Genomic DNA, 57,671 nt, shown 5'->3' with positions numbered 1-57,671 from the left:
GCAATGCGAGGAACGAATCAACCTGCTGCTGGACCTGTACGGCGGAGCCAAGAACATGGGCGACCTGGACTGGATGAACGAGATCTCCAAACGTCTCTCCCAATTGTCTAAATATGTAAAGAATCGACAACTTTCCAAGGCCAATTGACGACTTTGCTCGATTTTTGCAAATCATTTTGTAAATCATATTGTATTTTCATTTCTCTTTTTGTTAAGATATCAACAGAACATCTGGAGATTCTTATTCGCACAAAAGGGGATGAAACGTCATGTCCAAATGGATGAGAATACAATCGGTCCAGGAGCTGAATGATGCTTTGGAACGCTCCTCAAGCCAGCCGCTATTGCTATTCAAGCACAGTACCCGCTGCCCGATCAGTGCCGGGGCACATAAGGAATCGGAGGCTTATTTGAACGGGACTCCGCGCGAAGACGTTACATACGGGCTGATTTACGTCATCGAGAACCGGGACGTATCCAACGAGGCGGCCGAGCGGCTTGGCGTCAAGCATGAATCCCCTCAAGCCATCCTGATCAAGGAGGGACAAGCCGTCTGGCACGCGTCCCATTCCAAGATCACGAAGGCGGCGCTGCAGGAGATTTTAAGCTGAGTGAAGCGTTATCATTGCATAAAGTAGTATTTTGTCGTATCATAAATTTAATTGAAGCTCTGGAACTTTACCGGATGAACGAGTGAAAATCTATTGGCAATGGAGAGAAGAATGTGACGGTTACCATTTACGATGTGGCACGTGAAGCAGGCGTCTCGATGGCCACGGTTTCCCGGGTTGTCAACAACAATCCGAATGTGAAGCCGCAGACCCGGAAAAAGGTTTACGAAGCGATAGAACGGTTAGGCTACCGGCCCAATGCCGTAGCCAGGGGTCTTGCCAGCAAGAAGACCACCACGGTAGGCGTGGTCATCCCCGATATCTCGAATTCGATCTTTGCGGAAATCGCTCGGGGCATCGAAGATATTGCAAACATGTATCACTATAACATTATTTTGTGTAACGCCGACAAACGCAAAGAGAAGGAGATCCGCGTTATCAACACTTTGCTCGAGAAGCAAGTGGACGGGCTCCTGTTCATGGGCGGAACCGTAACGGAGGAACATATTCAAGCGTTCCAGACGTCCGCGGTGCCGATCGTGCTTTGCGCAACGAGCGACGAGAACGGATTATATCCTTCCGTGGATATCGATCACGAGGCGGCGGCTTTTGACGCGGTCAGCACGCTGATCCGCCATGGACATCGCGAGATTGCGATGATCAGCGGAACGCTGCAGGATCCGGCGAACGGCTACGCGAGATTCCAGGGATATAAACGTGCGTTGGAAACGGCAGGCATCCAGTACCAAGAGGATCTGGTGCGGATCGGTAACTATCGCTATGAGTCCGGCGTGGAAGCGATGAAGTATTTCCTGGGGCTGAAGAAACGGCCGACGGCGATCTTTGCGGCAACGGACGAAATGGCGATCGGCGCGATTCATAGCATTCAAGACGAAGGCTTGAAGGTACCGGACGACTTCTCGATCATTAGCGTGGATAATATCCGCATGGCTTCGATGGTTCGTCCTCAGCTGACGACGGTCGCTCAGCCGATGTATGACCTCGGTGCGGTAGCGATGCGTTTATTGACGAAGCTGATGAAGAAGGAAACGGTCGAGAACCCGCGGGTGATTTTGCCGCACGAAACGATTTTGCGGTTGTCCGTCAGCCACGTTTAAGGGCCCGGCAGCTTGAAGCGTTTCGAATAGAGAGATAAGTTACACATAGAAAATATATATGAAAAAGGTTAACTACGGATAAAAAAGCTCCTTACATTAAGGAGCTTTTTTGAGTATTCGGGGACAATAATTCGTGCCCGCACGGATGGACGGGAGAACAGGAGGGAGAGACTCACATGAACCAAACGATTGGCCTGATGGGGGCCATGGATGAAGAAATCGCATTGCTGCTCGAAAAGGTGGAACGTCAGGAGGCGGTGAATGCGGCAGGGGCTGCTTTCGTGAAAGGCGTGCTCCACGGCCGGGACGTGGTCGTATGCAAATCCGGCGTCGGCAAAGTGAATGCCGCGGCCACGACGCAAATCCTGATCGATCGCTTTGGAGCCGATACGATCTGGTTTACCGGGGTGGCCGGAGCGGTCCACCCGGATCTGAACGTTGGCGATATCGTCATTTCGTCAACTTGTATGCAGCATGATATGGACGTGCGGCCGCTGGGCTTTGCGCGCGGCATTACGCCGTACCAGGACGTCTCCGACTTTCCGGCCGACCCTGCCCTGATCCGCTTGGCAGAAGACGCTTGCGCCCGTCAGTGCACGGACCATCAATATCGGGTAGGACGGGTGCTGTCCGGCGACCAGTTCATCGCGGATCCGGAATTCGTTAGCTCGGTTCTGTACGGGGAACTGGACGGCGCTTGCGTCGAAATGGAAGGGGCAGCGCTGGCCCAGGTATGCCATCGGAACGGGGTGCCGTTCATCGTGCTTCGCTCCATCTCGGACAAGGCGGACGGCTCTGCCGACGTGAATTTCGCTGAGTTTACCGCGCTGGCGGCCCGGCGTTCGTTTGCCATTCTGAACGACATGGTAGAGCATGCCGGCGAGTTAAAACGATAAGACTCAGGTGAGGTTAATCAACCCCACCTGAGTCTTAGGGATAATCCTGTAAGGCAACCGCGAGACTCTCGCGGTTTTTTGCCGTAATTTCCGCCCGGCGGGGGATCCCCTCCCAATGGGACAGGTCATCCAGCCAAGCGGCGGGAAGCTGGAACGGGGTCTGCGGCTGCCAGCGGTCCATCCAGGCTTGCGGCAGCGGGAGTAGCGGGTCACGGCGCAGGGCGGCGGTTAGCGGATGAGCGCTCATCTCCAGCCACAGTAGGCTCCAGGCGCGGGGCACGACCCGCCAGAAGTCGTACCCGCCGCCGCCCATGGCGACCCAGCGGCCCTCGCAATACGTGTGGGCCAGCTCGTGCAGGATCGCCGGCATGTCCCGGTAGATCGACATGCTGCAGTGCATATGCGACAGCGGATCCAGCGCATGGGCGTCGCAGCCGTGCAGACTGACGATCAGATCCGGCTGGAAATGCGCGGTTAACCGCCGGATCGATTCCTCGAAGCATTCCATCCAGGAGGCGTCTTCTGTATACGGCTGAAGCGGCAGGTTCATGCAAGCGCCATAACCTTGATGCTCGCCTCGCTCCGGCAGGAAGCCGGTGCCCGGGAACAGGTATTTGCCCGTCTCATGGATGGAATAGGTGCACACATCGGGGTCCGAATAGAAGCTCCACTGGACCCCGTCTCCGTGGTGGACGTCCGTGTCGACGTACAGCACGCGCGCGCCGTAATTACGGCGGGCATAGTCGATGGCCACCGCGGCGTCGTTGTATACGCAGAAGCCGGCCGCTCTGGCCGACAGGGCGTGGTGGAGACCGCCGCCGAGGTGCAGGGCGTGCGTGCTGGAGCCGGAGAGCACGGCCTCCACGGCCGTAATCGTCCCCCCGACGACCCAGGCCGCCGCATCGTGCATGCCGGGAAAATAAGGCGTATCCTCGTCCAGCAGCCCGAACTGCTCGCCACGCGTGATCCAATCCGCCTCGGGACTCGGGCGGCTCAACTGCTTGACGGCTTCGAGGTAGGCCGGCTGATGGATCCACAGCAGCTCTTCGTCGGTCGCCGGCCGTGACAGGTGCATCTGCGGCGGCGTCAGCGCACCGAGCTCCCGCAGCAGATCCATCGTCAATTCCAGCCGGATCGGATGGAACGGATGGCCGTCGTGAAACCGGTAGTTCATCGCCTGCTCATGGTGGACAAATAAAGCGCTTCCAGGCATGGATGCATCACGCCTTCCTGTATACTGTCAGTACATAAATCGCTGCTGAAAACGAATCCGGTCAAACTGCTCCTCGGAGGACAAGGGGACCTCCTTGCCGATGCGAACCATCAGACAGTTGGCGGGATGGGAGCAAATTTCCGGGTCATCGGTGGCGTACCAGACCATGTCGACTGTCTTCATCAGCCGCTCCATCATGGTGCGGTAATCCCATACGGAGAGACCGCTCTTTTTCAAATCCCAATGCCAATAATATTCGGTCGTAAAAACAATGTATTTCTCCATCTGACCGTCCTCGAACGCCGTGCGGATCATCTTCGATCCGAGCCCGAGAGAACGGTAATCATCAGCAACTTCGACCGCTCCGAGCTCGATGAGATCGGGCATGTGGCCTTGCGACCATCGTTCCATGTCGTCGGGATAATGAAAGGTGACATACCCGACGATGGTCGAATCCTCGCGGGCCAGGATGATGCGACCTTCCGGAAGACCGGCGATTTCCACCAGTGCGGCGTGTTGATCAGCCGGTTTGCGGAACGCATCCAGATCGGGATGCATCTTTAAGGTTTGGAGATGGGAAGGGGATACGGGACCTTCCACAACGATTTCACGATTCTGATGGGGCAGGGTGTGGCGGATATACGTTTTTTGGTGTTCCATGGAACCGCCTCCTTTGCTCGTTCCCCTCACTTATAACAGAAAAATGAAAATTTGAAAAGTGTAGCCTGTGCGCGAAAACGTGTGCTATAATGTTCTCCGACATAAATTATTCACATTTTCAGGCCGTGCGTGTGATCGTTGTACTCGAAATACCGCCTCAAATCGCTTGAGTTCTGTCGTTGCTTTTTCGATCAAAACGGATGCCCTCACCCATGACGCTGAATGAAGCTCTCAACTTACGCTGCTATGTATCCGTTTTCATAAACTTTGATCTATTGCTTGGAGATTTCCAAAGATTAAGGGAGGATGAAACGATGAGTCAACTGCAAGGGGAAGTTATTTCACCGGGCGTTCCGTCGTCCAACATGGGCAGCTACGAGGAGGCGTATAAGAATTTTCAATGGGAGGATGTCGAGAAGCAGTTCTCCTGGTACGTCACGGGCAAAGTGAACATGGCGTACGAGGCGATCGATCGCCACGTCGATGCGGGCAAGGGCGAGCGGGTGGCGCTCCGCTTCAGCGATCCTGCGCGGGAGGAGTCGTATACGTACGAGGATATGCAGGGACTGACGAACCGTTTCGCCAACGTGCTGCGCAAGTACGGCATCACGAAGGGCGATCGGGTCTTCGTCTTTATGCCGCGGACGCCGGAGCTCTATGTGAGTGTGCTGGGCACGCTGAAGGTCGGTGCGGTCGTTGGGCCGCTGTTCGAGGCGTTCATGGAAACGGCAGTCAAGGATCGCCTGGAGGACAGCGGTGCGGTTGCACTGGTCACGACGCCAGCGCTGCTGCCTCGGGTGAAGCGCGAGGAGCTGCCGACGCTACGGACGATCATCGTCGTAGGTGACGAAGTGGCAGCCGGGGACGGGATCGTCGATTTTAAGGCGGAGATGGAAGCCGCATCCCCTGAAGCCGAGATCGAGTGGGTGAACCGCGAGGATGGCTTGATTTTGCATTATACGTCGGGTTCGACCGGCAAACCGAAAGGCGTTTACCATGTGCATAACGCCATGATCCAGCATTATCATACCGGCAACGTCGTGCTGGACCTGAAGGAAGGAGACGTCTATTGGTGTACGGCGGACCCGGGATGGGTGACCGGCACGTCCTACGGCATTTTTGCCCCGTGGCTGCACGGCGTGACCAACGTCGTCCGCGGCGGACGCTTCAGCCCGGCCGACTGGTATGAGACGATCCAGAAGAACCAGGTGACCGTCTGGTACAGCGCGCCAACGGCGTTCCGCATGCTGATGGGAGCGGGGCAGGACATCATCCAGAAGTATGACCTGTCGTCGCTCCGCCATGTGTTGTCGGTCGGCGAGCCGCTCAACCCCGAGGTCGTTCGCTGGGGGATGAAGGTGTATAACCGCCGCATCCACGACACCTGGTGGATGACCGAAACGGGTGGGCAACTGATCTGCAACTATCCGTCAATGCCGATCAAGCCGGGCTCGATGGGCAAGCCGGTACCGGGTATCGAGGCGGCAATCATCGACGAGAACGGCAAGGAGCTGCCGCCATACCGGATGGGCAATCTGGCCATCCGCACACCGTGGCCGTCGGTCATGCGGCTGATCTGGAACAACGCGCCGAAGTACGAGGAGTATTTCCGTATCCCGGGATGGTACATCTCCGGCGATACGGCTTACATGGACGAGGACGGCTATTTCTGGTTCCAGGGGCGGATCGACGACGTGATCAATTCCTCCGGCGAACGGATCGGCCCGTTCGAGGTCGAGAGCAAGCTCGTCGAGCATCCGGCCGTGGCGGAAGCCGGAGTCATCGGCAAGCCGGATCCCGTGCGCGGGGAGATCATCAAGGCGTTCATCTCGCTGCGCGAAGGCTTTACGCCGTCCGAGGAGCTGAAGGCGGAGATCGCGAAGTTCGTCAAGGAAGGGCTGTCCGCTCACGCCGCCCCGCGCGAAATCGAGTTCAAAGACAAACTGCCCAAGACCCGCTCCGGCAAAATCATGCGCCGCGTGCTCAAGGCCTGGGAGCTGAACCTCCCGGCCGGCGATTTGTCGACGATCGAGGACTGAGGTCGTTAGATCTATAATAGGGAGTCACCACAAGCGAAGGCTTGAGGGGACTCTTTTTTTTTGCAGGAAGGAGGAAAACCTGCCCCTTGGGGGAGCGATCTCTGTCGCCGAATCGGAATTATATTCGAAAAATCGAACATATACGCTGGATTCAGGCGGATTTCTCTCAATATATATGAAATTTCATACATAATTGTCCCTTTGGAGCGCCAACCTCGAGATTTTATATGAAAAATCGATCATATTTCCTCCAAACGGGGGGGCGATGCGGATTCTATTCGAAAAATCAGATAGATGCTAGCTGATCAACTGTTCTAGCAGATAGAAGTGACACGAAACTAGCAGATGGTGGAGTAGGGGAGGGAAAACCAAAGTGTAAAAAAGCAGCAGGTTCACACCTGCTGCTTTTTACTGCTTACTTACTATACTGCACCGGTGCCGACGGCGGGGATTCGCCCAGCACGTTGACGGCGGTGACCTGGATCCAGACGGAGCTGGAATCGGTTTTGAACGAGAAATGCGGGTCCGAGGTGGAACCCACCTTCGTGTACGAGCCGCCTTGGGCATCGGACACGTAGACGTTGTAGCTTGACACGAGGTCGAGCGCACCGTTCGCGTCCCAGCTAACGGTGAACCCGCGGTCGTCCTTCTTGACGCTCACGTTGGCAGGCGAAGCGGGGAGCGGACCGCCGTCGCTGTTGTCGCCGATCGTGCCGTCGTTGCTGCCGCCCGGCGTCTCACCGTTCGTATCCGGCGTCGAGCCGCCGTCCGGGAACACGCCGCCGCCAAAGGCGCTAACGATCTCGCTCGGCGCCGATTCCTTGCCGGCCACGTCGACCGCCGTGACGTAGTACGCGGTGGTGAAGCCGGCCGAGCCGCCGTCCGTAATCGCGGCCGGATCTCCGACCAACGTCGCTTTCCCGGTGTACTGGAACGTCACGCCGTCATCCGCGCGGTACAACCGGTAACCAACGACGTCTTTCTCCGTATTTTCGCTAAACGTGATCGTGGCCGCTCCGCCGCCGCCAGACAAGGCGACATTCGCCGGAGGTGCCGGCGCTTGGCCGTCGTCAACCCGCGGATCTGGCTTGTAAGGCGCGTCTTCGCCGGCATCCTTCGGCAGGTAGAAGCTCAGAGGTTTGTGGCCGCCGGACATGCCTGCGAACGCCTGCTCCAGCTGTTCCTTGAGCACTTCGATCGGCGTCTCGCGTTTCACCACGACCTTCTCGCGCAGCATATCGGAAGGCGTCGTTTCCAGCGGTACATAGTTGATGCCTTCATACGTCACGTATTTGGCCCGGATCAGCACGTCGTCCGGCTCCGTCGGCACATACTTGGCGTTGAAAATATCCGTAACCAGCTTGCCGGCCTGCTGCGTTAATTGAGTCGGCAGCTTGCCGCTGTAACCGGACACCGTCTTCGTCACGATGCCGTCCGGTTTGGTAAACGCCTCGGTTGCGAACAAATCGGGTTCGTTTTCAGTCACTTCGTTCATGACGAGCGCCCAAATTTTGCGCGCCCGCGATTTACCGGCTTCCGACAGCGTGTTCACCGGCTCGCGGTACCCGATCCATACGCCCAGCGTAACGTCCGGCGAGTAGCCCATGAACCAGACGTCGGCGTAGTTCTGCGTGGTTCCGGTTTTCCCGACGACCGGGATTTTGCCATAGTTCTTGAAATCGCTTTTGATCGATTTGCCGGTGCCGTCCTTAATGACGGTGCGCAGCATATCGGTCATCAGGTAAGCCGTTTGCTCGGAAAATACCTGCTGCGGCTCGACTTCATGCTTGTAGACGATATTCCCTTTGGCGTCGGCGATTTTCTCGATCATGTAAGCATCGGTGAATTTCCCGCCGTTGGCGATGGCACTGTACGCATTGGTCAGTTCCTCGACGGTAACGCCATATTTCAGGCCGCCGAGCACGCCGGTTTGCGCGCTATAGTCCTCATCCTCCAACGTCGTGATCCCCAGCTTCTTGGCAAAGTCCCAGGCTTTGTCGATGCCAACGATGTTGTTGAACACCCGGAGCGCCGGAATGTTCCGCGATTCGTTCAGCGCGGTCCGCGCCGTTACAAGGCCTTTATAACCGCCGCTGGAGTTCACCGGGATGTGGAAGCCCTTCTGGTAGTCCTTCAGGATGATCGGCGAATCATCGATGATGCTGGCCGGCTGAACGAGTCCGGCTTCGAGGGCCGGCAAATAAGCGGCGATCGGCTTCATCGTCGAGCCCGGCTGCCGTTTCATTTGCGTCGCATAGTTCATTTGCTCGGTGTAGAAGTCGCGGCCTTCGATCATCCCGAGGATCGCGCCGGTCTTGTTGTCAATCATCATCGAAGCGACTTGCTCCAGGCCTTTCTTCTCGCTCGGTGGCGAGAAATTGTCGGCGTTGTCCGACACCTTGTGCATGGAGTTGTAGACCTTCTTATCGATGGTCGTATACACCCGGTAACCCCCGGTCAGCAGCTCCTGGCGGGCTTCCTCAAGGATTTGCGGGTTCGCCGCGACTTCCTCTTTGGTCATCTCCGGATTGTTCAGCATCGCGACCACGATCGCGCCCTGACGTTCTGTTTCCAGCATCAGATACGGGAAGGTGTCGTAAGCCTTCTTCGTTGGCTTAGCCAACGAACCCTTGATGTCAAAAGCTACCGCTTCGTCATACTGTGCCTGCGTGATTTTGCTCTCCTCGAGCATGCGCTGCAGCACCAGCTGCTGGCGTTTCACCGCCCGACCGAACGCTTCTTCGTTGAATTCCCCTTTGCCGTTAAAAGCGGAATACGTGGAAGGCAGCTGCGGCAAACCGGCCAGATAAGCCGCTTGGGCGATATTCAAATCCGCCAGGTTGCTGACGTTGAAGAGGCCCTTGGCCGCGGCCTTAATGCCGTAGACTTGATACCCGTTCGAACCGTTGCCGAAAGGCACTTTATTCAGATAAGCCGTAATGATTTCTTCCTTCGATAAAAAACGCTCCAGCCGAAGCGCCAGCAGCATCTCCTTGACCTTGCGGTCTTCGGTCTTATCCAGGTTCAGGAACACGCGCCGAGCCAGCTGCTGCGTCAGCGTACTGCCGCCGGTCTGCACATCCTCATGAAGCAGGCGCTGCTTGACCGCCCGCAGCGTCCCTATGAAGTCGATGCCGATGTGTTCCTCGAAATGATTGTCCTCGATGGCGATCACCGCATCCAGCACGGTTTGCGGGATCTCCTTGTAAGTGACGGGGCGGCGATCCTCTTCCGAGCGGAGCTGGCCAATCGGCTGACCGTCCCGGAAATAGGCAAAGCCCGTCATTTCATTATGGTTGATTTTCGCTTCAATGTCGGCACGCGACCGTACTGGATCGTCCTTGACGATGGAGGATACGTATCCGAATACGGCCCCCCCGGCAAACAGAGCGCCGGCTAATCCAAACAGAACGAGCCAACCCACAATCGCCCAGGCCATCCGGCCCTTTGAGCGCTTCCGGGCGGGTTTAGCGGGTTTATCGCTCCGGTTATTGCGCCGCAGTTTGCCGGAGTTTTTGTCGTTCTCATGATCCATGCATGATCCTCCTTTATAAACAGCAACATTATAGCATAAAAAAGGGGATTTGGATGTTTTTTCAGCGTATTTTGGCGCGTTTTGGAGCCCTCTTCGTGCTTATGACCTAGCTTTCGTAGGTTTGACTTCGCGAATGCATCTATGTTATATATTATTTTAAATCGCATATCGACAAAAGGCTTGGAAAGACTCAGTAGAAGGCGGAATCCCGCTGCTCAGAGAATCGGTGGTTGCTGCGAACCGAATGGGCGGATCCCTTTTGAAATACCGTCTGGAGCCGTCCGGGGGAACGCGCGGGAACATCCCGAAGCGCCAGTAGTCCGGTACCGGGTTATCCCGTTATGTGAATGAAGTGAAAACCGTGAACGGTCCTTTCGGCAACTTCGCCGCGAATCCGGAACCGGTTTTAATTAGGGTGGTAACGCGAGCGCTCCTTCTCGTCCCTTGGGATGGGAAGGAGCTTTTTTGCGTTCATTTTCATAGGTGAATCAACAATTTAGACGGAGGTAAGAGCAATGAAGTGGGAAGAATTAAACGCAGCACAGCAGGCCGAAGTGGAACGCCAGCTACAGGTGATCTCCCGCGGCGTGGTGGAAATCGTGCCGGAGGACGAACTCAAGCAGAAAGTGATCAAGTCGGTCGTGACCGGTAAACCGCTGAAGGTCAAGCTGGGGCTGGACCCTTCCGCGCCGGACATTCACGTCGGCCATACGGTAGTCATGCAGAAGCTTCGCCAGTTTCAGGAGCTGGGGCACCAGGTGCAGCTGATTATCGGCGACTTCACGGGGCGGATCGGCGACCCGACCGGGAAATCGGAAACCCGCAAGCAGTTAACCGAAGAAGACGTACAACGGAACGCGGAAACGTACCGCCAGCAAATTTTCAAAATTTTGGACCCGGCCAAAACCCAGGTCAATTTCAACTCCGAATGGCTGGCTCCGATGACGTTCGCCGACGTCGTGAAGCTCTCCGCCAAGGTCACCGTAGCCCGCATGCTCGAACGCGACGATTTTACGAAGCGGTACACGACCGGGCAGCCGATCAGCATCCATGAGTTTTTCTACCCGCTGATGCAAGGCATGGATTCGGTGGCGCTGGAGAGCGACATCGAGCTTGGGGGGACGGACCAGAAGTTTAACCTGCTCATGGGCCGGACGCTGCAAAAAGAATACGGCAAAGACACGCAGGTCGCGATCATGACGCCGATCATCGAAGGTCTGGACGGCGTGCAGAAGATGAGCAAGAGCCTAGGCAACTACATCGGCATCGATGAGGCGCCAAACGAAATTTACGGCAAAGCGATGTCCGTACCGGACGAGCTGATGGCGAAATACTATGAGCTCGTGACGGACCTGTCCCTGGAAGAATTAACCGCCCTTACCGAGGGTCTCAAATCGGGGGTTGTCCATCCGCGCGATGCCAAGATGAGACTCGCCCACACGCTGGTACGGATGTACCACGGCCAAGAAGCGGCCGATGCAGCCCAGGAGCATTTCGTGACCGTGTTCCAGCAGCGGGCGCTGCCGGAGGATATCGAGGAGAAGGAGATTCCTGCCGCCGAGCTGGAGAACGGGAAAATCCGCCTGATCAAACTGCTGACGCTGATCGATTTTGCAGCCTCCAACGGGGAAGCCAAACGCAGCATCCAGCAGGGCGCGGTCAAGCTGAATGAAGAGAAGATCAGCGATCCGAATGCCGAAGTGGAGCTGGCGGGCGGAGAGATCATCCAAGTCGGGAAACGTAAGTTCGCCAAACTGCAAGTCAAGTAATATGAAAGAACCCCGAACCTTCGATCATGGTTCGGGGTTCTCTTTATTCACACAAAAAAAACCGGCCAAAGTCGATAACGACTTGGCCGGTTTGGCTTGCAAATCTTAACGGTTGTAGAATTCGACGATTTGCTTCTCATCGATGTCTTGCGACAGTTCGGAACGTTCTGGCAAACGGATGTATTTGCCTTCCAGAGCCGTGTCGTTGAATTCCAGGTAAGCTGGAAGATGCGAGCGGTTTTCCAGAGCTTCCTTCACCGAGGAAAGGCCGCGGCTTCTTTCACGAAGGCCGATCACGTCGCCAATGTTCACACGGTAAGAAGCGATGTCCACTTTCTTGCCGTTCACGGTTACGTGGCCATGGGATACGAGCTGACGCGCGCCGGCGCGGGAGTTCGCGAAGCCCAGACGGTAAACGAGGTTGTCCAAACGGCTTTCAAGCAGGAACATGAACGTTTCGCCCGCGATACCAGGCATATGTTGCGCTTTCTCGAACAAGGTGCGGAATTGCTTCTCGCCCAAGCCGTACATGTGGCGCAATTTTTGTTTCTCGAGCAGCTGTGCGCCGTAGTTGCTTACTTTTCTGCGTTGGTTAGGACCGTGTTGCCCCGGAGGGAACGGACGCTTCAAATCTTTGCCTGTACCGCTCAAGGAAATGCCAAGGCGGCGGCTGAGTTTAAATTTAGGACCAGTGTAACGTGCCATTGTATAGGTAGACTCCTTTGTTGGTTAAATTTCGTATAGGGTTCTACTTGCGCGGGTTTTGTTTGGGTGAGCGAAGGATAGATGAAATATACGCTCCCTGACAGGAAAGTTCAGCCGCTGTCCCGTCAGCAACAAAAACCGAGAGGGTGCTCGCATGCGTTACGCCCTAAGCAAGACTCTATCCAGTCTTCATCAACAATATATATTATATGATTTGAGGAGATAAAGTCAATAAGTGATTTTGTTGGGAAAGGCGATATTTTGTCGATAGGGCTTTTGACCTAAAAAAATGCCTCAAACCTTAGGAATTATAATGCAAAACCCTAAGGAAGATAGTAAAATAGGGTTAACAGACAAGATCGGATCCGGCGAAGATGGACAAGCTTGAACTTCAGGGAAGGAAGCTTGTCCGTTTGGTATTTATCGCAAATCGAAATCGAAGAGCTAAAATCCAACGCAGCATATAAAGGAGCTTTTTTTATGGCCGATCAATCCTTGGGTCAGCCGATGCTGAACCTGAATAACGCTTCTAGCCTGCCGCGGCTTGATGATGGCGACAATTATACGGATTGGCTGCGGCAGCTTGATATTACCGTTCACGATATCCCCTACATCGATTCCATCTTACAACAAGGATATGCCGAATGGCGCAAGCTGGTCAGCGATATGCCGGAACTCGGTGAGGCCGGCTTCTTCCTTGCCGACAGCCGCGGAGACTTGCTGCTGGCCGATTCGCCAGCGTCGGGGAAGCCGTTGGACCCATCTTGGCCCCCGCCGATGGAAGCGGCAATCGCCCAAAGCCTTCGGGAGCATGAAGCGTGCGCAATCGAAACGGCGGACGGAGTCTACGTGGCCGTACCTTTGCTTACCCGCAGCCGTGGCGAGGTATTTGCGGCGCTTGGCTGCTTCTTGCGGGAGAGCGGCGCCGCGGCAGCGGTCCTGTTTGCCAAAACGACGGCTCAGTTGCTTCGAACATGCTTCTATCAATGCTTTGAAGGCTTGTTCGTCTCCGATCTGCTGCGCGTCCAGCAGCAGACCAAACGTGAGGAACAACGCCGCTCCAAGCTGTTTCAAGTGGTGCAGAAGCTCCATGACAAGATCGATGTGGATTCGGTGCTGACCGAAGTGTTCGAACGGGTTTCCGGAATGTATCCGGCAGCGAAGCTGGAGCTGTTGATGTCCCAGGAGAATTTAAGCCGTGATCCGAGGGTCAAGTCGCTGCAGCTGCACGGGCAGGGCGATGAGTTGCTCGTGAGGGCCTTCATGGAGGGGCGGATGCAGGTCAGGGATGCCGTGATTTCCGAAGAAAGCGGCGAAAGACAGCTGGAAATCGCCGTGCCCCTCAACGGCAAGCAAGGGGTATATGGCGTTTTCCACTTGCAAATTCGGCGGGAAGAGATCGATGACGTGGATTTGCAGCTGATCGGCATGCTGGCCGATACGGCCGGCACGGCGTTCGAGAACGCCAAGCTTTACGAACAGTCCAACTTGCTGATTAACGAGCTGCGGCTGATCAATGAGTTGACCAAACGGCTGAATCAAAGCCTGAGGCTCAAGGAAGTGTTCCAATTTGCTACCGAAGAGCTGCTGTCGATTTTCAAGGCGGAATATTGCTGCATCTCCCAGCTGAGCAAAGAACGGGAAACGTTTGAGATCATGTCCAGCAACGTACCGGGGCTGTCGAAGGAACTTTTTCCGAAAAACTATGGGTTTAGCGGGTTGGTGTACTCTACGCAGGAGCCGATCATTCTATCGGACTTTCAGGCTTATGGGAAAGTATCCTCGAGATTTATGGAGGAGACGGGTTCGCGTTCGCTGATTACCGCCCCTTTGATCGTACGGGGGGAAGTCAACGGGGTGATCATGCTGGCCCACCGCGATACCCGTTTCTTCTCGTATGACAATTATAAGCTGCTGCAGGTCCTTTCCTCGCATATCGGCCTGGCGATCGCGAACGCGTCGCTGCATGCGGAGGTTCGCCGTATGGCGAACCGCGATATGCTGACCGGACTCTACGCGCGCCACTATGTCGACGATGCGATCCAGGAGTTCCAGAAGAAAGACACGAACGGCTCCTTAATTATCGTCGATATCGACCAGTTCAAGCAGGTCAACGATACGTACGGTCACCAAACCGGGGATAAAATCCTGAAGCAGGTCTGCGCAATCGTCAAAAGCTCGATCCGCAAAACCGACATCGCCGCCCGTTGGGGAGGCGAAGAATTGGCCGTATACTTGCCTGGCGCGAGTGCCGATAACAGCTACCAAATCGCGGAAACGATCCGGCTGCGCGTTGCGATGGATACCGATCCGCCGGTCACCGTGTCGTGCGGCATTGCCGAATGGATCCGGGGCGATGATAAGTTGAGCGTGGAGTCGCTCTTCTATCAGGCGGACATGGCCTTATATAAAGCCAAGAACAACGGGCGGAACCAAACGCAAATCGGGTCCAGGGACGATGCCCCTGCCCCGTAATTCGCGTTGGCCCGACCGGTCTAGAACGCTCCCAGCCGTGCTTTGGACGGCGGGGGCGTTCTTTTGCGCGATGGCCGCGTCGGCGCATAGAGCGGCGACCTCCGTGGCAGGCTACTGCTAGAAACATGCGGGGGGATCATCCGGAGATGATCCGGCGCATTTAGAAGGCGGGGGCTTGCGCATGAGGGGAATGGCACAGAGAGGCCCGAGATACCGGGTAGCAGTCATGATAAACGGGTTGCTATTAACGCTAACGCTAGTGTCCTGCGGGATGAACGAAGCGAAAACGCCGGAGCAGTGGTTCGAGTTTACCTGGTCGGGGCTCGCAGGCTGCGACGCTTTGACGTTCCGTGGCCTGGCCGCCTTGCAGCGCGGGAACGAGCGCGGTCTGGAAGAGAGCCTCCGCTATACGGGCCGGCTTCAGGAACACCGGGAATTGAGCATCCGGGCCGAACCGGCGCCAAGCAGCGGAAACCCCAGCGGCCGGTTACAGACGGCGGGGTTATCGCAACCAAGCGGATGGGAAGCCAAGCTGCGTTACGAGAACGGGAACTGGCTGGTGCAGTCCGAAGACCACGATGCGCTGCAACAAGGGGTTGTCCGGCTGAACCCGCTGGATCAATTGGAGGAAATCCGCTCGGCGGCGAAGAAAACGATCACCTCCGAAAGCGGTGCGGCGCGGGGAACGAAGGTGCTCCGAATCGAGATGGATCCGGCCGAAGCCAGCATGAGGCTAAAGGATCGCCTGCTGTCCGAAATGGAACTGACGCGCGAAGGCGGGAATGAGCGCCTGGAGCGTGTTCCGGCAGAGCGGCGGGAGCAACTGCAAAGCGAGTTATCCAAGATTTGGGCGGCAGGCAGCGATCAATTAGCGGTGATGCTCGAGCAGATGAACGCGACGGTGGTCTACCACTTAACGATCGACCGTAAATCGGGGCTTCCCGCCCGGCTGACTTCCGAAACGACGCTGAATTACCTGTCAACCAAAGGCGTACCTCAGCGGGAAGTGCTGCGCACTGATAATCGGTTCGAAGGCTATAAGTAGCTTGACATCCTGGGTTAGGCTGACTTTCCGCCTCCATCGTGCTACAATAGCAGAAGAATTAACCAATGGTTAAACAAGCGGGACATTAGGAAGGCAGGGAATGCCCAACGAAAGTCCCGTTACGAATTTTGGAGGAGAGTGAGCCAGATGCGAGATCCTAGAATTCAGAAGCTGGCGGAGAACCTCGTCGGTTATTCCGTTAACGTACAGCCGGGAGAGAACGTCCTGGTCGAAATGATCGGCGACGAACGCGATTTGCTGAAAGCGGTGGTGGAAGAGGTAGGGAAGAAGGGCGGCAACGCTTTTGTCGAGATTACCGACCGCACCGTGCAGCGTTCGCAATTGAAGTACGCCACCGAGGACGGCATGAAGACCTGGGCGGAATACGATTTGAAACGGATGCAAATGATGGACTGCTACATCGGTATTCGTGCGGGTTCCAACGTCAATGATATGTCCGACGTGCCCGAGGATAAGATGAAGCTGTACAATTCGCTTTATTCCCATCCCGTACATAGCGAACAGCGGGTGAAACGCACGAAATGGGTCGTGCTCCGTTATCCGAACGCCAGCATGGCCCAGTTGGCCAATACGAGCACGGAAGCTTTCGAGGATTTCTACTTCGACGTGTGCAACCTGGATTACGCAAAAATGGACCGGGCGCAGGACGCTTTGGCCGACCTGATGAACAAAACGGACAAAGTCCGGATCGTTGCTCCAGGCACCGACCTGAGCTTCTCGATCAAAGACATTCCGGCCATCAAATGCTCCGGCCAGAAAAATATCCCGGACGGCGAAGTCTATACCGCTCCGGTTCGCGATTCCGTGAACGGCACGATCAGCTACAATGCGGCTACGCTGTATAACGGGATCACGTTCGAAAACATCAAATTCCGTTTCGAAAACGGCAAAATCGTCGAAGCCACAAGCAATGAAACGAAACGCATGAACGAAATCCTGGATTCGGACGAAGGGGCCAGATACATCGGGGAGTTTGCGATCGGCTTCAACCCGTACATCCTGCATCCGATGAAGGACATTTTGTTCGACGAGAAAATCGCCGGCAGCCTGCATTTTACGCCAGGGCAAGCCTACGAGGAGGCCGATAACGGCAACCGTTCCTCGATCCACTGGGATCTTGTGCTCATCCAGCGTCCGGATTACGGCGGCGGAGAAATTTATTTTGACGACGTGCTGATCCGCAAAGACGGCATTTTCGTGATCCCCGAGCTGGCGGGACTGAACCCGGAAAACTTGAAATAAGAAGAAATTTCCTTGCTAGGAAAGCGGATTCAATGTATGATTATAGTATGTAATTTCCAAAGTTAAAGACGGAGGGATCCCTATGGCCACGAACAATGAAGCGGTTGTCGAAATTGCCCAAACTGCTGGCAAATTCACTTCTTCCATTGTGCTCCAAGCGGACAACAAGTACATCGACGTAAAAAGTATCCTCGGCCTCTTCACCACACTCGTAAACACGAAGAGCTATGAGCTTCACGTTCACGGACCGGATGCGGAAGAAGCGAAGAAAGCCGTAACCGAAGTGTTCGCCAAACACGGTTTGGATGTCAAAGTCGTCGCTGAATAACGAAACGAAAGAAACGCTCCCGCTTAAGGCGGGGGCGTTTTTTAATGACCTCCAAACAGCGGTGTTCAACGGTTTCCGCAAGGAAAGGTTAATTTGAGGAGGTTCTTGTATTGGCCTTCGATTTCGTCTAATATTAAGATTAGAGCAGATTGGTAGCGATTTTGGACATAGGGGGGAAGAAGCATGACTTCATCTGAGTTGCAGGAGCAACTAAACCTGAAAGCACTTAATCTTCTGAAAGAAGATGCAGATAAAATCGAGAAGTTGATCGAAGTACAGATGGAGAACTTGGCCACGCGTTACTGCCCTCTCTATGAGGAAGTGCTGGATACCCAGATGTATGGATTCTCCAGGCAAGTAGACTACGCGATTCGCGTCGGACTTATTCAAGAAACGATCGGCAAGCAAATCCTCAGCAGATTGGAACGGAATTTGGCTTCGCTGTATGAAGCCATGAACAATAAACAACAGTAATCGTTACTGTTGCCGCTAAATAATACAAGCGTATGTTTTCGGAAGTTTCCGAAAGCATACGCTTGTTTTGTTATCGAAGGGGTTATACGAGGTAGAACGAAACGCCGAGTATGGCATAAACCGCCAGAAGCAGTAAACCCTCATACCAGTTTGTTTGACCGTCTTGGGTGATCGACTTGGCGATGAACACCGAGACGCCGATCGCGGCCAACTCGATCACGGTAAAGACGATGTCCATTGGTTTGCCGAATAGATGGCTGACGAAGATCAGCACCGGAGCGACGAACAAAGCGATCTGCAAGCTGGAGCCAACGGCGATCTCTACGGCTGCTCCGATTTTGTTCTTCAAGGCCAGCATGATGGCTGCGCTGTGTTCGGCGGCATTGCCGACGATAGCTACGACAAAGGCCCCGACGAAGAGTTCGCTCAGCCCGAATTCAGCGGTAAACGTGTCAAGCGTATGTACAAGCCATTCGCTGACGAAAGCAACCATAACGGTGGCGATCACCAGGTAGAGGATGGATTGACCTTTTGACCAGGCCGGAGCATGCTCGTGCGGCAACTCCTCTGCGTCTTTCTCACTGATGTCGGCAAGGTAATTCTTATGCGTGACCATGGAGAAGATCAGCCACAGCAAGTAAGCGACGATCAGGATCCCGGCGACGACCAGGCTGAGCGTAGAACGGTCAGCCTCATGGAGAACATGGGTTTGCAGAAATATCGCCGGGACGAACAAGGCGATGATCGCCACGATCATGAGCGAGCCGTTCATGCCAGCCAGGGCGACGTTATATTTTTGCACCTTGTGCTTCAGACCCCCGGCAAACAAGCTGAGTCCGAGGACGAGCAGCAGGTTTCCGATGATGGAGCCGGTAATGCTGGCCTTCACCATATCGAATAGTCCTTCCCGGACGAGCATGATGGCGATAATTAATTCGGCGGCATTACCGAAGGTCGCATTGAGGAAGCCACCCAGCCGTTGCCCTGCGTAATGCGCTACGCTTTCCGTCGCCCGGCCGAGAAAGCCGGCCACCAGAACCACGGCGATCGCGGAGATGATAAATTCCAAAGTTGCTGACCAATGCGCGTAATGCCCGATGGCACTAAGTGCAAAGAAAATCAGCAGCAATGCAGGTGAAATATACTTTTTCATGGAACACCTCGTGTTAGTCATTTTTTGGCAAAAGCCGAATGTAACAATTTTACTCAAAAATAAGCTGAAGGTCTACATTTGCTTTAAATCGACTTCCGATTTACAATGAAACTAATGAGGTTGAAGGAGGAATGACCATGACCGAACAACTGCAGTTGGATAATGGGCTGATTCGGATTTCAGACGATGTCGTTGCGAAAATCGCCGGAATGGCCGCTCTGGAGACACCGGGGATTGCCGCGATGTCCGGAGGGCTGTCCGAAGGCTGGGCGAAACGGTTAAGCGGCAAAAATGTGCAAAAGGGCGTGACGGTCGAAGTCGGTCAATTGGAGGCGGCCATCGACTTGCGGATTATCGTGTTGTACGAGACGCCGATCCACGAGGTTTGCCGGATGCTTCAGCAAAATGTTCGAGAAGCGGTAGAGAGCATGACGGGGCTTAAAATTGTAGAAGTGAACGTGAAAGTCGAGGGCGTCGCGTTTAAGGACGATGAGATCTGATCGATCCTACCTTGACCTTCTGCAGCATATAGAGTTTCGCTTTCGGCCTCGAATGACCGGATTGCTGGCATAAGCAACAAACACAAAGAAGACTACGGAGCGATGGCTTCCGTAGTCTTCTTTGCGATTAGGACTATTATCCGCGCCGTGTCTGGCTTCGCATTTCAAACGGCGTTGATTCACGAATCACCACCGACTTGGTGCGTTCCTGCTTCACCGGCAGAGACGATTCGCGCGATATACTAAGCACGATCCCCATTGACACCATCGTGACGAGCAGCGAAGAGCCGCCGTAACTGATGAAGGGCAACGTGACGCCGGTCACCGGAATGGTGTTGGTGACGCCGCCGATGTTAACGAAGGCCTGAATCGCGATTAATCCCATGATTCCGACCCCGGCGAGCGTGCCAAACGTGCTTTGACAGCGAAGCGATACCAGCAGCCCGCGCCAAATGAAGTAAATATAAAATAGCAAGAAGATCAAAGTCCCGATAAAGCCAAACTCTTCGCCGATGACGGAGAAGATGAAGTCATTATACGCATTCGGCAAATAGTGCAGTTTCTGAATCCCTTGTCCGAATCCGGTGCCGGTGAGTCCGCCATGACCGATTGCGGTGAGCGATTGAATCAGGTTATAGCCGGTTCCTTGCGTATCATGCCAAGGATCCAGGAAGGCCTCGATCCGGCCCATCCGATAATCACCACCCGCAGCAACGGTCGGGTCGGGAGGGTTGATTTTGTCCCACAACGCTCCGACACCAAGCACGATGCTTGCGCCAAGCACGAGCAGCGCGATCGAACCGAGAATATGCTTCAAATTAGCGCCCCCGGCGAAAATAATGAGCCCAGCCGTAGCGACGAGAATCAGACAGGAACCAAGGTCTGGCTGGAGCATGATCAAGCCGGCAACGAAACCGACGATCACCATAACCGGGATATACCCGGTTCTTAAATCCCGAAATCGCTCGCCTTTCTTGGAAATGAGGGCCGATAAGTACAAGATCGTCGTGATTTTGGCCAGCTCCGTTGGTTGAATCCCCAGCGTGCCGATCGTAAACCAGCTGGTCGCGCCATTGATGCGCCCACCGATGAAAGGGACGAGCAACAGCATGATGATGGCCAGAATAAAAATGGGTATAAACAGCTTCTTATATTTCTCGTAAGGGATATTCATCGTCACGAACATACCGACAAGCCCGATCAGGCCGAATATCATTTGCCGTTTGGTAAAATACATCGGGTCATATCCGAAATTTTCGTTGACCAGCGTGATGCTGGAGCTGGAGCTGAATACCATGACGATTCCGAAACCGACCATCAGTAAGGTCAAGATGAGCAATTGAAAATCGGGGGCTCCGCGTCTTGGTTTCTCTGTGCCTTCTTTCATCGCCGTGTCCGCTTAGGCCTCAAGAAGTTCCTTCAATTCCGTCAATTTATGATTGGCGGTCTTCATTACCATTGCGGGAATCTCCGATTCATACTCTAATCCATGCGGAAAAGTGGCCCGCCCCATATAGACCGCTTCGATCGCCAGTACCGTGTCCGGACGTTCCAGTTTGCCTTCTACTGCCCGCGTGTTGATACGGAGGTAGTAGTCACTGTTATTGTATTCGATTTTAAAATCGTATGTAGCGCGATAGTATTCCCATTGCCAGCGTACGAAGCCCACCTTCTCCGCAGCTTCGTCCAAGTATGCCAAATCGCTTTGCAGTCCGTCCAATCCGGTATTTTCTACGATCATTGTAAAGAGTGCCCCCTTAAAAATATTGGTCCAAAAGTTCGCTGTTCAAATTGTGAACTTTCATCAAACTTATCACACTTATCCTCATGATATTATGTTTCCATCGGTTGTGCAAGCATAGGGAAACCTCGCAAATCGGCGATTTCTCGCAAGGTTGACCTGATCCATGATCCCGTTTTCTGCTACAATAAGCTAAATGAGATCGTGAAAGAAAAGAGGAGTGGGACGATGGAGGAGAAGCGGTTAAGCGATTTGTTTCCATCCATGGTGGAACGGCGGCGGCACTTACACCGTCATCCGGAGCTTTCCTTCATGGAGAAAGAGACTTCGGCGCAGATCGCCGGAATCTTGCGGGGGCTAGGCATCGATACAGTAGCCAACGTCGGCGGCTTTGGACTCGTGGCCAAAATTCGGGGGGAGCTTCCCGGCAAAACGATAGCGCTTCGAGCCGACATGGACGCGCTGCCGATCCAGGACGAGAAAACGTGCGAGTACGCCTCTTTGCACCCCGGCGTGATGCACGCCTGCGGGCATGATGGCCATACGGCTACGTTGCTGGCGCTGGCCGAATACTACAGCCGGACCCAAGCGAAGCTGCGCGGGGAAATCCGACTGCTCTTCCAGCCGGCGGAAGAAGTGTGCCCTGGCGGGGCAAAATCGATGATCGAGGAAGGGGCGTTGGACGGGGTAGACGTCATTTACGGAGTTCACCTGTGGACGCCCATTCCCGTCGGCACCATAGCGAGCGCACCGGGACCGCTGATGGCCTCGACCGATGAATTTTTCATCGATGTGCAAGGGCGTGGGGGACACGGCGGTATGCCGCACAAAACGGTAGACAGCGTAGTGGCCGCTTCGGCACTGGTGCTGCAGCTTCAAAGCGTTGTGAGCCGTTCGGTTGATCCGCTGGATCCGGCCGTCGTCACGATTGGTTCCATCCAGGGCGGCACGGCGCAGAACATCATCGCTGACCGCTGCAGGCTGTCCGGTACGGTTCGTTGCTTCCGTGAGGAGACAAGAGAGCTGATTCGCGAGCGAATCCATGTTTTGGCTAAAAATACGGCAGAGGCGTACGGCGCGGAGGCCCAAATCAACTATATGATGGGTTACCCGAGCTTGGTGAACGACGAAGGTGAATACCGCCGATTTATGAAAGTGGCTCCCGGTGTATTCGGGCTTCGGGCCGAGTTGTCGCCGAAGATTATGCCGGCGGAGGATTTCGCTTACTATTTACAGCAAGTGCCGGGCTGCTTTATGTTCGTAGGGGCCGGAAACCCCGACAAAGGCGCGATTTACCCGCATCACCATCCGAAATTCGACATCGACGAGGACGCCATGCTGCATGCGGCGGGTCTGCTGGCCGCGATGGCGGAATCCTATCAGGACGAACACGCATAAACCGCTTCCTTCTTTGGCACGCTATGTCCGAAGGAGGGATATATGTTGAAAAAAGTTAGCGAAATCATGACCGATGACATCGTGACTGTGACCCCACAAGATAATGTCTATGAAGTGGCGGTAAAGATGAAAGAAAACGACACGGGGTTTATTCCGGTGGTCGAAGGCGGGGATAAGCTGATCGGCGTTATCACCGACCGGGATTTGGTCATTCGCGGGATCGCTGAGAAGCGGCCCGGCTCTACCGCGGTCGATGAAGTGATGACCAAAGGGATCAAAACCGCTTCCCGCGACATGTCGGTGGATGAGGCGGCTGAACTGATGGCCCAGCAGCAAATTCGCCGGCTTCCGGTATGCGAAGGGGATCGCTTGATCGGAATCGTTTCAATCGGCGATATGGCCGTGCGTAACATCTTTGCCGACAATGCGGGAGAAGCTTTGTCCGAAATCTCGGAGCAGGTGCATTAGGAGATGGAAACAAGCGGGAGAGGTCCGCGGCCAGTGCGGCGGACTTCTCCTTTTTGCTGATTGCGGCGAACTGAACTAAAGGAGGGCAAACCGATGAATGAAACGGGAGCATGCATCGTTCAAAGAGATTTGACGGTGCTGCTGGAGAAGGAGCATCCCGGCTTCGATACGGCACGGGAGCAGTTATCCCATTACGCCGAGTTGGTGAAGAGCCCGGCTTTCTATCATACATATCGAATCACCCCACTCACTTTATGGCACGCCGCTTCCTGTGGAATCGACGCGGACCAAGTGCTGGATCAACTTGCGTCCTTGGCCCGGTACGGGCTGCCGAGTGGTGCTGCCGAAGACATCCGACGCTGGATGGGCCGGTATGGGCAATTAAAGCTGCGTCCGATTCCTGGGGAATCGGACCGGCTGGAATTGGAGTGCGACGATACCGTTGAAGCCGGCTTCCTGGAGCCTATAGCCGGCCAACTGGCTTTGCCGGCGGGGACATGGTGCCTGGTGGACGAGCGACGCCTCCATTTGCCAGCCTCGTGCCGCGGCTCCTTAAAGCAGGAGCTTGCCCGGCTGGGCTATCCCGTGCTGGACGAAGCAGGGTATCATCAAGGCCGCACCCTCGAGATCGTACTTCGGCAGGAGCTGGACGAGGGGCATCCGTTCCTGCTCAGACCGTATCAGCGGGAAGCCGTCGCTGGATTTGCCAGCGAGACGGGCGACGGCGGCAGCGGTGTCGTGGTGCTCCCCTGCGGTGCGGGCAAAACTGTGGTTGGTCTTGCGGCAATGGAAAGGTTTCAATGCGAGACGTTAATTCTGACTTCCAATGTGACTTCGGTGCGCCAATGGATTGCCGAGTTAAATTCGAAAACAACGCTGCCTGCCGAGGCGATCGGGGAGTATTCGGGCGAGAAGAAACAGGTCAAGCCGGTTACCGTATCTACGTATCAAATATTGACGCACCGCTCGCGGAAAGAGGAAGGCTTCAAGCATATGTCTTTGTTTAATGAACGTGATTGGGGGCTGATCATATACGATGAAGTGCATCTACTTCCGGCACCGATCTTTCGCGCAACGGCCGACATCCAAGCGACGAGACGCCTCGGCTTGACCGCCACGCTGGTTCGAGAGGACGGCTGCGAGCGGGATGTCTTCTCCCTGATCGGACCGAAGCGGTACGATGTTCCGTGGAGAACCCTGGAAGAAAGCGGGTTTATCGCACAGGTTGATTGTCAGGAGATCCGGGTGGCGATGCCTGAACCCCAGCAGGACAAATACGTTCAAGCCGAAGGACGGGAGAAGTTTCGCATCGCTGCGGAAAATCCATACAAAAACGAGATTGTAAGGCGGCTTTTGGATCGGCATCGGGATCGTCAGGTGCTGGTTATCGGACAGTATGTGGACCAACTGCAGTGCATGGCAAGGGAGCTTCAAGTCCCGCTCATCACCGGAAGTACACCCCAGGCGGAGCGTGGCAAACTGTTTCAGGCTTTCCGCGATGGGGAACTGCAGGTCCTGGTGGTTTCGAAAGTCGCCAATTTCGCGGTAGATTTACCAGATGCTTCGGTGGCCATTCAAATATCCGGCAGTTTTGGCTCACGCCAAGAGGAGGCCCAGCGTCTGGGCCGGATCTTGCGGCCGAAGCGGGACGGCAGCCGAGCCTATTTTTATACGCTTGTTTCGGAGAACACCCGGGAGCAAGAGTTTGCTTTACGGCGGCAGTTGTTTTTGCTGGAGCAAGGTTATGAATATGCCGTGCTGAGAGATCGGGAGGGGGTTGAAGCATGAGCAGGGGACCAAGTATGTCGGCTTATGAAGGCGAGCTTCCTTTGAAGGAGATGCGGAATGCGAACTCGTTGAATGAAGCCGAAATGCAGGCGCTTCAGCTCCTGTTTCACCGCTTTGCCGGTCAGCCGTTTAAGCTGGAACAGGCCAACGCCGCTGCGGCCGGAGACGTAAGCGGAGCGGACATACGCGCAGCGCTTCCGGCGTTGCTGCGCTCCGGAGACCTCGCCGCGGTGCGCAAAGCTTGGGGCGAGAAGCTGTATTACCTGCCGCTGGACCGGCTGCTGGGAATAGGGGACGCGTGGGGGTACGCGGAGCTGCGGGTGCAGGACCCGGCGCGCGTTGAACTGCGTCGGGAGGCGAAACCCGGTCTGGCGCTGGATCTGTTCCGCGCTTTAACCTGGATGGCCGGCAACGGGCTGCGGATGACGGCGAAAGGGACGATTCATCAGAAGGAACGCGGCAAGCTGGAAGCGCGGATCGCGTTGAAAGCGGAGGACGTTGCCGATCTAAAGCTAAACTATCCGCATCCGGACGTGTATTCACCCGCGCTTGCCGTCGCGCTGGATCTAATGCTGGCGTTGGGGTTGATCGTCAAGGAACGGGCGTTATGGCGGGTTCATCCGCCGGGATTGGCGGCGTGGCTATCCTTTGACCTGCAGGCAATGAACGTCGTCCTGATGCACGAAATGCTGCAGCGCTATGTACCGGCAGATGCCGCGTTACAGCATGTTGTTTTGCGAATGACGGCGGCGGATTTGAGAACCGGCGTTTGGTATTCGCTCGAGGAATTGCTCGGCTCACTCCAAGACCAGGGGCTGCTGGGACCGGACAGCAATCCGTCCACGGAGCGCGAAGTCTGGATCCAAGGTTGGTTGGACACCCTTTGCGGCTGTGGCTGGATGGAGCTCGGCAGCCATCCTGAGGACGGTGCGATGTTCCGTTGGCTGATCGAACGGAGCCCTTCTTCGCCTGTGACATCTCAAGCCGCTGAAGGAAAGCTGATTGTACAACCCGATTTCGAGCTACTCGTTCCGCCAGACGTGCCCTTTACAGTCCGTTTCGAGCTGGAGGCATGCGCCGAGTTGGTCTCTTCCGGCGTGATGAGCGTCTACCGTCTGACGCGCTCGGGCCTGGAGCAGGCTTGCCGGCTGGGCCGTACGCCGCAGGAGGTCCTGCGGCTGTTGGAGGAATACTCCGCCGGCCTGCCGGAGCCTGTTCGCGACGCCCTGCTTCAGTGGGGCCGGGAGATCGGCCGGACGACGCTGGTCGAAGCGAAGCTGCTCAGCTGCGCGGATGCGGATGCCGCGGATCGAATCGCCGGCTTGCCGTTGTTGGCAGGCAAGCTGGAGCGGATTGGCCCGCTCCATTATCTCGTAAATCCGGACTTCGAGGCCGACGTCTTGAAAATCTTAGACGGAGAGCGATTGGCGCCGGTCCATAGGCAAACGCAAAATCCCGACGAACCGATGTATCCGAAGCTGGCGGAGGTACCCTGGCCTGATAGCGAAGAGGTCAAGAGGCAGGGCGGCCAGGGGTGGATCTATCAAGGCGCGGATTTGCATTTTTACGAGCCGGAGATCAATTCGCCAAGCGTTGAGGAATTGTTTCCGGGATTGTCCGAAATACCCGCCATGTGGTGGAAGGAGCTGCGAAAGTATCACGCCTCGACCGCCCGGGAGCTGGTGGAACGCGCCATAGCTTGGCGGGCCAAACTCATGCTGCAAATCGGCGGGGAGACAATCCTTGGCGTGCCGCTTGGAGCGGAAGGCGAAACGGACTGGCGCTTAAAAGTACGGTTGCTTCCTTCTTCCGGGGATCCGGCGAGGGAAACCGTGCTCTCTCCCGGAGATTGGCAGGCGATTCGCCTAATCTTGCCGGCAAGTTTACGCGGATCGGGAGATTAGGAAGGATGAACCTCTTCTGCTCGCTAAGGGATTGTGGTATGATAATGTCGTCTACCCAGGGGTAGAACATTAACCGCAAAAGCGAGATGAAAATTCATGAGCGTAATCGCGAAGAACACGGTCGATATGGCCGCAGTGCTGACAAACGCCTATGAATTGGGCGATATGATAAATCAATCCGCCGCCGTTTCCGAATACTTGTATTGGAAGCAGCGCGTGGAGGCGGATAGCGAAATTCAGGCGTGGGTCAAGAAGCTTGAGGCTCAGAAAGAGCTGTTCCGGGAGACCGAGCGTTTCGGACACTTCCATCCCAACTATCACGAAGCCAAAGATAAAGTGGCCGAGGTGGAGCGGGAATTGGAGCGCTTCGAGGCGGTCCGCAAATTCAAAGCAGCCGAGAACGAGCTGGACGATATTCTTCACCAGATGTCGGAAATGATCGCTTATGCCGTTTCCGATACGATCAAGGTGCCGGGCAATGATCCGAACCCGAAAGGCGGATGCGGCAGCGGCGGAAGTTGCAGCTGCGGCTGAAAGGCATAGGCAGCCGAGAATTCCGGAAGAAGCGGCAGGACCGCGACTTTCCGGAATTTTCAATAGTTGAGGAAGGGAAGGGGGAAAGTCATGTTTCCGGAGCGTACAGGCTATATCATATGGGTGAGCGACTTAAAGGCGGCAAGGAACTTGGATAAATACGGAAGCGTGCATTATCTGTCCCGGCGGATGCATTATGTCGTGATGTATGTCAACGCTGACCGGGCGGAGGAAACGATGCGGAACATCCGCAAGCTTTCCTACGTTCGCAAAATCGAGCGGTCGTACCGTGGGGAAATTAAAACCGAATACAGCAAGGACGTTCCGGATAAAACCCGCTTCTACGGATTGTAGAAATCGCAGAAAGGCCGGGCGACCGGAGTTAAGTGCCGCACAGCGATACATTCGCTGTGCGGTTTTTTTATGGGAAAGTAGGATGTATGGCCTGTGTCAAAAAATGAGTCTAAAGTACCAAAAATCTCCTTAATCTTGGAATAATTTCGCTTTGACCTTGTAGAAAATTAGGGGTTGTTGTAATATAATAGGCGAAAGTGCTTAGTTATAAAGACCTAATTCGGCAATTTTTTATTTTTTCAGACCTATTAATGTGAGGTGCGGCATGAGAGACAGGGCAACGGAACGCTGGAGAACCTATGAATCCTTCCATATTGTGCTAGGGGACAAGAGAGTTGCCGACATCGTCGTGACGAATCATGCCAAGCTCCGGTATCAGGACAGGATCGATCGGGACAATATCGGCTTCGAACAGATTGCCGGATGGGCTTGGGAATGTTTGAAGCAGGGACGGATAACGCCGTATTACCGTAAGGAAGAAGATGTCTACCTGATCGATGACGATCTCGTGATGGTAGCTGAATTTGCGGAAATTCCCGGCGAATTCGACCTGTCCGGACGCCCGATGCATCGCATGATCATCGTGACCTTTCTGGGACGGATGTCGGAGACCATTGAATTGCGCGATTTGAAATCCTATTATTCCTGGCTTCGCCATTCCCGGCGGATGACGCTGATGAAGAACAGCCGCAAGCGCCGATAGGATGCGGAAGGAAGTAAATGAAAGACGATACGGATTCAAGCATGCCGGGGAACGGTATGCTTTTTTTGTTGGCTCAGGCGTGCTATTGTAAGTGGGAGATCCCAAAGGTCGGTTTTCAAACAACCTCTGTAAGGGAAGAAAGGGGAGTGCCGGACGATGGCGTTGAACTACCACCAATTGCATATTTTCTATACGGTAGCGCAACGGGGCAGCTTCTCGGCAGCCGCCCAGGCGCTGCACATGACACAGCCAGCGGTTACGATGCAAATCCAGTCGCTGGAAGACTACTTTGGTACTAAGCTGCTGGTCCGATCCACGAAAAGGATCGAATTAACCGAAGCGGGACAAACCTTGCTTCCGTTTGCGCGCCAAAGCGTGGAACTGATCCGCGAAACGGAGCAGGCCATGTCGCGGCATACGTCCATGCTGGAGGGGCGGCTGCAGCTCGGCTCCAGCCTAACGATCGGGGAATACGTCCTGCCTCGGCTGCTCGGCCCGTTCGGACAGCGGTACCCGCACATTTCGATCGTCATGAAAGTGATCAATACGACGCAAATTATCGATGAGATCATGAACCACCAGCTGAATTTCGGCCTGGTCGAAGCGCCGGTTCAGCATCCGGACATGGTATCCGAGCCCGTCATGGAGGATGAGCTGAAGCTGATCGTTCCCGCCGGTCATCCGTTGTCGGGGAGAAGGTCCGTCACGGTAGAGGAAGCGATTCTGTATCCTTTTGTGCTGCGGGAGAAAGGTTCCGGAACCCGGCAAGTGATGGAGGACGAAATGCGAAGACGGGGGATCGATATCGGCCAGATCCGCACCTTGATGGAGCTGGGCAGCACGGGGGCGGTAAAATCGGCGGTAGAAGCCGGGATCGGCATCACGATTATCTCGCCCTCTTCCGTCAAGCACGAGCAGGCGCTGGGTCTGCTGGAGGTGCTGGATATCGAAGGGCTGTCGTTCAAGCGGATGTTTTATTCGATCCATTTGAAATCTACGTTGCTTCCGGTTACCGCGGTAACGTTCTTGACCTTCTTGCGGGAATATCCGCAAACAACTTAAAGACATAGCGAAAACGAAGGATGGGAAAGCGATGGAACAGCATTCGGCAAATGAACGTTACGATCTGCATTCGCATACGCAAGCTTCGGACGGGATGAATAAACCGTCGGAAAATGTGAGGTTGGCCAAGGAGAAAGGGCTTACGGGTCTGGCGATCACGGATCACGATACCGTCGCCGGGATCGGGGAGGCACTATTGGCCGGGAAGGAGCTTGGCGTGGACGTCGTCCCCGGCATCGAGATCAGTACCCGCGCCGCAGGCAAAGACATACATGTGCTGGGCTACTACATGAATTTCGATGACGATCGGTTTCAGGCTCGCCTGGCCCGGCTTCGCTCGGTACGAGAGGAGCGGAATGGACTAATTATCGCCAAGCTGCAGGAATTAGGCGTTTCGATCACGCTGGAGGAAGTGAAGGCCGGGCTGTCCCGGCCGCTGCGTCCCGATGAGAGCCTGGGCCGCCCGCATATCGCCGATGCCCTCGTTCGCAAAGGTTATGCGGTCGATATGCGAGACGCATTTGACCGGTATTTGGCCGAAGGCAAACCGGGATATGCTTCTCTGCCGCGCATTGCCCCGGAGGAGGCGATCGCATGGATTCGCGAGGCGGGCGGCGCGCCGGTACTGGCTCACCCCGGTCTGTACGGAGACGACAAACTGGTGCGGTCGATCCTGGAGCGCGGGAAGCCGGACGGAATCGAAGTGTACCATTCCGACCACGGGCCGGAGGAGGAGATCCGTTATGCCGCGATGGCCGAGCAGTACGGGCTTATCGTGACCGGCGGATCCGATTACCACGGCGTGCGGCAGGGCGTCGTCTTCCACGGCGATTTGGGCGGACGCACGGCTCCGCCAGGGACGGTGGAACGCCTGAAGCAGGCGGCGGCAGCCGGACGGATCGAGAAGAACTGAAAAAAACGGTGCTCCAAAGGGTCTATGAATCTATGAACCCCGATGGGACACCGTTTTTTTACTGGAGCAAATGCAAAAGTGCAGCTCATTTTGTGGAAAAAGCGTATTTCTTGGTGTGTGAAATGCAAAACTGCAGTTCATTTAGCGTTCAAACGCCCCAACCCCACGTTTTGCCGGGAATGAACTGTATTTTACATTTGATTGGCTAAATTCGGCCGTTTCGGAAGAGCTCAACTGCACTTTTACATCTGGACCTTCAAGCCGGCGGTGGGACTCCCCCGCGAGCCGCGGCAATCAACCGTTCTTCACCGTATTCGGCAACGCCTTGATCAGCCGCTCATCCGGCGTAACGAACAACGTCCGCTGGTGGTCGTAAATGACGAAGCCGGGTTTGGCTCCGCTTGGCTTGCGGACGTGGCGGATCAGGGTACAGTCGACGGGTACGCTGCTCGATTGCTTCGCCTGGCTGAAATACGCGGCAAGCTGCGCGGCTTCGTTCAGCGTTGCGTCGCCGTACGACTCGCTGCGGATCAGCACGTGCGAACCCGGGATGTCCTTCGTATGAAGCCAGGTATCGTTGGGTTTGCCAAGTCGGTTCGTCACGTATTCGTTTTGCAGGTTGTTTTTGCCGACGTAAATTTCGATGCCCTCGGACGAGGTATAGACGTGCAGCGTCGGACGGTCGGTTTTTTTCTTCTTCTTGCCCCGTTTGGCCCGATCCCGCAAATATCCCTGCTGGGTCAGCTCCTCGCGGATTTCGTCGATATCGCTTAACGTCGCGTCGTTCAGTTGCTGAAGCAAGCCTTCGAGATAAGCGATTTCCCCCTTGGCCAGCTCCATCTGTTCGTCGATCACGGCGAGGCTGTTCTTGAATTTGTTGTATTTCTTAAAATAACGCTGGGCGTTCTCCGAAGGCGTCAGCAGGGGATCCAGCGGAATCGTCTCCATCCCCTGCTCCTCATCGTAGTAGTTGACGAGTTCGACACTAGTATCGCCTTTGCGGATCGCATGCAGCGAAGGAAGGAGCAGCTCGCCCCAGATACGGTAACGTTCGGCGTCTTCGGCTTCGTTCAAATCCTGCTCCAGATTGGTCAGCTTCTTTACGTTCTTGTTCCGCTCATTCTGCAGGAAGCGCAGCAGGTCGCTCGTTCTCTGCTTGACCGTATCCCGCAGCGCTTTATCCCCGAAGTAATCCTCCATGCATTCGCTGATTGAAGCATAGGTGCGAATCTCTCCGTGAGCGCTCGTAAGCCGCACGGCGGAAAAGATGCTTTTCCCCTTGGCGTTCTCGCCGGTCATGGGCGTATACCGCTGGTTGCGAACCTCTTCCATTAATCCGGAAAAAGCTTGCCACAGCCGCTCCGCCTCCTCCGGGTTCAGCCCGATCTCCATCGCAACGCCGCTTACCCCGGCGCGGGCATAGATTTCGCCGGCGATCAGCGGGCTCAAACCGCCGAAGGCGTCGACCAGCCAGCCGCTGCCGGTGCCTTTGCCTTCGGACGCCGCCGCTTGCCAGGCGGCCAGAAAGGCCGCGCGATCCGCTTCGAGCGGATGGCTCTTATGCTGCTCCGGCGGCGCCGTATAGGCGAAGCCGGGCATAACGACCCGATAGCCGGAAATGGCCGGCGTCACGTGATGGATTCCGTCCAACTGGGTGCCGGTGGTCGGATCAACCAGGATGATATTGCTGTGCCGTCCCATCAATTCGATAATGATCCGCTTGATGGACAAGTCGCCGAGCTCATCGCGCGTGCGGACGTCGATATGGATGATCCGCTCCATGCCGACCTGGGTCACGGCTTCGATCGTACCGCCTTCGCAGTGCTTGCGCAGCAGCATGCAGAACATCGGCGCCTCCAACGGATTCGGAAACGCGGCTTCCGTGAAATGAACCCGCGGGTACGTCGGGTTCGCCGACAGCAGGAGCCGTCGGTTTCCGGCCTGCGTGCGCAGATGAAAGACGAGGTCGCTCCCTGCGGGCTGATGTATTTTATTGATGCGACCGCCGATGCAGACTTGCAGTTCGTGCACGATCGCTCTGGTTACGATGCCGTCGAGTGCCATTTTGATGATATTCTCCTGTTCTCTCTTAGGAATGAAAGTGATGGTTTAGATAGGAAGCCTTCCTCTATGATGCCATACTTCGGCCAAAAACTTAAGGGCTCCCCTGTGATAATTTGGGACTGGCTGGAATACATTTACCCTAGGTGGAAAAGCCTTCACGCCGATACTGCATTATAAACGGAAGGGGAATAAGGAGGATGGAACAAAAAAACTGGCACCAGTGGAGCAGTGAAGCGCTTCTGGAACGCTTCGGCGTCACGCGTGAACAGGGCCTGACCGACGAAGCAGCGCTAAAGAGACGCGAGGAATCCGGCTGGAACGAGCTGCAGGAAGGGGAGCGCATCTCTCCGATTTTGCTGTTTCTGAACCAGTTCAAGGATTTTATGATGTTGGTGCTGATGGGGGCCACGCTGATTTCCGGTTTTCTCGGCGAATATCTGGATGCCGTCACGATCATCGCCATCATTATTCTGAACGGGGTGCTTGGATTCATCCAGGAATTCCGCGCGGAACGTTCCCTGCGGGCGCTGAAGGAGCTGTCCGCGCCCCATGCCAACGTGCTGCGTCAAGGTGTCGTCAAGAACATTCCGGCCAGGGAGCTGGTTCCGGGGGATATCGTCCTCCTGGAGAGCGGTGATCGGATTCCGGCCGATATCCGGTGGTTATCCACGAACAGCCTGGACGTGGAAGAATCCGCTTTGACCGGCGAATCGCATCCGGTGGGCAAGCATGCGGGAGTGCTGAGCGAAAGCGACGTTCCTCTGGGCGACCAGAAAAATATCGGCTTCATGGGCACGATGATTACCCGCGGAACGGGCCGGGGAATCGTGATTCGCACGGGCATGGACACCGAGATGGGCAAAATCGCCGATCTGATCCAAAATACCGAGGTCCAGGAAACCCCGCTGCAACGGCGGCTGGAGCAGCTCGGCAAAATTTTGATTTATATGGCGCTCGGCTTGACCGTCGTCGTGGTGCTTCTGGGGATTCTGCAAGGACAACCGGCGAACAGCATGTTCTTCGCGGGAGTCAGCCTGGCGGTAGCCGCCATTCCGGAAGGCTTGCCGGCCATCGTGACGATCGCGCTGGCACTCGGCGTGCAGCGCATGATCAAACGCAAGGCGATCGTCCGCAAGCTGCCGTCGGTGGAGACGCTTGGCTGCGCCTCGGTCATCTGCTCGGATAAAACCGGCACGCTGACTCAGAACAAAATGACCGTGACCCGGTTGTGGCTGGAAGGGCGGTCGTTGGATGTGACGGGAGAAGGGTACGAGCCGGTCGGCAACATCCTGGATCAAGGCATGCCCGTCGATTTGCGCAAGGACCAAAGCCTGCGGCGGCTGCTGCAGATCAGCGCCTTGTGCAGCAACGCGGTCATCTATGACGACGATCCGGAGAAGCGCGGCCGCCGCAAGACGAAGGAAGAAGCCGCCGCATCCGGACCGGTTTGGAAGCTGAAGGGCGATCCGACCGAGGGCGCTCTGGTCACGCTGGCCTCCAAAATGGGCTTGTCGCCGGCAGCCTTAAGCGGGATGTATGTCCGCGACCAGGAGTTTCCTTTCGATTCCAAACGTAAGCGAATGTCCGTCATCGTCTCCCATCAAGGCGGTAAAATGGCGCTGGTCAAGGGCGCGCCGGACATGCTGCTGGAGCGCTGCTCGTATATTCTATGGGAAGGAAAAGTCGTTCCCTTCACCGGCACCTTCCGGCAAAAAGTGCAAGCGGCCAATGAACAAATGGCCCGCAGCGCGCTGCGGGTGCTCGGGATGGCTTACCGTGACCTGAAGCCGGCGGAAGGGTCGGACCAAGAGGATCAGGTGGAATCGCAGCTAATCTTCGTCGGCTTGACGGGGATGATTGATCCTCCGCGCCGTGAAGCGCGGGAAGCGATCACCGTCTGCCGCCGGGCAGGCATCAAAACGGTGATGATCACCGGCGACCACGGATTGACCGCCGAAGCGATCGCCGCCGATCTCGGCATTTTGCCGCGGGGCGGCTCCTCGATGTCGGGCCAACAGCTGGAGATGCTGAGCGACGAGGAACTGGAGAAGCAGGTGGAGAACATCTACGTTTACTCCCGGGTGTCTCCGGAGCATAAACTGCGGATCGTCAAGGCGCTGCAGCGAAATGGGCACGTCGTGGCCATGACCGGCGACGGCGTGAACGATGCGCCGGCGATTAAAGCGGCCGATATCGGCATCGCCATGGGCATAACGGGCACGGACGTGTCCAAGGAAGCGTCCTCGCTGATCTTGAGCGACGACAACTTCACGTCGATCGTGGCTGCGATTGAGGAAGGCCGCAGCATCTATGAGAACATCCGCAAATTCATCCGCTATTTGCTGGCTTCCAATGTCGGCGAGATCTTGACGATGTTCTTCGCCATGTTGGCCGGTTTGCCGCTGCCGCTGCTGCCGATCCAGATTTTGTGGGTCAACCTCGTAACCGACGGTTTGCCGGCGATGGCGCTGGGCGTCGATCAGCCCGAGAAAGACCTGATGGAGCACAAGCCGCGCGGTGCGAACGAAAATATTTTTGCGCGCCGTTTGGGCTGGAAGATCATCAGCCGCGGGGTGCTGATCGGCTTATGTACGCTGGGCGCCTTCTGGCTGACGCTGCGGGTTGCGCCAAACGATCCGGCCCAACTGGTCAAAGCGCAATCGGTCGCCTTCGCCACCCTGGTCATGGCGCAGCTGATTCATGTGTTCGATTGCCGCAGCTCGCGTTCGATCTTCCATCGCAACATTTTGCAAAATAAATATCTGGTCGCTGCAGTCCTGTCGTCCATTGTGCTGCTGCTTGCCGTAATGTACATCGAACCGCTGCAGCCGATCTTCAAAACGGTGCCGCTCGGAACGCGGGAGTGGGCGATCACGTTGGTGGCCGCGGGCATTCCAACCTTCCTGATGGGCGCGGGCAGCGTCTGGTCGGGCAAACGGAACCGGCGTACCAGCGGGCCGCGTCCGCTCGTCACCGCGAAAAGTACAAATATTCGTGCATAAAATCAATAGCTTTTGCCCCGGGCAAAAGATAGACTAACCCTATCATTTAACGATGCAGGAGTGGGGTTAGCATGGAATTTACGAAAATGCACGGACTAGGCAACGATTTTCTAGTGTTTTATGGCGAACAACAGCTGCCGGACAACGTATCCGAGCTGGCGATTCGGTGGTGTGACCGCTATTTCGGCGTCGGCGGGGACGGATTGGTGTTTATTCTTCCGTCGGAGAAAGCGGATTTCAAAATGCGCATCATCAATTCGGACGGCACGGAAGCCGAGCAATGCGGCAACGCGATCCGCTGCGTAGCCAAATACGTATACGACCACCGCTTGGTCGATAAGGCCAGCGTAACGATCGAAACCTTGGGTGCCGGCGTTCAGCAGGTCACCTTGCAGGTGGAGGACGGAGCCGTCAAAACGGTCCGGGTCGACATGGGCGAGCCGATTCTGGACGGCTTGGCCGTACCGACGACGCTGGATCAACATCCGGTACTGAATCAGCCGATCGAGACGAGCGGACGGGAATTTGCGTTTACGGCCGTCTCCATGGGCAACCCGCATTGCGTGATTTACGTCGACGACGCGCCGAACTTCGATTTGGCGACGTGGGGGCCGAAGCTGGAGGTGCACCCGTTCTTCCCGCGCAAGATCAACGTGGAATTCGCCACCGTGACGAATCGTCAGCGGGTGGAGATGCGCGTATGGGAACGCGGAGCGGGCCCAACGCTGGCTTGCGGTACGGGCGCCTGCGCTACGCTGGTTTCCTCCGTGTTGAACGGATTGACGGACCGGGCCGCTTGGATCGGCCTGAAGGGCGGCGATCTGTTCATCGAATGGGATGAACGCGACAATCATGTGTACATGACAGGGCCGGCGGAAGCGGTATACGAAGGCCGCATCGAAATTTAACGGCCCCCCTTGGAGATCTGCAAAAAGCCGGAACCCTTGAAGCGGGTTCCGGCTTTTTGGCGTCAGAAGACGGGGGGAAGACGATACCTTATCATTCTGAGCGATTTATGATAAATTAATATGATAATAGTTTCGCCGGGGTTGATCACAAGGCGACAAGACATCACGGCAGTCAGGGGGCAGAAGCATGAAACCGGATTTGCGTACGGCTTGGGAACGCGAAATCATCGTCGGCGACGGGGCCATGGGTACTTACCTGTACCAGTTGGGTTTTCCGGTCGGCATCTCTTATGAAGAATTTAATTTGCTGCGCCCGGACGTGATCGGCGACATCCATCGCCGCTATCTCGATGCCGGAGCTCGGCTGTTGGAAACCAATACGTTTTCGGCGAATTACTATAAATTGTCCAAATTCGGGCTGGAAGCCAAAGTGGAGGACATCAACCGGGCCGCAGTGCGGATCGCCAAGCAGGCGGCGGGAGATCGCGCGTACGTCGCGGGAGCGGTCGGTTCCATCCGCGGGGGCAAGCGTGCCAATGTCACCAGCCAGGAGCTTGGGATTTACTTCGCGCAGCAAATTTCCGCCTTGCTGACCGAAGGGGTGGACGCGCTGCTGTTCGAGACGTTTTACGATCTGGAGGAAATGCGGATCGCCTTGGGACAAGCCCGCAAGCTGACAGACGTACCAGTCATCTGCCAGTTCGCCGTCGATCAAATCGGACGCACGCTGGACGGGTTTACGATCCCGGAGGCCTTCGGGATCCTGGTCCAGGAAAGGGCGGACGTGCTTGGCTTCAACTGTCATTCCGGCCCGAAAGGAATCATGGGCGTGATGGACGGAGTAGGAGGACCTCTCGACGTACCGATGTCCGTATTCCCGAATGCAGGTTTGGCGGACTATGTCGATGGAGAATATGTATATGGGGCAACCCCGGAATATTTCGGGGAATGCGCTCGTTCTTTCGCCGATTTGGGAGCCAGATTGATCGGCGGATGCTGCGGCACGACGCCGGAGCATATCTCGGCCATGGCGAATGCGCTTGAGGGATATGCCGTCATGCCTCTGGCGAGCGAGCCCAAGCTGCCTGAACCGCGTTCATCCGTTGCCGTATCGCTGAAAGAACGGCCGGTTGCGGCAGATGCCGGCGACGGAGGACGCGAGCTGCCGAGCTTGACCGAGCTCGTGAAAGAGCGGCATACCGTCATCGTCGAGTTGGACCCGCCGCGCGACCTGGACATCGGCAAGTTCATGGAAGGCGCAGCCGCTTTGAAAGAGGCGGGCGTCGATGCGCTTACGCTGGCGGACAACTCGCTTGCCGTGACGCGCATGAGCAACATGGCGCTCGGACATCTCGTCCTGTCTCGGCTCGGCTTGAGACCGCTCGTACACATCGCCTGCCGGGACCGCAACCTGATCGGCACGCAGTCGCATATGATGGGCTTCGATGCGCTTGGCATCGACCACGTGCTGGCCGTGACGGGCGACCCCGCCCGCTTTGGCGACCTGCCGGGAGCCAGCTCGGTGTACGACTTGACGTCGTTCGAGATCATTCGCATGATCAAGCAGCTGAACGACGGGATCTCTTTCTCCGGCAAGCCCTTGAAGCAAAAAGCCAAATTCGTCGTTGGCGCCGCATTTAACCCAAACGTGAAGCATTTGCACAAAGCGGTGGAGCGGTTGGAGAAGAAAATCGCTTCCGGCGCCGATTACATCATGACCCAACCGGTGTACGATCCCGAGCTGATCGTGGCGATCAAGCAGGCGACGGCGCACCTGGACGTGCCGATCTTCATGGGTATCATGCCGCTGGCCAGCGGCAAAAACGCCGAGTATCTCCACAACGAGGTCCCCGGAATCCAGCTGTCCGAAGACGTTCGCAAACGGATGGAAGGACTGCAGGGCGAAGAGGGGCGGGCAATGGGCGTCGAGATCGCCAAAGAGCTGCTCGATACGGCGATGGAGCATTTTAACGGAATCTATCTCATGACGCCGTTCATGTTCTATGAAATGAATGTCGCCTTGATGAATTATGTCCGCGAGAAATCCAAACGGGGCTCGGCCCACTTGTCTCGGTTCACATAATCAATTACAATAGGGTAACGGATGTGATGCCTGTGTCGCACAGTATGACAGGGTACGGTGGGGCCGTCAGATCGTATGGCGGTTACGTCGTCCAATTTGAAATCAAGTCCGTCAATCACCGGTACGCCGAGGTCGTCCTGCGGATGCCGCGGGAATGGACGTGCTATGAGGACGGACTGAGGCGTTTGGTTCAGCGCCATATCAAACGGGGACGCATTGATGTATACATCAGTAAAGAACGCGATGAATCCGGCACCCTTCCTTACGTATTGAACCGGCCGGTCGTCGAAGCGTACCTGAAAGCTGCCGGGGAGCTCGCCAAGCACTACGGTGTTGACGCGAAGCTAAGTGCCAGGGATCTGTTGTCCCTGCCGGACGCCTTAACGGCCCCCGCGGAGACCTCGCTCGAAGGCACGGCCGAGCCCGATTGGGAACAGGTATTGACCGATGGCTTGGAGGAAGCCCTGATTGGGCTTCTTGGTATGCGGGAGCGGGAAGGGAAGCATCTGGCCGCCGATTTGGCTGAACGTCTGCAGCGGTTGGAGGCGATTCATGGCGAGTTGGTCCGGCTGGCTCCGGAGGTCGTGAACGAATACCGGAGCCGTCTGAAAGGTCGGTTGTCCGAACTGCTGGAAGGGAACTACGATGAGCAGCGCTTTGCGATGGAAGTGGCCGTGTTTGCCGACCGGTCCAACATCGACGAGGAGCTGATCCGCCTGAAGAGCCACTTCGAGCAGTGCCGCAGCCTGCTTCAGGCTTATGAGCCGGTGGGGCGCAAGCTGGATTTTCTAATACAGGAAATGAACCGGGAAACCAATACGATCGGATCTAAAGCCAATCATTTGGCTCTAGTCAACCTGGTCGTCGAGATGAAAGCGGAATTGGAGAAGATCCGCGAGCAAGCGGCGAATCTCGAGTAAGCGATCTGGATCGGCACCGGGTGAGTCAAGCAAATTAGGGGGAACTACCTGAACATGGCAATCAAACTTATTAACATCGGCTTCGGAAATATCGTATCGGCCAACCGGATCATTTCGATCGTCAGCCCCGAGTCCGCGCCGATCAAGCGGATCATTCAGGAGGCGAGGGATCGCCACATGCTGATCGACGCTACATATGGGCGGCGGACGCGCGCCGTGATCATCACGGACAGCGATCATGTGATATTGTCGGCGGTGCAGCCGGAGACGGTCGCTCATCGTTTGTCCACCAAAGATGAAGACAACGACGAATAAAATGGAGAGAGATATGTCTAAAGGGTTACTTATCGTATTGTCCGGGCCGTCCGGCGTTGGCAAAGGCACGGTATGCACCGAGCTGCGCAAACGGATGCCGGAGCTGGTCTATTCCGTTTCGGCCACCACACGGCAACCCCGGCTGGGGGAAGAGAACGGCGTCAACTATTTTTTCAAAAGCCGCGAGCAATTCCTGGAAATGATCGATAAAGACCAGCTCCTGGAGTATGCGGAGTACGTCGGCAATTATTATGGGACTCCCCGCGATTTCGTGGAGGAGACGCTGGCCGGCGGGAAGGATATCATTTTGGAAATCGAGGTTCAGGGGGCGCTCAAGGTCAAGGAGAAATTCCCCCAGGGCGTGTTCGTGTTCCTGCTTCCGCCGTCGCTCGATGAGCTGAAAGGCCGGATTCAAGGCCGGGGAACGGAGAACCAGGCCACGATCGATCACCGCATGAGCGTGGCGGCCCACGAGATCGGACTGATGGAGAATTATGATTATGCCGTCGTCAATGACGAGATCGATTTGGCCTGCCAAAGAATACAATCCATTATCATCGCCGAACACTGCAAAATCAGAAAGTCGTGTTGACATCACGCTTCATGCGGCGATGAGTCCAAATAAGAAGAGGTGTTTTTGAACATGCTGTATCCATCGATTGACAAAATGCTCGGAAAAGTCGGCAGCAAATATTCTTTGGTTGTCGCCGCTTCCCGGCGCGCCAGACAGCTGCGCGAAGGGGACAAAAGCGAACTGAAGCAGCCGAAATCGCATAAGCAGGTGGGCATCGCCCTCGAAGAGATCTACGGCGATTATATCAAGCTGAAGCAGCAAGACGTAGAGCTTGAGGAGAACGCCAAAGAGTAGAGAACATAGCTATATACGAAAGGCCTCCGGGCTTCTTTTTACGACAACCGCGAGGTTGTTATTTTTTTCGTTTGGGGAAAGCGAGGGGTAGCGATGTTAACCGGCAAAAAGGTTTTATTAGGCGTAACCGGCGGCATTGCCGCGTTCAAAGCGGCATCCTTGTGCAGCAAGCTGGTGAAGGAAGGCGCGGAGGTCCGCGTCATCATGACCGAATCCGCGACCAAATTCATCACGGAACTGACGATGCAGGCATTATCGAAAAATTTCGTGTACACCGACACCTTTGACGAGAAGCATGCCCAATCCATCGCGCACATCAATTTGGCCGATTGGGCCGATCTGGTGCTGGTCGCGCCGGCTACGGCCAACATCATCGGCAAAATGGCGGCGGGCATCGCCGACGAGATGCTCTCGACGACGCTGCTGGCGACGCAGGCACCGATCATGCTTGCGCCGGCGATGAATGTGCACATGTACGAGCACCCGGCCGTCACCCGCAATTTGGCGGAGTTGGCCGCGCGGGGCGTCATGATGATCGAGCCCGGGGAAGGCCTGCTGGCGTGCGGTTATACCGGGAAAGGACGGATGGAGGAACCGGAATCGATCGTCCGGGTCGTTAACGATTATTTTGCCCGGGAAGCCCGCATTTCGCAACAGCCTTTGGCCGGCAAGAAGGTCGTCGTCACCGCTGGAGGCACCGTGGAACGGATTGATCCGGTCCGCTATATTACCAATGATTCCTCGGGAAAAATGGGCTTTGCCATCGCCAAAGCGGCGCGGCGCCTCGGCGCGGAGGTCGTGCTGATCGCGGGTCATACGCAGGTGGAGCCTCCGGCCGGTATCCCGGTCACCCGCGTGAATTCGGCTCAGGACATGTTCGAGGCGGTGCAGGCGGTATGGGCCGATACCGCTATTCTCGTGATGGCCGCCGCCGTCGCGGATTACCGGCCGAAGGAAGCGGCCGTGCAGAAAATCAAAAAGAGCGAGGATGCTCTCGTGCTGGAGCTCGTGAAGAACATCGATATTCTGGAAACGCTGGGCAAGCAAAAAACGACGCAGTTTCTGATCGGCTTCGCGGCCGAGACGGAAAACGTGGAGCAGCATGCCCTGGATAAGCTGAAGCGCAAAAACTGCGATCTTCTGGTAGCCAATGATGTTACCCAGCAGGGAGCAGGGTTTGGTTCCGACACCAACATCGTGAACATCTACGATGCGTCCGGTTTAGTTCGATCCGTGCCGCAGCTGGCGAAGGATGAGGTAGCTCTGCAAATCCTGGAGCTGGCTGGCGAACGTTTGGCAGGAACGAACCGATGATCTACCGCATGGCCAAAGTGATTGTCGATGTGCCGAGCCGGGAAACCGATCGGCCTTTTGACTATTTAATCCCTGAATCGATGGCCAGCTGGATCGAGGTAGGCAGCCGGGTGGGCGTTCCGTTCGGGCGCCGCACGGTTCAGGGGTTTGTCGTTTCCCTGCATGAGCAGCCGGAGATGGATCGGGCGCGGATGAAGCCGATTCAGGAGCTGCTCGACCTGATGCCGCCGCTGCCCCCGGATCTAGTGGAATTGGCGGAGTGGATGAGCCGCAGGTATGCCTGCAGTCTGATTGCGGCGCTTCAGGCGATGATTCCGGCGGCGCTGAAGGGCAAGGCCGAGCGGTATGTCCGCGTGGCGGATGCCGAAATAGCGGAGGAGGAAGCGTCGGTCGGTCCGGATGGACAGCCGAATGGCGAAGGCATTCTATTTGCGCTGCCGCGCCTGTTCACGCCGGAGGAAGAGGAGATCCTGAGCTTCGTCCGGGCTTCCGACACCGTCACGATGAATCAGCTCGGCGCAAAATACCCGGAAGCCGCCGGCCTGATTAAAGATATGCTGGCCCGGGGCGTGCTGACGGAAAGCCAGGCGATTAAGGACAAGGTGCGCAAGAAGACGGTCAAAACCGTGGCCGCAGCGGTGAGCGGCCAGGCAGCGCAGGAGGCACTGGCTTCTTTTGGGCCGCAGGCGCGCCGGCAAAAGGAAGTGTTGGCTTACTTGCTGGAAGTCGGTTTGCCGCAGTTGCTGCAGGAGGTGCTGTCGGCGCTGCAGGTCACGGCCGGAACCGTCAAGAAGCTGGCGGAAAAAGGCTTCGCCGTGATTGAGGACGTCGAGGTGTTCCGCGATCCGTACCAGGGCCGGCGCTTTCAAGGCAGCGAACCGCTGACGCGGACGCCGGAGCAGGAACAGGTCTACCGCCGTCTGTCGGAAACGCTGGACGAAGAGCGGCATGAAGTGTTCCTGCTGCACGGCGTCACCGGCAGCGGCAAAACCGAGGTGTATTTGCAGACGATCGAGCGCTGCATCGCCTCGGGCCGGCAGGCGATCGTGCTGGTGCCGGAAATTTCGCTGACCCCGCAAATGGTTGAGCGGTTCAAGGGGCGTTTCGGCGCAAAGGTGGCGGTGATGCACAGCCGCTTGTCCACCGGCGAACGTTACGACGAATGGCGCAAAATCCGCGAGGGCCGCGTGGAGGTGGCGATCGGCGCACGCTCGGCTATTTTTGCCCCGTTTGGCCGCCTGGGCCTGATCGTCATGGACGAAGAGCATGAAACTTCATACAAACAAGAGGAGACGCCGAAGTATCATGCCCGCGACGTTGCCGTTAAGCGGGCCCGCCAGCATGGGGCGGCCGTGATTCTGGGTTCGGCCACTCCGTCGCTGGAGAGTTACCACGCGGCGCGTTCGGGTGGCGGTGATTACGGGGAGTTTGCTCCGGTATTGCTGGAAATGAAGCAGCGTCCGTCCGGCAGCCAGCTTCCCGGCGTTCAAATCGTCGACATGCGCGAGGAACTGAAGGAAGGCAACCGCTCGATGTTCAGCCGCGCGCTGCATCAAGGGATCGCCGCCCGACTGGAGCGCGGGGAGCAAACCGTGCTGCTGCTGAACCGGCGCGGATATTCGACGTTCGTGATGTGCCGCTCCTGCGGTTACGTGGCGGGTTGCCCGGATTGCGACATTTCGCTGACCTATCATCAGAAGTCGAACAACTTGCGTTGCCATTATTGCGGTTACGCCGTAGCTGCGCCGTCGGTTTGCCCGGAATGCGGGAGCGAGCATATCCGTTATTTCGGAACCGGGACCCAACGGGTGGAAGGGGAATTGGCCAAGCTGTTTCCCGGCATCCGCGTCATCCGCATGGACGTTGACACCACCAGTGAAAAAGGCGCTCACGAGAAGCTCCTGCAAGCCTTTCGCGAGAAAAAGGGCGATGTGCTGCTGGGAACGCAGATGGTGGCGAAGGGGCTGGATTTTCCGGACGTCACGCTGGTTGGCGTGATCGCGGCGGATACGGCGCTGAATTTTCCTGATTTCCGTTCGGCTGAGAAGACGTTCCAGTTGTTGACGCAGGTCGCCGGCCGAGCAGGGCGGCACCAGCTCCCCGGGGAAGTATTCATCCAATCCTACATGCCGGAACATTATTCGATCGTTCATGCCAGCGGCCACGATTATTTGTCGTTCGTCCGCGAGGAGCTGAAGACGCGCAGGACGTTACACTATCCGCCATACAGCCGGCTGATCCTCGTCACGTTGTCGCATGAGAAGCTGCCGCTGCTCCTGCGGATGGCCGAGAATTTTACGGGCGATTTGCGGGCTAAAGCCCAGCGACAGGGGTGGTTCGGCAGTCTGGACCGGTTCGCGCCGGCGGCACTGGACATTCTGGGCCCGGTGGCTTCGCCGATTCCGCGCATCAAGAACCGCTATCGGTTCCAGTGCATGGTGAAATACCGCGGCGATCTGGACGCGGTGGGCCTGGTCCGGGAGACGGCGGCGGCGACGCTGGATCAATTGCGCGACGCATTGCTGCAGATCAGCATCGACGTAGATCCGCAAATGCTAATGTAATGAACTAGGCTTGAAATGATCCATTTTTTATCCGATGACATATATTTGGGATAGAATAGAAAAAGAGCAAAAGAAACTCGCAAAGTGAAGACGGGAAAGGGAGTGCCATCATGGCGATTCGGATCATCGTGAAGGAACCGGATGAAGTGCTGCACCAGGTAGCCAAGGAAGTGAAGAAAATTACGCCCAACATTCAAAAGCTGCTGACCGATATGGCGGATACGATGTACGACGCGGAGGGTGTCGGACTGGCCGCGCCGCAAATCGGCATCCTCAAGCGGGTGATCGTGGTGGATGTCGGCGATGAGAACGGATTGATCGAGCTGGTCAATCCGGAAATCGTGTCCACGGAAGGGGAACAATTCGGGCCGGAGGGCTGCCTCAGCATTCCGGGGTATCGCGGGGATGTCCGCCGGGCGATGACGGTCACGGTCAAGGGGCTGGACCGCAACGGCAAGGAAGTGACCTATACGGGCTCCGAGCTGTTGGCGCGGGCGTTTCAACATGAAATCGACCACTTGAACGGCGTATTGTATACGGACGTTGCGGAAAGAGTGTACGAGATTACCCCTGAGGGGGAAGAGAAGGAGTGAGAATCCTCCGATGAATATCGTATTTATGGGGACGCCGGCGTTTGCGGTGCCGTCGCTCGAGGGATTGCTGCGCGAAGGATACAACGTCGTAGGGGTCGTCACGCAGCCGGACCGGCCGCAAGGGCGCAAAAAGGTGCTGACGCCGACGCCGGTGAAGGAAGCCGCCTTGCGCCATGGGCTTCCCGTGCTGCAACCCGCGCGGATGCGCGCGCCGGAAGCGGTAGCGGAAGTGGCCGCGCTGCAGCCCGATTTGATCGTCACCGCGGCGTACGGCCAAATTTTGCCGAAAGGCGTGCTGGATCTGCCGCAGTACGGCTGTCTGAACGTACACGGTTCGCTGCTGCCGAAGTACCGCGGCGGGGCGCCGATTCAGCGGGCGATTATCAATGGCGAGAAAGAAACGGGCATTACCCTGATGTACATGGCCGAGGGACTCGACACCGGCGACATGATCGCCAAAGCGGTCGTGCCGATCGACGACGAGGATACATCGGGGACGTTGTTCGAGAAGCTGAGCGAAGCCGGGGCGCGGTTGCTGCTGGAGCAGCTGCCGCTGATCCTTGCCGGGACGGCGGCGCGCATTCCGCAGAACGATGCGGAATCGACCTACGCGCCGAATCTATCGCGTGAGGACGAGCGCATCGATTGGAGCGCGACCTCGCGGCAAATCTATGATCGCGTGCGGGGGCTTGTGCCTTTTGCCGGCGGATTTACGACCTGGAACGGCGAGGTGTTCAAGGTCTGGGCGGTAGCCAAGCCAACGGAGGGCGGAGCTTCTGCGGGGGCCGAGCGGTCCAAGACTGGACAAGCGCCGGGGACGGTGCTGGAGCTTTCGGGACAGGGCATCCAAGTGAAAACCGGTGACGGCTCCGTATGGCTGACCCGGGTTCAGCCTGCCGGCAAGAAGGCGATGGAGGCCGGCGAATTCATCCGCGGCGGCGTAATGAACGTCGGGACGATTCTATCATGAGCGGCGAGGGCAAGGGAACAAGCCGGGGACCGGGCTCGGGCGGCGGCAAGAGGCTTGGCGCAGGCGCTGGAGCGGCTGGACAAATCGGCCGCGGCCGGGGGCCCGTTCAGCCATCCGGAGCGTCGGCATCTCGTGGGAGCGGCCGAAATCCGGCGGTCGTATCCGCCCGCAGCGTAGCGCTGCAGGTGCTGACCGCCGTCGAGCAGGAGGGCGCTTACAGCAATCTACTGCTGAACGGGGCGCTGCAAAAGTCCGGATTGACCGGACCGGATGCAGGTCTCGCGACCGAACTGGTCTACGGCACCATTCAGCGGCTGAATACGATCGATTATTTTCTGGAGCCGTTTGTGACGAAGGGATTGGCGAAATTGGCGCCCTGGGTGCGTAATTTGCTCCGGCTCAGCTTCTATCAGCTGCATTACCTTGACCGGATTCCTCCACATGCTGCCGTCAATGAAGCGGTGAATCTGGCCAAAAAGAAGGGGCACCAGGGCATTTCCGGCATGGTCAACGGCGTGCTTCGCAACGTACTGCGTCGGAAGGAGGAGCTGCGTTTGCCGGAAGGTCTGGACCCCGTGCAGCGCATCGCGCTTGAGCATTCCCATCCGGAGTGGATGGTCTCGCTCTGGATCCGGCAGTATGGCGAGGAGGCGACCGGGGCGATTTGCCGCGCCAACAATGAGCCGCCTTCGGTCAGCGTTCGGGTTAACCGGACCAGAACTAGCCGGGACGAGATGCTGCGCCTGATGGAAGAGCAGGGGTTGCGGGCCTCGGCTTCGCCGATCTCGCCGGACGGGATCGTGGTACATAACGGCGGCAATATGGCGCTGACTCCCTGGTACCGGGACGGTATGATTTCCGTGCAGGACGAAAGCTCGATGCTGGTGGCCGAAGCACTGGATCCGCAGCCGGGCATGGCCGTGCTGGATTGCTGCGCGGCGCCCGGAGGCAAGACCTGCCATATCGCCGAGATCATGGAGGGAAGCGGCCGGGTGCTGGCAAACGACATCCATCCGCACAAGGCGAAGCTGATCGAGGACCATGCCAAGCGGTTAGGGCTGGACAACATCGATACGTTGTCGGGCGACGCCCTGCAGTTGGCCGAGCGCCTGGACGCGGCCTCCTTTGACCGGATTCTGCTGGACGCTCCTTGCTCCGGTCTAGGCGTGATCCGGCGCAAGCCGGATTTGAAGTGGGCGAAGACCCCGGGCGACATCGCGGAGATCGCCGGCGTCCAGCGGGCTTTGCTCGACTCAGCCAGCGTACTGCTGAAGCCGGGCGGTTTGCTCGTTTACAGTACTTGCACGATCGAGCCGCGCGAAAATGCCGAGATGGTCGCCTCCTTCCTGAATCGCCATCCGGAATTCGAGCTGGCGGCAGGCGAACCGGCCGGCTGGAAAGGGCGGACGTCTTTGGAAGCCGCCGCGGGCCGGGTGGAGGCAGGCCTGCAGATTTTGCCGCAGGACGCCCATTCGGACGGGTTCTATATCGCCCGGCTGCGCAAGAAGTCCGAGGGAATTTAACGACAGTTTAGGTCAAGCGGCCGCCGGATTCGGCGGGCTTGGCCTTTTTGCGCGGCCGTGCCGCGGCGGGCGACTTTAGTCATCGGGCGATTTATGCTAAAATGGGAAGAATGAGTAGGCAAAATTCGAAATTTAACATGGACAGGTGTGTGAAGATGAAACCTTTTATATATGATTATTCGTTGGAAGAATTGCAGGAATGGGCCGTTTCGCAGGGGGAACCCGCGTTTCGCGGCGGCCAGATTTTCGATTGGCTGTACGTGAAGCGCGTCAGCTCTTTCGAAGAGATGACCAACCTGTCCAAGTCGCTTCGGCAGAAGCTGACCGACGAGTTCGCGTTCGTTACGCTGCGGGAGATCACCAAGCTGGAATCGAAGGATGGAACGGTGAAGTTCCTGTTCGGGCTGCACGACGATCATGCGATCGAAACGGTGATCATGAAGCATAACTACGGCAACAGCATTTGCGTGACCACCCAGGTCGGCTGCAAAGTGGGTTGTACGTTTTGTGCCTCGACGCTGGGCGGCTTGAAGCGGAATCTGACGCCGGGAGAAATCGTTGCGCAGGTTGTGCAGGCGCAGAAAATCCTGGATACCCGAGGAGAACGCGTCAGCAGTATCGTGATCATGGGGACGGGCGAACCGTTCGAGAACTACGATGCCACGATGAAATTTTTGCGGATTATGATCCACGAAAAGGGCTTGAACATCGGACAACGGCATATTACTGTATCAACGAGCGGGATTGTCCCGAACATTTACCGGTTTGCGGACGAGAACACGCAAATCAATCTGGCGATCTCGATCCATGCGCCGAACGATGCGCTCCGCTCCAAGCTGATGCCGGTCAACCGGCGCTTCCCGTTCGACGACGTGATGGAGGCGCTTCGCTACTACATCGCCAAAACCGGCCGCCGCATCACGTTCGAGTACGCGCTCATCGGGGGGGTTAACGACCAGCCGGAGCATGCGGAGGAACTGGCCGGCGTGTTGAAGGATATGCTGTGCCACGTCAATTTGATTCCGGTCAACTATGTGCCGGAACGCAAGTACGTGAGAACGTCGCGTAACGATATTTTCCAATTTCAACGCATACTGGCGGACAAGGGCATCAATGTGACGATCCGCCGCGAGCAAGGCCATGATATTGCCGCGGCCTGCGGGCAACTGCGGGCGAAGCACATGGAGTCTGGTGCGAGGTGAGCGAATGTGATGAATTGCGTTTATGTTAGTGATGTGGGACGAGTTCGTTCCGTCAATGAGGATAGTACTTGGGTAGACCGGCTGGAGTCGGGATATACGCTAGCTATCGTCGCGGACGGGATGGGCGGCCATCAGGCCGGCGACATTGCCAGCCGGATGACGGTTGAGACGATTACTGGGGATCTGGGGGGACTGCCGGAGGGACTGTCGGCCGAGGCTTGCGGGGAACAATTAAAGAAAGCGATCCTTCACGCGAACGAGTCCGTGTACCGCAAAGCGACGGAACATGCGGAATACCACAGCATGGGCACCACGGTTGTCGCCGGGATCTTTGCGGGGCACGACGGGGTAATCGCCCATATCGGAGACAGCCGGGCTTACCATTTCCGTAATGGACAGATCATTCAACTGACGGATGATCACTCGCTGGTCAATGAGTTGCTCAAGAACAAGCAGATCAGCGCAGAGGAAGCGACGATGCATCCACATCGCAATGTCGTGACCCGCGCGCTCGGGACCGACGAGCGGGTAGAGGTCGACCTGAACCGGGTGTCCATGGAGCCGGGGGATATTCTGCTGCTGTGCAGCGACGGGCTCAGCAACTACGTGACGCCGGAACAAATGGCCCTGACGCTCGGGAATCACGATCTCGGGTTAAACGATCGCGCCGATCGTTTGCTCCAGCTGGCGTTGAACGCAGGAGGCGACGACAACATCAGCGTCGTCCTGCTGGAACAACATGAGGATGCCGTGTCAGGCATAAAGGAGTGGAATTCATGATCGGACACGAATTGGGCGGTCGTTATCAAATCATCGAACGGATCGGCGGAGGGGGCATGGCGCTGGTATACAAAGCGCAGGACTTGCTGCTGAACCGCTACGTGGCCATCAAAGTGCTGCGTCAACAATTTGTGAACGACGAGGAATTTATCCGGCGTTTCCGCCGGGAGGCGCAATCTGCCGCATCCTTGTCGCACCCGAATATCGTCAGCGTGTATGATGTTGGACAAGAGGACGAAGTCCATTATATCGTCATGGAATACGTAGAAGGACAAAACCTGAATGAAATCATCAAGGAACGCGCCCCGTTGCAGGTCGACGAGGCCGTCCGGATCGCGTCGCAAATCGCCGATGCGCTGGATCACGCCCATCACAACCAAATTATTCATCGCGATATTAAACCTCATAACATCTTGATTGGGCGAAACGGCCGGGTCAAAGTGACCGATTTCGGGATTGCGCGCGCCGTCACGTCGGCGACGATCACGCAGACCGGCTCGGTAGTCGGCTCGGTGCACTATTTCTCGCCGGAGCACGCCAAAGGCGTCGCCACCGGGGAGAAATCCGACTTGTATTCGCTGGGGATCGTGTTGTATCAGATGCTGACAGGCCGGTTGCCGTTCCTTGGCGAAAGCCCGATCAGCGTAGCGCTTAAGCATCTGCAGGAGCAATTCGACGAGCCGCGGGTGGTCAATCCGATGATTCCGCAGAGCGTGGAGAACATCATCCTCAAATCGATGCGGAAAAATCCGGGCGAGCGGTACCAATCCGCCAAGGAGATGCTGCGCGACCTGGAAACCTGCCTGCTGCCGGAACGAAGAACGGAATCCAAATTGGCCTTTATTGAAGATCATGACGAAGACAGCACGCGCATCATTCCGGCGATCCGGCCGCAAAGCCAAGGTTCTCCGGCAGGAGCATCCAAGCTGTCTCGCGACGGCGGGGCGGTGACGGAGGAGCGAAATGGCACCCAGAAGAAGAAAATATGGGGGAAGCCGGCGCTTTGGGTCAGCTTGACGCTGGTCGTCCTGCTCGCATTGGCCGGCGTGGCCTGGTACGTGACGAACCTGGTCACCGTCCCTGAGGTCGCGGTGCCAAACGTGATTAACCTGGAAGAAGAGAAGGCCGTTCAAGCGTTGACCGATAAAGGCATCGCCGTAGGGGAGATCACCCGGGAATACAAAGAAGGCGTGAACGAGGGGATCGTCTACGAGCAGAGCAAACCGGAGGGGACGATGGTGAAGGAAGGTTCGGCCATCGACCTGAAGGTCAGCACGGAGAAGCCGCTCAGTCCGATGCCGGCATTAACGGGAACCTATGAAGAAGCGCTGCAGCAGTTGAAGGAGCTTGGCGTGGACGAGGCCCGCGTGACGAAGAAGGAGGAAAACAGCAGCGACGTCGAGCCGGGCAACATTATCAGCCAATCGCCGGACGCCGGTGCGGAGTTTAATCCGGAGACGGTAGACGTTGTGCTGAAGGTCAGCATCGGGCCGGCCGAAGTGAAAATGCCGGACCTCGTGAACAAGACGCAAGCGGAAGCGGAAGCCGCCATTGCCGAGCTCGGCCTGAAACTGGCGGCCGACGGCATTAAGCAAGAAGCGAGCTTTGAGGTTGAGGCGGGCAAGGTCACCAAACAGTGGCCATATGCGCCGAACGACACGGTCGCTCCGGGTTCGGAGGTCACCTTGTTCGTCAGCACCGGCTACCCGCCGGAAGCGATCAACTATACGTTCCAGGTACCGGCCGTGCCTGCCCAGGAAGGCCAAATCAGCAAATACACGATCGTATACGGGGATGCTCGCGGAGAAGGCCGCGAATGGGGCACGCAAAAGGTAGGTAAAGCGCAATACCTGGCGGTCGACCTGGTTCTGGCACCGAACAAGAACGGTTACGTTACCGTTACGCGTGACGGTGTCATGCTGGATACTTACCCGATCTCGTACATCGATGCCAAGCAAGGAACCGTCCCGGTACCGCAATTCCCGGATACCGGCGGGACGGATGAGAATACGATGGATATGGATTCGGGCGATAACCCGCCCGACACCGGCATGATTTTGTCCGGTAAGCTAGCCTCGCTCCAAAGCGATGGCGCAGTGAACGGAAAAGGAAAGGCGGGCAAACGAAACAGACATGGCGATTAAGTCAGACCGATACGAAAGCGAGGCCGTCCCCTATGCCTGAAGGCTTGATTGTGAAGGCATTAAGCGGTTATTACTACGTGAAGCCGACTACAGCGCAGGCTGGGGCACCGGACGGTTACGTCCAGTGCCGCGGCCGCGGGATTTTTAAGAAGCGGGGCGAGAGCCCGCTGGTGGGCGATCGAGTTATTTATTCCCCAACCGAAAACGGGGAAGGAACCGTCGATGAGATCTTGCCGCGGGAAACCGAGCTGATCCGCCCGCCGGTCGCCAACGCCAAGCTGGCCGTGCTGCTGTTTTCGCTGCGGGAGCCGGATCTCAACCTGCAGTTGCTGGACAAGTTCCTGGTGCATATCGAGCATGCCGGTTTGCGGGCGCTGATCTGCCTCACCAAGGAGGATCTGCTGGGGGAGGACGGAACGGAAGAAACGCCTGAAATCATTAGCGAGGTTAAGGCGTTGTATGAATCCATCGGCTATGACGTCATCGTCACCAGTTCGGTGACCGGGATGGGGACCGAGGAAGTGAAATCCCGCCTGGCCGGGGAGATCAGCGTCTTCTCGGGCCAGTCGGGCGTGGGGAAATCCTCGCTGCTTAACGCCATGCTGGGCTTATCGCTGGAGACAAGCGAAATCAGCCTCAGGCTGGGCCGCGGACGCCATACGACGCGTCATGTCGAGCTGATCGAGCTGGAAAACGGCGGGTATGTGGCCGATACGCCGGGCTTCAGCCAGCTGGATTTCCTCGAGCTGGGCGTGGAAGAGCTGTCCAGCTGCTTCCGGGAGTTTACGGATTACGCGGAAGGCTGCAAATTCCGCGGCTGCAGCCATTTGCACGAGCCGGGCTGCAAGGTGAGAGAAGCCGCGGACCAAGGCGAAATCGCCGCCAGCCGTTATGAGCACTACGTCCAGTTCCATGAAGAGATGAAGGAGAAGAAGCGGAGGTATTGACGTCATGAGCAACAACATCTATATTGCGCCGTCCATTCTGTCAGCCGATTTCGCCAAGCTGGGCGAAGAGGTCGCCGACGTGGAGCGGGGAGGCGCCGACTGGCTGCATGTGGACGTGATGGACGGCCATTTCGTCCCCAACCTGACGTTCGGGCCGCTGGTAATGCAGGCGATCGCCCCGCAAACCAAGCTGCCGCTCGACGTCCATTTGATGATCGAGAAGCCGGAGGAGTACGTCCCTGCCTTCGCCAAAGCCGGCGCGCACCTCATTACCGTGCACGCCGAAGCCTGCGTGCATTTGCACCGGGTGCTGCACCTGATCAAGGAGCAGGGAGTCAAGGCGGGGGTTGCAATCAACCCGGCCACGCCGGCTTCGGCCGTTCGCGAGGTGCTTGAGGACGTGGATCTCGTGCTTGTCATGACGGTAAACCCCGGCTTCGGCGGGCAAGCGTTCATTCCGGGCACGCTGCGCAAGATTCGTCAACTGAAAGCCTGGAAGGAAGAGCTGGGCTTAAGCGGTTTGCGGATCGAAGTGGACGGCGGGATTGCGGCTGCAACGGCGCCGCTGGTTGTGGAAGCGGGAGCGGATGTGCTGGTCGCCGGAAACGCGGTGTTCGGCCAAGCCGACCGCCGCGCGGCGATGGTAGAAATCCGCGAGAGCCTGGCCGGATTGGCATAGGCGCATCAAGATGCGCATACAATGGGTTACATGAGCGAAGGTTCTCATGTAGCCTTTTTTTTGTGGCGGGAATACACGGGTAAATGACATCGAACATAGAATATGGGTGAAGGCATGAGCACGATGGGGAGGGTGAACGATGAAATTTTACACATTCAAGCTGCCTAAGTTTTTGGGAGGATTCGTTAAGGCGGTACTGAACACGTTTCACAAGAACTAGCGGGCGGGGCCTGAGAACCCGCCCCAAGCAGCGAAAGGGCGCGCCTGGCGGTTCCCGCCATGAAAGGAATGCATAGGCCCGGCTATACATGCAGCTGGCGTTAGCCTTTTTGGCGGCAAACCATTACCGGCTTCCAAGAAAAAAGCGCAGTAAAAAAGCACCTCCATAGGAAAAGGTGCTTTTTGTCTATAGTTCGTCCCGAGCCATTACACGCGGGTCACTTTACCGGATTTCAAAGCCCGAGTGCTGACGTATACGCGTTTCGGTTTGCCGTCTACCAAAATCCGGACCTTCTGCACGTTTACGCCCCAAGAGCGCCGATTGCGATTGTTTGCGTGAGATACATGGTTACCGCTGCCTGGCTTCTTGCCAGTCACATAACATTTGCGAGCCATTCATTACACCTCCTGTTCCAGTACACCTGTCTTGAAAATAACAGCTTCGTGTTCTCATCACGGTTATTGACAATACTTAAATATAATATCACAGTAAAAAAAGCCCCGTCAACAGATATTGACGATCGACTCTTTTATTTATTTCTCTCTGTTCTTATAGTACAATATAGTTTAGTCCATAATAAATTCTATGGAAGGAGTGAGGTTGGCGTGGCTGTAAATCTTACGACCGAATATGGACGAATCGATATTTCGGAGGAAGCGATCAAGGTTATCGCCGGATCGGCCGCCATGGAGTGTTATGGACTGGTAGGAATGGCAAGCCGAAAGCAGTTGAAGGACGGCATTGCCGAATTGCTGGGGCGAGAGAACTTGGCCCGGGGTGTGGAAGTGAACCTGGATAATCATCGATTAGCTATTTATCTTTATATTATAGTCAGTTATGGCACGAAAATTTCCGAGGTCGCACACAACATACAGCTCAAAGTCAAATACGTATTGAATCAAATCGTTGGACTCGAAGTGGATCAGGTGAATATCGTAGTCCAAGGCGTACGCGTATCAAGCTAGGAAGGGGAATTTTCATTGAGTAAGCGTTCTTTAACTGGAACAGATTTCACCGCTATGGTATTGGCCGGTGCACAGCGGCTGACGGAGCATGCTGAACACGTCAACTCTCTGAACGTATTCCCGGTACCCGATGGGGACACCGGTACGAATATGAACTTGACGATGACCGCCGGCGTGACGGAATTGAAAAATCACGGAACCGGAGGTTTAGGCAGCAGAGCGGCCACTTTATCCAAAGGTCTCCTGATGGGCGCGCGCGGGAACTCCGGCGTGATCTTGTCCCAGCTGTTCCGGGGTTTTAGCCGATCTGCCGCTTCATTGGAAGAAATGAATACGGCTCAATTTGCCGCCGCATTGCAAAGCGGGGTGGATACTGCTTATAAAGCGGTCGTCAAACCGGTGGAAGGGACGATTCTGACGGTGGCGAAGGAAGCCGCCAAGCATGCCGTCTATTATGCCCGCAGAACAACGGATATCACGGAATTGATGACCGAGGTGCTGGCCAAAGCGAAGGAAGCACTCGCAGGCACGCCGGAGCTGTTGCCGGTGCTGAAACAGGTTGGTGTCGTGGATTCGGGCGGTCAAGGACTTGTTTATATTTATGAAGGATTCTTGCAGTGGTTGACCGGCGGTGCCAGCAGCGAGGCAGCAGCGGCGCTGGGACAAGCCCCCGCGGCCATCGCCAAACCGGAGCTTCGCACGCAAACGGCTGCACCGGTACATGTCCCGGCTTCGGCACAAGCCAAGCTGGAAACCGAGGATATCGAGTTCTTATACGACATGGAGTTTTTCATTAATCGAAAAATCGGTGAAATCAAGGACGCCGTTTTTGACGAGGACCAGTTCCGGAAAGCGCTTTCCGTCAATGGCGATTCAATTATCGTGATCGCGGACGACGAAGTCATCAAGGTCCACGTTCATTCCAAAACACCGGGGGATGTGCTGAATTTGGCGCTCCGTTATGGTGAAATTACGCAAATTCATATTTTGAATATGCGCGAGCAGCACCGCGATCTGCTGATCGCGGGCATGGACGCGGCACCGATGCCGGAGCTGTTTGCTGAAATTCCGGCAGAACCGGTACGTCCAGTGGATCCGGCCGGCTTACCGGCCGATGAAACGGCGCCTTACGGTTTTATCGCCGTCGCGTCGGGTCGAGGGATTTCGGAAATCTTCACCAGCTTGGGCGTCGATGTCGTCTTGTCCGGCGGGCAGACGATGAACCCGAGCACCGAGGATTTCGTAAAGGCGATCCAATCGATTACGGCTCAGCACGTATTTGTTCTCCCGAACAACTCGAATATTATTTTGGCTGCGCAGCAAGCACGCGATTTGCTTGAAGGGGAACGCAACGTTACCGTCATCCCGAGCAAGAGCATTCCTCAGGGGATTGCCGCGGCGTTTGCTTTCCAAGAGGAAGAAAGCGTGGAAGTAAACGAGGACAGCATGCAGAACGCCGTGCATCACGTAAAGACGGGCCAAGTCACGTACGCGGTCCGCGACACGACGTTCGACGATTTGGAAATTACGGCCGGCCACTATATCGGCATCGCCGATTCCAAGATCGTGGCGACCGAAGAAGGCCTGCTGGAAACGAGCCAGGGGCTGCTGGCCAAAATGCTGACCGGCGGCGACGAAATCGTGACGGTTCTGGCCGGCGAGGAAGCCGACGGAGAAATGACGGACGCGCTGGTCGCCTGGATTCATAAGGAGTATCCGGACGTCGAAGTAGAGGTTCATAACGGCGGACAACCGATTTATTATTATCTGTTTTCGGTAGAATCCTGATCTTTGATGAGAGGATGAAGATACCTATGAATCAGGCGGTCATCATTGCCGATAGTACGGCGGATATCCCGCAGGAGGCCGTTTCGGAATATGGCATTCATATCGTTCCGATGCGGCTGGCCTTCGGAGATCAATCTTTTCTCGAAGGAATCGACATCACGGCGGAGGAGTTCTACGATAAGTTGACGAAGTCGAAGGATCTGCCAACGACGTCGCAGACCTCTCCTTCCCAATATGTGGAGGTATACCGCAACCTCCTAGCGGCTTACCCCGGTTCGCCGATCATTTCGATCCACATCTCCTCGGGGATGAGCGGCACTTATCAATCCGCGGTGCTCGCCAAGGAGATGCTGGAGGAAGAGCTGGGGCACCCGGTGGACGTGACGGTTATCGATTCGCTGTGCGCGACGTACGGCTTCGGGCTGCAAGTCGTGCATGCTGCACGAATGGCGAAGCAAGGGGCGTCGGCCGAAGAGATCCGGGCGGAGGTCGAGCGGGTCGGACAAGGGCGGCGGCTGTATTTTCTCGTCGATACGCTCGAATACTTGCAAAAAGGCGGGCGGATCGGTAAGGCCGCGGCGATTTTGGGCACGCTGCTCAACATCAAACCGATCCTGTCGGTGGACCAGGAGGGCGTGATTTACGCCGTCGATAAAGTCCGGGGCCGGAAGAAGGCAGTGTCCCGCGTCATCGACTTGTTCGTGAACGATTTCGGCGGGGTGAAGGACATTAACGTCGCCGTTTGCGATAGCGTCAATCCGGAAGGTGCCGAAGAAATATTGGAGCAGTTGCGACAGCACTTTACGCTGCACGAGGTCGTGCGCACCAGCATCGGCGCGGTTGTCGGCACGCACGTTGGCCCGGGCACGGTGGCGACGTTTATCTGGCCGGCGAAGTAACCTTCGGGTGCGCGTGTTGAGGCGGAGCCGGCTTGTTGGAACCGATGATGATCGAAACTGGTTTTAACGGAACAGAGAGCCCTTATTTGCTCATTTCCCGATTATTTCCCGGGGTAACGGAACTCAGGGACCTTATCGGGCCCTTATGGCAGCCATCCGGCTGCTTTTGTCCGAAATAAGGGCTTCTGGTTCCGTTAGCTGCATAAAACGCCCAAAAAGCGGACAATAACGTCTCTGAGTTCCGTTAGGTTGCTGGAGCACGCGAAATTCAAGA

The 57,671-nt window shown here is 56.5% G+C and carries 51 protein-coding genes and 1 other annotated feature (1 of these 52 running past the window's edge); of the genes, 42 read left to right on the top strand and 9 right to left on the bottom strand.

Translation table 11 applies throughout. The features are described from left to right. The 4 genes from MJ257_RS11415 to MJ257_RS11400 all read left to right on the top strand — a co-directional run. Nucleotides 1-148 carry the end of a hypothetical protein gene (locus tag MJ257_RS11415; protein WP_240269355.1) on the top strand. It extends 269 nt beyond the left edge of the window, so 148 of the gene's 417 nt are visible here — the last part of the coding sequence; its start codon lies beyond the left edge, outside the window; its stop codon occupies nucleotides 146-148. A gap of 121 nt (nucleotides 149-269) precedes the next feature. Beyond that, nucleotides 270-611: a bacillithiol system redox-active protein YtxJ gene (gene ytxJ, locus MJ257_RS11410; protein WP_240269354.1), complete on the top strand. Its 342-nt coding sequence runs from the start codon at nucleotides 270-272 to the stop codon at nucleotides 609-611. 113 nt (nucleotides 612-724) lie between these two features. Continuing rightward, complete coding sequence (ccpA, locus tag MJ257_RS11405; RefSeq protein ID WP_059043810.1) at nucleotides 725-1,729, top strand: catabolite control protein A; 1,005 nt, start codon at nucleotides 725-727, stop codon at nucleotides 1,727-1,729. Between the two features lie 176 nt (nucleotides 1,730-1,905). Further along, nucleotides 1,906-2,625, top strand: a complete 720-nt coding sequence (locus tag MJ257_RS11400) for a 5'-methylthioadenosine/adenosylhomocysteine nucleosidase (protein ID WP_240269353.1) — start codon at nucleotides 1,906-1,908, stop codon at nucleotides 2,623-2,625. 34 nt (nucleotides 2,626-2,659) lie between these two features. Here the strand turns inward: MJ257_RS11400 and MJ257_RS11395 are convergent, their stop codons facing one another. Together MJ257_RS11395 and MJ257_RS11390 are read right to left on the bottom strand one after the other, a co-directional pair. Continuing rightward, complete coding sequence (locus tag MJ257_RS11395) at nucleotides 2,660-3,838, bottom strand: acetoin utilization protein AcuC (protein WP_275693795.1); 1,179 nt, start codon at nucleotides 3,836-3,838, stop codon at nucleotides 2,660-2,662. 27 nt (nucleotides 3,839-3,865) lie between these two features. Continuing rightward, nucleotides 3,866-4,498 (bottom strand): GNAT family N-acetyltransferase, encoded by a 633-nt coding sequence (locus tag MJ257_RS11390; protein ID WP_240269352.1) that lies wholly within the window; start codon nucleotides 4,496-4,498, stop codon nucleotides 3,866-3,868. A 314-nt stretch (nucleotides 4,499-4,812) separates the two neighbouring features. On the opposite strand from MJ257_RS11390, the gene acsA reads away from it, so the two are divergent. Next, on the top strand, nucleotides 4,813-6,537 hold the full coding sequence (acsA, locus tag MJ257_RS11385) for an acetate--CoA ligase (RefSeq protein ID WP_240269351.1): 1,725 nt from the start codon (nucleotides 4,813-4,815) through the stop codon (nucleotides 6,535-6,537). A gap of 415 nt (nucleotides 6,538-6,952) precedes the next feature. Here acsA and MJ257_RS11380 read toward each other — a convergent pair whose 3' ends face one another. Next, nucleotides 6,953-10,072, bottom strand: a complete 3,120-nt coding sequence (locus MJ257_RS11380) for a transglycosylase domain-containing protein (RefSeq protein ID WP_240269350.1) — start codon at nucleotides 10,070-10,072, stop codon at nucleotides 6,953-6,955. A 172-nt stretch (nucleotides 10,073-10,244) separates the two neighbouring features. Next, nucleotides 10,245-10,520, top strand: a binding site (T-box leader). 67 nt (nucleotides 10,521-10,587) lie between these two features. Here MJ257_RS11380 and tyrS point away from each other — a divergent pair. Then, on the top strand, nucleotides 10,588-11,841 hold the full coding sequence (tyrS, locus tag MJ257_RS11375; protein ID WP_240269349.1) for a tyrosine--tRNA ligase: 1,254 nt from the start codon (nucleotides 10,588-10,590) through the stop codon (nucleotides 11,839-11,841). Between the two features lie 105 nt (nucleotides 11,842-11,946). On the opposite strand, the gene rpsD is transcribed toward tyrS, so the two are convergent. Continuing rightward, entirely contained in the window at nucleotides 11,947-12,546 is a 600-nt protein-coding gene (gene rpsD / locus MJ257_RS11370) for a 30S ribosomal protein S4 (RefSeq protein ID WP_240269348.1), read from the bottom strand. Between the two features lie 480 nt (nucleotides 12,547-13,026). On the opposite strand from rpsD, the gene MJ257_RS11365 reads away from it, so the two are divergent. From MJ257_RS11365 to MJ257_RS11345, 5 genes are all read left to right on the top strand, one after another. Further along, a complete protein-coding gene (locus MJ257_RS11365) occupies nucleotides 13,027-15,021 on the top strand; it encodes a diguanylate cyclase (protein ID WP_240269347.1) in 1,995 nt (664 codons plus the stop codon). A 271-nt stretch (nucleotides 15,022-15,292) separates the two neighbouring features. After that, nucleotides 15,293-16,066: a hypothetical protein gene (locus tag MJ257_RS11360; protein ID WP_240269346.1), complete on the top strand. Its 774-nt coding sequence runs from the start codon at nucleotides 15,293-15,295 to the stop codon at nucleotides 16,064-16,066. Nucleotides 16,067-16,213: 147 nt separating this feature from the next. Next, a complete protein-coding gene (locus MJ257_RS11355; RefSeq protein WP_240269345.1) occupies nucleotides 16,214-17,329 on the top strand; it encodes an aminopeptidase in 1,116 nt (371 codons plus the stop codon). 82 nt (nucleotides 17,330-17,411) lie between these two features. Beyond that, nucleotides 17,412-17,657 carry an HPr family phosphocarrier protein gene (locus MJ257_RS11350; RefSeq protein WP_059043783.1) on the top strand — a complete coding sequence of 82 codons (246 nt, stop codon included), beginning with the start codon at nucleotides 17,412-17,414 and terminating at the stop codon, nucleotides 17,655-17,657. Nucleotides 17,658-17,840: 183 nt separating this feature from the next. After that, a complete protein-coding gene (locus MJ257_RS11345) occupies nucleotides 17,841-18,131 on the top strand; it encodes an Fpa/YlaN family protein (RefSeq protein WP_059043781.1) in 291 nt (96 codons plus the stop codon). Between the two features lie 82 nt (nucleotides 18,132-18,213). Here MJ257_RS11345 and cax read toward each other — a convergent pair whose 3' ends face one another. After that, nucleotides 18,214-19,284 carry a calcium/proton exchanger gene (gene cax, locus MJ257_RS11340; protein WP_155605551.1) on the bottom strand — a complete coding sequence of 357 codons (1,071 nt, stop codon included), beginning with the start codon at nucleotides 19,282-19,284 and terminating at the stop codon, nucleotides 18,214-18,216. Nucleotides 19,285-19,421: 137 nt separating this feature from the next. Here cax and MJ257_RS11335 point away from each other — a divergent pair, with 137 nt between their 5' ends. After that, on the top strand, nucleotides 19,422-19,784 hold the full coding sequence (locus tag MJ257_RS11335; RefSeq protein ID WP_016311598.1) for an Asp23/Gls24 family envelope stress response protein: 363 nt from the start codon (nucleotides 19,422-19,424) through the stop codon (nucleotides 19,782-19,784). A 136-nt stretch (nucleotides 19,785-19,920) separates the two neighbouring features. Here the strand turns inward: MJ257_RS11335 and ftsW are convergent, their stop codons facing one another. Continuing rightward, nucleotides 19,921-21,171: a putative lipid II flippase FtsW gene (gene ftsW / locus MJ257_RS11330; RefSeq protein ID WP_155605550.1), complete on the bottom strand. Its 1,251-nt coding sequence runs from the start codon at nucleotides 21,169-21,171 to the stop codon at nucleotides 19,921-19,923. Nucleotides 21,172-21,183: 12 nt separating this feature from the next. Continuing rightward, nucleotides 21,184-21,525 carry a YugN family protein gene (locus MJ257_RS11325; RefSeq protein ID WP_155605549.1) on the bottom strand — a complete coding sequence of 114 codons (342 nt, stop codon included), beginning with the start codon at nucleotides 21,523-21,525 and terminating at the stop codon, nucleotides 21,184-21,186. A 228-nt stretch (nucleotides 21,526-21,753) separates the two neighbouring features. Between MJ257_RS11325 and MJ257_RS11320 the strand changes: the two genes are divergently transcribed. The 9 genes from MJ257_RS11320 to MJ257_RS11280 all read left to right on the top strand — a co-directional run bounded on the left by MJ257_RS11320 (nucleotide 21,754) and on the right by MJ257_RS11280 (nucleotide 30,649). After that, nucleotides 21,754-22,923: a M20 family metallopeptidase gene (locus MJ257_RS11320; protein WP_240269344.1), complete on the top strand. Its 1,170-nt coding sequence runs from the start codon at nucleotides 21,754-21,756 to the stop codon at nucleotides 22,921-22,923. A gap of 45 nt (nucleotides 22,924-22,968) precedes the next feature. Further along, nucleotides 22,969-23,391 carry a CBS domain-containing protein gene (locus tag MJ257_RS11315; RefSeq protein WP_155605592.1) on the top strand — a complete coding sequence of 141 codons (423 nt, stop codon included), beginning with the start codon at nucleotides 22,969-22,971 and terminating at the stop codon, nucleotides 23,389-23,391. Between the two features lie 93 nt (nucleotides 23,392-23,484). Beyond that, on the top strand, nucleotides 23,485-25,179 hold the full coding sequence (locus tag MJ257_RS11310; RefSeq protein WP_193418639.1) for a DNA repair helicase XPB: 1,695 nt from the start codon (nucleotides 23,485-23,487) through the stop codon (nucleotides 25,177-25,179). Then, nucleotides 25,176-27,083 carry a helicase-associated domain-containing protein gene (locus MJ257_RS11305; RefSeq protein ID WP_240269343.1) on the top strand — a complete coding sequence of 636 codons (1,908 nt, stop codon included), beginning with the start codon at nucleotides 25,176-25,178 and terminating at the stop codon, nucleotides 27,081-27,083. Before MJ257_RS11310 ends, MJ257_RS11305 begins: the two co-directional genes overlap by 4 nt. A 96-nt stretch (nucleotides 27,084-27,179) precedes the next feature. Next, nucleotides 27,180-27,617, top strand: a complete 438-nt coding sequence (locus MJ257_RS11300; RefSeq protein ID WP_240269342.1) for a YlbF/YmcA family competence regulator — start codon at nucleotides 27,180-27,182, stop codon at nucleotides 27,615-27,617. 90 nt (nucleotides 27,618-27,707) lie between these two features. Then, nucleotides 27,708-27,971 carry a YlbG family protein gene (locus MJ257_RS11295; RefSeq protein WP_059043766.1) on the top strand — a complete coding sequence of 88 codons (264 nt, stop codon included), beginning with the start codon at nucleotides 27,708-27,710 and terminating at the stop codon, nucleotides 27,969-27,971. Between the two features lie 265 nt (nucleotides 27,972-28,236). Beyond that, a complete protein-coding gene (locus tag MJ257_RS11290; RefSeq protein ID WP_240269341.1) occupies nucleotides 28,237-28,674 on the top strand; it encodes a hypothetical protein in 438 nt (145 codons plus the stop codon). A 156-nt stretch (nucleotides 28,675-28,830) separates the two neighbouring features. Continuing rightward, complete coding sequence (locus tag MJ257_RS11285; RefSeq protein ID WP_240269340.1) at nucleotides 28,831-29,736, top strand: selenium metabolism-associated LysR family transcriptional regulator; 906 nt, start codon at nucleotides 28,831-28,833, stop codon at nucleotides 29,734-29,736. A gap of 31 nt (nucleotides 29,737-29,767) precedes the next feature. Next, complete coding sequence (locus MJ257_RS11280) at nucleotides 29,768-30,649, top strand: PHP domain-containing protein (protein WP_240269339.1); 882 nt, start codon at nucleotides 29,768-29,770, stop codon at nucleotides 30,647-30,649. A 294-nt stretch (nucleotides 30,650-30,943) separates the two neighbouring features. Here MJ257_RS11280 and MJ257_RS11275 read toward each other — a convergent pair whose 3' ends face one another. After that, a complete protein-coding gene (locus tag MJ257_RS11275; RefSeq protein WP_240269338.1) occupies nucleotides 30,944-32,713 on the bottom strand; it encodes an Rqc2 family fibronectin-binding protein in 1,770 nt (589 codons plus the stop codon). Between the two features lie 197 nt (nucleotides 32,714-32,910). Between MJ257_RS11275 and MJ257_RS11270 the strand changes: the two genes are divergently transcribed. The 18 genes from MJ257_RS11270 to spoVM all read left to right on the top strand — a co-directional run bounded on the left by MJ257_RS11270 (nucleotide 32,911) and on the right by spoVM (nucleotide 53,745). Beyond that, complete coding sequence (locus tag MJ257_RS11270; RefSeq protein ID WP_240269337.1) at nucleotides 32,911-35,715, top strand: calcium-translocating P-type ATPase, SERCA-type; 2,805 nt, start codon at nucleotides 32,911-32,913, stop codon at nucleotides 35,713-35,715. Nucleotides 35,716-35,786: 71 nt separating this feature from the next. After that, entirely contained in the window at nucleotides 35,787-36,623 is an 837-nt protein-coding gene (dapF, locus tag MJ257_RS11265; protein ID WP_240269336.1) for a diaminopimelate epimerase, read from the top strand. A 187-nt stretch (nucleotides 36,624-36,810) separates the two neighbouring features. Then, nucleotides 36,811-38,706, top strand: a complete 1,896-nt coding sequence (locus MJ257_RS11260; protein WP_240269335.1) for a bifunctional homocysteine S-methyltransferase/methylenetetrahydrofolate reductase — start codon at nucleotides 36,811-36,813, stop codon at nucleotides 38,704-38,706. A gap of 32 nt (nucleotides 38,707-38,738) precedes the next feature. Continuing rightward, the gene (locus tag MJ257_RS11255) at nucleotides 38,739-39,626 is read left to right on the top strand and encodes a YicC/YloC family endoribonuclease (RefSeq protein WP_240269334.1); all 888 of its coding nucleotides are present in this window, start codon (nucleotides 38,739-38,741) and stop codon (nucleotides 39,624-39,626) included. 54 nt (nucleotides 39,627-39,680) lie between these two features. Beyond that, the gene (gene remA / locus MJ257_RS11250; RefSeq protein WP_018751582.1) at nucleotides 39,681-39,941 is read left to right on the top strand and encodes an extracellular matrix/biofilm regulator RemA; all 261 of its coding nucleotides are present in this window, start codon (nucleotides 39,681-39,683) and stop codon (nucleotides 39,939-39,941) included. Between the two features lie 13 nt (nucleotides 39,942-39,954). Then, nucleotides 39,955-40,533, top strand: a complete 579-nt coding sequence (gene gmk / locus MJ257_RS11245; RefSeq protein ID WP_240269371.1) for a guanylate kinase — start codon at nucleotides 39,955-39,957, stop codon at nucleotides 40,531-40,533. A 51-nt stretch (nucleotides 40,534-40,584) separates the two neighbouring features. Beyond that, nucleotides 40,585-40,809, top strand: a complete 225-nt coding sequence (gene rpoZ / locus MJ257_RS11240) for a DNA-directed RNA polymerase subunit omega (protein ID WP_240269333.1) — start codon at nucleotides 40,585-40,587, stop codon at nucleotides 40,807-40,809. A gap of 93 nt (nucleotides 40,810-40,902) precedes the next feature. Further along, a complete protein-coding gene (gene coaBC / locus MJ257_RS11235) occupies nucleotides 40,903-42,123 on the top strand; it encodes a bifunctional phosphopantothenoylcysteine decarboxylase/phosphopantothenate--cysteine ligase CoaBC (RefSeq protein ID WP_240269332.1) in 1,221 nt (406 codons plus the stop codon). Further along, nucleotides 42,120-44,687 carry a primosomal protein N' gene (priA, locus tag MJ257_RS11230; protein ID WP_240269331.1) on the top strand — a complete coding sequence of 856 codons (2,568 nt, stop codon included), beginning with the start codon at nucleotides 42,120-42,122 and terminating at the stop codon, nucleotides 44,685-44,687. Before coaBC ends, priA begins: the two co-directional genes overlap by 4 nt. Nucleotides 44,688-44,797: 110 nt before the next feature. After that, nucleotides 44,798-45,280: a peptide deformylase gene (def, locus tag MJ257_RS11225; protein WP_068785096.1), complete on the top strand. Its 483-nt coding sequence runs from the start codon at nucleotides 44,798-44,800 to the stop codon at nucleotides 45,278-45,280. A 10-nt stretch (nucleotides 45,281-45,290) separates the two neighbouring features. Next, nucleotides 45,291-46,250, top strand: a complete 960-nt coding sequence (gene fmt / locus MJ257_RS11220; protein ID WP_240269330.1) for a methionyl-tRNA formyltransferase — start codon at nucleotides 45,291-45,293, stop codon at nucleotides 46,248-46,250. Further along, the gene (rsmB, locus tag MJ257_RS11215; RefSeq protein WP_240269329.1) at nucleotides 46,247-47,773 is read left to right on the top strand and encodes a 16S rRNA (cytosine(967)-C(5))-methyltransferase RsmB; all 1,527 of its coding nucleotides are present in this window, start codon (nucleotides 46,247-46,249) and stop codon (nucleotides 47,771-47,773) included. The genes fmt and rsmB overlap by 4 nt, the downstream gene beginning before the upstream one ends. Nucleotides 47,774-47,928: 155 nt before the next feature. After that, nucleotides 47,929-48,975, top strand: a complete 1,047-nt coding sequence (rlmN, locus tag MJ257_RS11210; protein ID WP_240269328.1) for a dual-specificity RNA methyltransferase RlmN — start codon at nucleotides 47,929-47,931, stop codon at nucleotides 48,973-48,975. Nucleotides 48,976-48,981: 6 nt separating this feature from the next. After that, nucleotides 48,982-49,755 (top strand): Stp1/IreP family PP2C-type Ser/Thr phosphatase, encoded by a 774-nt coding sequence (locus tag MJ257_RS11205; protein ID WP_240269327.1) that lies wholly within the window; start codon nucleotides 48,982-48,984, stop codon nucleotides 49,753-49,755. Next, entirely contained in the window at nucleotides 49,752-51,899 is a 2,148-nt protein-coding gene (gene pknB, locus MJ257_RS11200; RefSeq protein ID WP_240269326.1) for a Stk1 family PASTA domain-containing Ser/Thr kinase, read from the top strand. Before MJ257_RS11205 ends, pknB begins: the two co-directional genes overlap by 4 nt. 32 nt (nucleotides 51,900-51,931) lie before the next feature. Further along, on the top strand, nucleotides 51,932-52,846 hold the full coding sequence (gene rsgA / locus MJ257_RS11195) for a ribosome small subunit-dependent GTPase A (protein WP_240269325.1): 915 nt from the start codon (nucleotides 51,932-51,934) through the stop codon (nucleotides 52,844-52,846). 4 nt (nucleotides 52,847-52,850) lie between these two features. Continuing rightward, on the top strand, nucleotides 52,851-53,525 hold the full coding sequence (gene rpe / locus MJ257_RS11190) for a ribulose-phosphate 3-epimerase (protein WP_240269324.1): 675 nt from the start codon (nucleotides 52,851-52,853) through the stop codon (nucleotides 53,523-53,525). A gap of 139 nt (nucleotides 53,526-53,664) precedes the next feature. Next, nucleotides 53,665-53,745, top strand: a complete 81-nt coding sequence (gene spoVM, locus MJ257_RS11185; RefSeq protein ID WP_036621610.1) for a stage V sporulation protein SpoVM — start codon at nucleotides 53,665-53,667, stop codon at nucleotides 53,743-53,745. 206 nt (nucleotides 53,746-53,951) lie between these two features. Here spoVM and rpmB read toward each other — a convergent pair whose 3' ends face one another. Further along, nucleotides 53,952-54,140: a 50S ribosomal protein L28 gene (rpmB, locus tag MJ257_RS11180; RefSeq protein ID WP_009225259.1), complete on the bottom strand. Its 189-nt coding sequence runs from the start codon at nucleotides 54,138-54,140 to the stop codon at nucleotides 53,952-53,954. Between the two features lie 210 nt (nucleotides 54,141-54,350). Between rpmB and MJ257_RS11175 the strand changes: the two genes are divergently transcribed. From MJ257_RS11175 to MJ257_RS11165, 3 genes are read left to right on the top strand one after another with little or no spacing between them, the layout of a single operon-like run. Beyond that, nucleotides 54,351-54,710, top strand: coding sequence for an Asp23/Gls24 family envelope stress response protein (locus tag MJ257_RS11175; RefSeq protein WP_068785103.1), 360 nt, complete (start codon nucleotides 54,351-54,353; stop codon nucleotides 54,708-54,710). 15 nt (nucleotides 54,711-54,725) lie between these two features. Further along, on the top strand, nucleotides 54,726-56,498 hold the full coding sequence (locus MJ257_RS11170) for a DAK2 domain-containing protein (protein ID WP_240269323.1): 1,773 nt from the start codon (nucleotides 54,726-54,728) through the stop codon (nucleotides 56,496-56,498). Between the two features lie 26 nt (nucleotides 56,499-56,524). Continuing rightward, on the top strand, nucleotides 56,525-57,397 hold the full coding sequence (locus tag MJ257_RS11165) for a DegV family protein (RefSeq protein ID WP_240269322.1): 873 nt from the start codon (nucleotides 56,525-56,527) through the stop codon (nucleotides 57,395-57,397). The last annotated feature ends 274 nt before the right edge of the window (nucleotides 57,398-57,671 follow it).

The organism is Paenibacillus timonensis (assembly GCF_022427145.1).
GTDB lineage: Bacteria > Bacillota > Bacilli > Paenibacillales > Paenibacillaceae > Fontibacillus > Fontibacillus timonensis.
The sequence above is the reverse complement of the archived record's forward strand: the minus strand, read 5'-3'. Positions and strand labels throughout refer to the sequence as shown.

Coding starts and splice junctions, on each gene's coding strand:
- MJ257_RS11350 (WP_059043783.1), top strand. CDS start 17,412: ATGGCCACGAACAATGAAGCGGTTGTCGAAATTGCCCAAACTGCTGGC.
- MJ257_RS11335 (WP_016311598.1), top strand. CDS start 19,422: ATGACCGAACAACTGCAGTTGGATAATGGGCTGATTCGGATTTCAGAC.
- ytxJ (WP_240269354.1), top strand. CDS start 270: ATGTCCAAATGGATGAGAATACAATCGGTCCAGGAGCTGAATGATGCT.
- MJ257_RS11345 (WP_059043781.1), top strand. CDS start 17,841: ATGACTTCATCTGAGTTGCAGGAGCAACTAAACCTGAAAGCACTTAAT.
- MJ257_RS11295 (WP_059043766.1), top strand. CDS start 27,708: ATGTTTCCGGAGCGTACAGGCTATATCATATGGGTGAGCGACTTAAAG.
- rsgA (WP_240269325.1), top strand. CDS start 51,932: ATGCCTGAAGGCTTGATTGTGAAGGCATTAAGCGGTTATTACTACGTG.
- rpoZ (WP_240269333.1), top strand. CDS start 40,585: ATGCTGTATCCATCGATTGACAAAATGCTCGGAAAAGTCGGCAGCAAA.
- MJ257_RS11275 (WP_240269338.1), bottom strand. CDS start 32,713: ATGGCACTCGACGGCATCGTAACCAGAGCGATCGTGCACGAACTGCAA.
- MJ257_RS11365 (WP_240269347.1), top strand. CDS start 13,027: ATGGCCGATCAATCCTTGGGTCAGCCGATGCTGAACCTGAATAACGCT.
- MJ257_RS11305 (WP_240269343.1), top strand. CDS start 25,176: ATGAGCAGGGGACCAAGTATGTCGGCTTATGAAGGCGAGCTTCCTTTG.
- MJ257_RS11260 (WP_240269335.1), top strand. CDS start 36,811: ATGAAACCGGATTTGCGTACGGCTTGGGAACGCGAAATCATCGTCGGC.
- spoVM (WP_036621610.1), top strand. CDS start 53,665: ATGAAATTTTACACATTCAAGCTGCCTAAGTTTTTGGGAGGATTCGTT.
- tyrS (WP_240269349.1), top strand. CDS start 10,588: ATGAAGTGGGAAGAATTAAACGCAGCACAGCAGGCCGAAGTGGAACGC.
- rpmB (WP_009225259.1), bottom strand. CDS start 54,140: ATGGCTCGCAAATGTTATGTGACTGGCAAGAAGCCAGGCAGCGGTAAC.
- MJ257_RS11360 (WP_240269346.1), top strand. CDS start 15,293: ATGAACGAAGCGAAAACGCCGGAGCAGTGGTTCGAGTTTACCTGGTCG.
- rpsD (WP_240269348.1), bottom strand. CDS start 12,546: ATGGCACGTTACACTGGTCCTAAATTTAAACTCAGCCGCCGCCTTGGC.
- rlmN (WP_240269328.1), top strand. CDS start 47,929: ATGAAACCTTTTATATATGATTATTCGTTGGAAGAATTGCAGGAATGG.
- def (WP_068785096.1), top strand. CDS start 44,798: ATGGCGATTCGGATCATCGTGAAGGAACCGGATGAAGTGCTGCACCAG.
- MJ257_RS11165 (WP_240269322.1), top strand. CDS start 56,525: ATGAATCAGGCGGTCATCATTGCCGATAGTACGGCGGATATCCCGCAG.
- coaBC (WP_240269332.1), top strand. CDS start 40,903: ATGTTAACCGGCAAAAAGGTTTTATTAGGCGTAACCGGCGGCATTGCC.
- remA (WP_018751582.1), top strand. CDS start 39,681: ATGGCAATCAAACTTATTAACATCGGCTTCGGAAATATCGTATCGGCC.
- MJ257_RS11280 (WP_240269339.1), top strand. CDS start 29,768: ATGGAACAGCATTCGGCAAATGAACGTTACGATCTGCATTCGCATACG.
- MJ257_RS11320 (WP_240269344.1), top strand. CDS start 21,754: ATGGAGGAGAAGCGGTTAAGCGATTTGTTTCCATCCATGGTGGAACGG.
- priA (WP_240269331.1), top strand. CDS start 42,120: ATGATCTACCGCATGGCCAAAGTGATTGTCGATGTGCCGAGCCGGGAA.
- rsmB (WP_240269329.1), top strand. CDS start 46,247: ATGAGCGGCGAGGGCAAGGGAACAAGCCGGGGACCGGGCTCGGGCGGC.
- MJ257_RS11270 (WP_240269337.1), top strand. CDS start 32,911: ATGGAACAAAAAAACTGGCACCAGTGGAGCAGTGAAGCGCTTCTGGAA.
- fmt (WP_240269330.1), top strand. CDS start 45,291: ATGAATATCGTATTTATGGGGACGCCGGCGTTTGCGGTGCCGTCGCTC.
- dapF (WP_240269336.1), top strand. CDS start 35,787: ATGGAATTTACGAAAATGCACGGACTAGGCAACGATTTTCTAGTGTTT.
- MJ257_RS11325 (WP_155605549.1), bottom strand. CDS start 21,525: ATGATCGTAGAAAATACCGGATTGGACGGACTGCAAAGCGATTTGGCA.
- MJ257_RS11355 (WP_240269345.1), top strand. CDS start 16,214: ATGCGAGATCCTAGAATTCAGAAGCTGGCGGAGAACCTCGTCGGTTAT.
- acsA (WP_240269351.1), top strand. CDS start 4,813: ATGAGTCAACTGCAAGGGGAAGTTATTTCACCGGGCGTTCCGTCGTCC.
- ftsW (WP_155605550.1), bottom strand. CDS start 21,171: ATGAAAGAAGGCACAGAGAAACCAAGACGCGGAGCCCCCGATTTTCAA.
- cax (WP_155605551.1), bottom strand. CDS start 19,284: ATGAAAAAGTATATTTCACCTGCATTGCTGCTGATTTTCTTTGCACTT.
- MJ257_RS11380 (WP_240269350.1), bottom strand. CDS start 10,072: ATGGATCATGAGAACGACAAAAACTCCGGCAAACTGCGGCGCAATAAC.
- MJ257_RS11300 (WP_240269342.1), top strand. CDS start 27,180: ATGAGCGTAATCGCGAAGAACACGGTCGATATGGCCGCAGTGCTGACA.
- MJ257_RS11310 (WP_193418639.1), top strand. CDS start 23,485: ATGAATGAAACGGGAGCATGCATCGTTCAAAGAGATTTGACGGTGCTG.
- MJ257_RS11290 (WP_240269341.1), top strand. CDS start 28,237: ATGAGAGACAGGGCAACGGAACGCTGGAGAACCTATGAATCCTTCCAT.
- MJ257_RS11390 (WP_240269352.1), bottom strand. CDS start 4,498: ATGGAACACCAAAAAACGTATATCCGCCACACCCTGCCCCATCAGAAT.
- rpe (WP_240269324.1), top strand. CDS start 52,851: ATGAGCAACAACATCTATATTGCGCCGTCCATTCTGTCAGCCGATTTC.
- pknB (WP_240269326.1), top strand. CDS start 49,752: ATGATCGGACACGAATTGGGCGGTCGTTATCAAATCATCGAACGGATC.
- MJ257_RS11285 (WP_240269340.1), top strand. CDS start 28,831: ATGGCGTTGAACTACCACCAATTGCATATTTTCTATACGGTAGCGCAA.
- gmk (WP_240269371.1), top strand. CDS start 39,955: ATGTCTAAAGGGTTACTTATCGTATTGTCCGGGCCGTCCGGCGTTGGC.
- MJ257_RS11400 (WP_240269353.1), top strand. CDS start 1,906: ATGAACCAAACGATTGGCCTGATGGGGGCCATGGATGAAGAAATCGCA.
- MJ257_RS11395 (WP_275693795.1), bottom strand. CDS start 3,838: ATGCCTGGAAGCGCTTTATTTGTCCACCATGAGCAGGCGATGAACTAC.